51 protein-coding genes, 1 tRNA gene and 2 riboswitches (1 of these 54 only partly in view) are annotated in these 55,660 nt (G+C 68.6%); of the genes, 26 read left to right on the forward strand and 26 right to left on the reverse strand.

Annotated features, from left to right (window positions below):
• The first annotated feature begins 105 nt into the window (after window positions 1-105).
• Genes KM176_RS06875 through KM176_RS06885 form a run of 3 tightly spaced genes read left to right on the forward strand, consistent with a single transcriptional unit; the run spans window position 106 to window position 3,762 of the window.
• Window positions 106-699 carry a sugar dehydrogenase complex small subunit gene (locus KM176_RS06875; RefSeq protein ID WP_160892741.1) on the forward strand — a complete coding sequence of 198 codons (594 nt, stop codon included), beginning with the start codon at window positions 106-108 and terminating at the stop codon, window positions 697-699.
• 55 nt (window positions 700-754) lie between these two features.
• A complete protein-coding gene (locus tag KM176_RS06880) occupies window positions 755-2,344 on the forward strand; it encodes a GMC family oxidoreductase (RefSeq protein WP_160892743.1) in 1,590 nt (529 codons plus the stop codon).
• Window positions 2,345-2,346: 2 nt separating this feature from the next.
• Entirely contained in the window at window positions 2,347-3,762 is a 1,416-nt protein-coding gene (locus KM176_RS06885; RefSeq protein ID WP_160892745.1) for a cytochrome c, read from the forward strand.
• Window positions 3,763-3,828: 66 nt separating this feature from the next.
• Here the strand turns inward: KM176_RS06885 and nikR are convergent, their stop codons facing one another.
• From nikR to KM176_RS06920, 7 genes are all read right to left on the reverse strand, one after another.
• A complete protein-coding gene (gene nikR, locus KM176_RS06890; protein ID WP_160892747.1) occupies window positions 3,829-4,245 on the reverse strand; it encodes a nickel-responsive transcriptional regulator NikR in 417 nt (138 codons plus the stop codon).
• Window positions 4,246-4,277: 32 nt separating this feature from the next.
• A complete protein-coding gene (gene nikE, locus KM176_RS06895; protein ID WP_160892749.1) occupies window positions 4,278-5,096 on the reverse strand; it encodes a nickel import ATP-binding protein NikE in 819 nt (272 codons plus the stop codon).
• Window positions 5,093-5,872 carry an ATP-binding cassette domain-containing protein gene (locus KM176_RS06900; protein WP_160892751.1) on the reverse strand — a complete coding sequence of 260 codons (780 nt, stop codon included), beginning with the start codon at window positions 5,870-5,872 and terminating at the stop codon, window positions 5,093-5,095. The genes nikE and KM176_RS06900 overlap by 4 nt, the downstream gene beginning before the upstream one ends.
• On the reverse strand, window positions 5,869-6,717 hold the full coding sequence (gene nikC, locus KM176_RS06905) for a nickel ABC transporter permease subunit NikC (protein WP_160892753.1): 849 nt from the start codon (window positions 6,715-6,717) through the stop codon (window positions 5,869-5,871). Before nikC ends, KM176_RS06900 begins: the two co-directional genes overlap by 4 nt.
• Window positions 6,714-7,658, reverse strand: coding sequence for a nickel ABC transporter permease subunit NikB (gene nikB, locus KM176_RS06910; protein WP_160892755.1), 945 nt, complete (start codon window positions 7,656-7,658; stop codon window positions 6,714-6,716). Before nikB ends, nikC begins: the two co-directional genes overlap by 4 nt.
• 1 nt (window position 7,659) lies before the next feature.
• Window positions 7,660-9,249 carry a nickel ABC transporter substrate-binding protein gene (nikA, locus tag KM176_RS06915; RefSeq protein ID WP_160892757.1) on the reverse strand — a complete coding sequence of 530 codons (1,590 nt, stop codon included), beginning with the start codon at window positions 9,247-9,249 and terminating at the stop codon, window positions 7,660-7,662.
• A 133-nt stretch (window positions 9,250-9,382) separates the two neighbouring features.
• Window positions 9,383-9,811 carry a Fur family transcriptional regulator gene (locus tag KM176_RS06920; protein WP_160892759.1) on the reverse strand — a complete coding sequence of 143 codons (429 nt, stop codon included), beginning with the start codon at window positions 9,809-9,811 and terminating at the stop codon, window positions 9,383-9,385.
• Between the two features lie 117 nt (window positions 9,812-9,928).
• Here KM176_RS06920 and KM176_RS06925 point away from each other — a divergent pair, with 117 nt between their 5' ends.
• Genes KM176_RS06925 through KM176_RS06940 form a run of 4 tightly spaced genes read left to right on the forward strand, consistent with a single transcriptional unit; the run spans window position 9,929 to window position 13,222 of the window.
• Window positions 9,929-10,816, forward strand: coding sequence for a metal ABC transporter substrate-binding protein (locus KM176_RS06925; protein ID WP_160892761.1), 888 nt, complete (start codon window positions 9,929-9,931; stop codon window positions 10,814-10,816).
• Complete coding sequence (locus KM176_RS06930; protein ID WP_160892763.1) at window positions 10,813-11,583, forward strand: ATP-binding cassette domain-containing protein; 771 nt, start codon at window positions 10,813-10,815, stop codon at window positions 11,581-11,583. Before KM176_RS06925 ends, KM176_RS06930 begins: the two co-directional genes overlap by 4 nt.
• Complete coding sequence (locus KM176_RS06935) at window positions 11,580-12,389, forward strand: metal ABC transporter permease (protein ID WP_160892765.1); 810 nt, start codon at window positions 11,580-11,582, stop codon at window positions 12,387-12,389. Before KM176_RS06930 ends, KM176_RS06935 begins: the two co-directional genes overlap by 4 nt.
• Complete coding sequence (locus KM176_RS06940) at window positions 12,386-13,222, forward strand: metal ABC transporter permease (RefSeq protein ID WP_160892767.1); 837 nt, start codon at window positions 12,386-12,388, stop codon at window positions 13,220-13,222. The genes KM176_RS06935 and KM176_RS06940 overlap by 4 nt, the downstream gene beginning before the upstream one ends.
• On the opposite strand, the gene KM176_RS06945 is transcribed toward KM176_RS06940, so the two are convergent.
• Complete coding sequence (locus KM176_RS06945) at window positions 13,186-13,890, reverse strand: SDR family NAD(P)-dependent oxidoreductase (protein WP_160892769.1); 705 nt, start codon at window positions 13,888-13,890, stop codon at window positions 13,186-13,188. The genes KM176_RS06940 and KM176_RS06945 overlap by 37 nt on opposite strands.
• 127 nt (window positions 13,891-14,017) lie before the next feature.
• Here KM176_RS06945 and KM176_RS06950 point away from each other — a divergent pair, with 127 nt between their 5' ends.
• Window positions 14,018-14,947 (forward strand): LysR family transcriptional regulator, encoded by a 930-nt coding sequence (locus tag KM176_RS06950; RefSeq protein ID WP_160892771.1) that lies wholly within the window; start codon window positions 14,018-14,020, stop codon window positions 14,945-14,947.
• Here KM176_RS06950 and KM176_RS06955 read toward each other — a convergent pair.
• Window positions 14,931-16,592 (reverse strand): amidohydrolase, encoded by a 1,662-nt coding sequence (locus tag KM176_RS06955; RefSeq protein ID WP_160892773.1) that lies wholly within the window; start codon window positions 16,590-16,592, stop codon window positions 14,931-14,933. The genes KM176_RS06950 and KM176_RS06955 overlap by 17 nt on opposite strands.
• A 120-nt stretch (window positions 16,593-16,712) precedes the next feature.
• Between KM176_RS06955 and KM176_RS06960 the strand changes: the two genes are divergently transcribed.
• From KM176_RS06960 to KM176_RS06985, 6 genes are all read left to right on the forward strand, one after another.
• Window positions 16,713-17,522 carry a helix-turn-helix transcriptional regulator gene (locus tag KM176_RS06960; protein WP_160892775.1) on the forward strand — a complete coding sequence of 270 codons (810 nt, stop codon included), beginning with the start codon at window positions 16,713-16,715 and terminating at the stop codon, window positions 17,520-17,522.
• 108 nt (window positions 17,523-17,630) lie between these two features.
• Window positions 17,631-18,974, forward strand: a complete 1,344-nt coding sequence (locus tag KM176_RS06965) for a glutamine synthetase family protein (RefSeq protein ID WP_160892777.1) — start codon at window positions 17,631-17,633, stop codon at window positions 18,972-18,974.
• A gap of 24 nt (window positions 18,975-18,998) precedes the next feature.
• On the forward strand, window positions 18,999-20,291 hold the full coding sequence (locus KM176_RS06970; RefSeq protein ID WP_160892779.1) for an NAD(P)/FAD-dependent oxidoreductase: 1,293 nt from the start codon (window positions 18,999-19,001) through the stop codon (window positions 20,289-20,291).
• A 75-nt stretch (window positions 20,292-20,366) separates the two neighbouring features.
• Window positions 20,367-20,558, forward strand: a riboswitch (cobalamin riboswitch).
• Between the two features lie 64 nt (window positions 20,559-20,622).
• Window positions 20,623-21,687 (forward strand): HoxN/HupN/NixA family nickel/cobalt transporter, encoded by a 1,065-nt coding sequence (locus KM176_RS06975; RefSeq protein ID WP_160892781.1) that lies wholly within the window; start codon window positions 20,623-20,625, stop codon window positions 21,685-21,687.
• Between the two features lie 103 nt (window positions 21,688-21,790).
• A complete protein-coding gene (locus tag KM176_RS06980; RefSeq protein WP_160892783.1) occupies window positions 21,791-22,720 on the forward strand; it encodes a DnaJ C-terminal domain-containing protein in 930 nt (309 codons plus the stop codon).
• On the forward strand, window positions 22,717-23,049 hold the full coding sequence (locus KM176_RS06985; RefSeq protein WP_160892785.1) for a hypothetical protein: 333 nt from the start codon (window positions 22,717-22,719) through the stop codon (window positions 23,047-23,049). The genes KM176_RS06980 and KM176_RS06985 overlap by 4 nt, the downstream gene beginning before the upstream one ends.
• Here the strand turns inward: KM176_RS06985 and murJ are convergent.
• The 4 genes from murJ to KM176_RS07005 form a co-directional block, all read right to left on the reverse strand.
• Complete coding sequence (gene murJ / locus KM176_RS06990; protein WP_160892787.1) at window positions 23,046-24,608, reverse strand: murein biosynthesis integral membrane protein MurJ; 1,563 nt, start codon at window positions 24,606-24,608, stop codon at window positions 23,046-23,048. The two genes, KM176_RS06985 and murJ, sit on opposite strands and share 4 nt — an antisense overlap.
• A 64-nt stretch (window positions 24,609-24,672) precedes the next feature.
• Window positions 24,673-25,701: an ABC transporter substrate-binding protein gene (locus KM176_RS06995; protein WP_160892789.1), complete on the reverse strand. Its 1,029-nt coding sequence runs from the start codon at window positions 25,699-25,701 to the stop codon at window positions 24,673-24,675.
• Window positions 25,698-27,128, reverse strand: coding sequence for a sensor histidine kinase (locus KM176_RS07000; RefSeq protein WP_160892791.1), 1,431 nt, complete (start codon window positions 27,126-27,128; stop codon window positions 25,698-25,700). Before KM176_RS07000 ends, KM176_RS06995 begins: the two co-directional genes overlap by 4 nt.
• Window positions 27,121-27,792 carry a response regulator transcription factor gene (locus KM176_RS07005; RefSeq protein ID WP_160892793.1) on the reverse strand — a complete coding sequence of 224 codons (672 nt, stop codon included), beginning with the start codon at window positions 27,790-27,792 and terminating at the stop codon, window positions 27,121-27,123. Before KM176_RS07005 ends, KM176_RS07000 begins: the two co-directional genes overlap by 8 nt.
• Before the next feature lie 171 nt (window positions 27,793-27,963).
• Here KM176_RS07005 and KM176_RS07010 point away from each other — a divergent pair, with 171 nt between their 5' ends.
• The 3 genes from KM176_RS07010 to KM176_RS07020 all read left to right on the forward strand — a co-directional run bounded on the left by KM176_RS07010 (window position 27,964) and on the right by KM176_RS07020 (window position 30,989).
• Complete coding sequence (locus tag KM176_RS07010) at window positions 27,964-28,941, forward strand: Bug family tripartite tricarboxylate transporter substrate binding protein (RefSeq protein WP_160892795.1); 978 nt, start codon at window positions 27,964-27,966, stop codon at window positions 28,939-28,941.
• A 65-nt stretch (window positions 28,942-29,006) separates the two neighbouring features.
• On the forward strand, window positions 29,007-29,438 hold the full coding sequence (locus KM176_RS07015; RefSeq protein WP_160892797.1) for a tripartite tricarboxylate transporter TctB family protein: 432 nt from the start codon (window positions 29,007-29,009) through the stop codon (window positions 29,436-29,438).
• A gap of 12 nt (window positions 29,439-29,450) precedes the next feature.
• The gene (locus tag KM176_RS07020) at window positions 29,451-30,989 is read left to right on the forward strand and encodes a tripartite tricarboxylate transporter permease (protein WP_160892799.1); all 1,539 of its coding nucleotides are present in this window, start codon (window positions 29,451-29,453) and stop codon (window positions 30,987-30,989) included.
• A 60-nt stretch (window positions 30,990-31,049) separates the two neighbouring features.
• Here KM176_RS07020 and KM176_RS07025 read toward each other — a convergent pair whose 3' ends face one another.
• From KM176_RS07025 to KM176_RS07050, 6 genes are all read right to left on the reverse strand, one after another.
• The gene (locus KM176_RS07025; RefSeq protein ID WP_160892801.1) at window positions 31,050-31,748 is read right to left on the reverse strand and encodes an SDR family NAD(P)-dependent oxidoreductase; all 699 of its coding nucleotides are present in this window, start codon (window positions 31,746-31,748) and stop codon (window positions 31,050-31,052) included.
• 56 nt (window positions 31,749-31,804) lie between these two features.
• The gene (nhaC, locus tag KM176_RS07030) at window positions 31,805-33,025 is read right to left on the reverse strand and encodes a Na+/H+ antiporter NhaC (protein WP_160892803.1); all 1,221 of its coding nucleotides are present in this window, start codon (window positions 33,023-33,025) and stop codon (window positions 31,805-31,807) included.
• Window positions 33,013-33,306, reverse strand: coding sequence for a hypothetical protein (locus KM176_RS07035; RefSeq protein ID WP_160892805.1), 294 nt, complete (start codon window positions 33,304-33,306; stop codon window positions 33,013-33,015). Before KM176_RS07035 ends, nhaC begins: the two co-directional genes overlap by 13 nt.
• A gap of 85 nt (window positions 33,307-33,391) precedes the next feature.
• Window positions 33,392-34,678: a flavin-containing monooxygenase gene (locus KM176_RS07040; protein WP_160892807.1), complete on the reverse strand. Its 1,287-nt coding sequence runs from the start codon at window positions 34,676-34,678 to the stop codon at window positions 33,392-33,394.
• 106 nt (window positions 34,679-34,784) lie between these two features.
• Window positions 34,785-35,705, reverse strand: coding sequence for a LysR family transcriptional regulator (locus KM176_RS07045; RefSeq protein WP_202397751.1), 921 nt, complete (start codon window positions 35,703-35,705; stop codon window positions 34,785-34,787).
• A 112-nt stretch (window positions 35,706-35,817) separates the two neighbouring features.
• Window positions 35,818-37,425, reverse strand: a complete 1,608-nt coding sequence (locus tag KM176_RS07050) for a sensor domain-containing phosphodiesterase (RefSeq protein WP_160892809.1) — start codon at window positions 37,423-37,425, stop codon at window positions 35,818-35,820.
• 266 nt (window positions 37,426-37,691) lie between these two features.
• On the opposite strand from KM176_RS07050, the gene KM176_RS07055 reads away from it, so the two are divergent.
• The 8 genes from KM176_RS07055 (at window position 37,692) to KM176_RS07090 (ending at window position 48,305) form a co-directional block, all read left to right on the forward strand.
• Window positions 37,692-38,303, forward strand: a complete 612-nt coding sequence (locus KM176_RS07055; protein ID WP_202397752.1) for a 2Fe-2S iron-sulfur cluster-binding protein — start codon at window positions 37,692-37,694, stop codon at window positions 38,301-38,303.
• Entirely contained in the window at window positions 38,300-39,253 is a 954-nt protein-coding gene (locus KM176_RS07060; protein WP_160892813.1) for an FAD binding domain-containing protein, read from the forward strand. The genes KM176_RS07055 and KM176_RS07060 overlap by 4 nt, the downstream gene beginning before the upstream one ends.
• Window positions 39,250-41,448, forward strand: a complete 2,199-nt coding sequence (locus KM176_RS07065; RefSeq protein ID WP_236045210.1) for a xanthine dehydrogenase family protein molybdopterin-binding subunit — start codon at window positions 39,250-39,252, stop codon at window positions 41,446-41,448. Before KM176_RS07060 ends, KM176_RS07065 begins: the two co-directional genes overlap by 4 nt.
• Window positions 41,449-41,613: 165 nt before the next feature.
• Window positions 41,614-42,621 carry a TAXI family TRAP transporter solute-binding subunit gene (locus KM176_RS07070; RefSeq protein WP_160892815.1) on the forward strand — a complete coding sequence of 336 codons (1,008 nt, stop codon included), beginning with the start codon at window positions 41,614-41,616 and terminating at the stop codon, window positions 42,619-42,621.
• Window positions 42,622-42,753: 132 nt separating this feature from the next.
• Window positions 42,754-44,838 (forward strand): TRAP transporter permease, encoded by a 2,085-nt coding sequence (locus tag KM176_RS07075; RefSeq protein ID WP_160892817.1) that lies wholly within the window; start codon window positions 42,754-42,756, stop codon window positions 44,836-44,838.
• Between the two features lie 322 nt (window positions 44,839-45,160).
• Window positions 45,161-46,279 carry an alpha/beta fold hydrolase gene (locus KM176_RS07080; RefSeq protein WP_160892819.1) on the forward strand — a complete coding sequence of 373 codons (1,119 nt, stop codon included), beginning with the start codon at window positions 45,161-45,163 and terminating at the stop codon, window positions 46,277-46,279.
• A gap of 220 nt (window positions 46,280-46,499) precedes the next feature.
• Complete coding sequence (locus KM176_RS07085) at window positions 46,500-47,039, forward strand: VOC family protein (RefSeq protein WP_160892821.1); 540 nt, start codon at window positions 46,500-46,502, stop codon at window positions 47,037-47,039.
• A gap of 72 nt (window positions 47,040-47,111) precedes the next feature.
• Window positions 47,112-48,305, forward strand: coding sequence for an MFS transporter (locus tag KM176_RS07090; RefSeq protein WP_160892822.1), 1,194 nt, complete (start codon window positions 47,112-47,114; stop codon window positions 48,303-48,305).
• Window positions 48,306-48,308: 3 nt separating this feature from the next.
• Here the strand turns inward: KM176_RS07090 and KM176_RS07095 are convergent, their stop codons facing one another.
• From KM176_RS07095 to KM176_RS07125, 7 genes are all read right to left on the reverse strand, one after another.
• Entirely contained in the window at window positions 48,309-49,097 is a 789-nt protein-coding gene (locus tag KM176_RS07095; RefSeq protein WP_160892824.1) for a hypothetical protein, read from the reverse strand.
• The gene (locus KM176_RS07100; protein WP_160892826.1) at window positions 49,087-49,701 is read right to left on the reverse strand and encodes a HupE/UreJ family protein; all 615 of its coding nucleotides are present in this window, start codon (window positions 49,699-49,701) and stop codon (window positions 49,087-49,089) included. The genes KM176_RS07095 and KM176_RS07100 overlap by 11 nt, the downstream gene beginning before the upstream one ends.
• 865 nt (window positions 49,702-50,566) lie before the next feature.
• A complete protein-coding gene (gene nrdF, locus KM176_RS07105) occupies window positions 50,567-51,541 on the reverse strand; it encodes a class 1b ribonucleoside-diphosphate reductase subunit beta (RefSeq protein ID WP_160892828.1) in 975 nt (324 codons plus the stop codon).
• A 181-nt stretch (window positions 51,542-51,722) separates the two neighbouring features.
• Window positions 51,723-53,855 carry a class 1b ribonucleoside-diphosphate reductase subunit alpha gene (gene nrdE / locus KM176_RS07110; protein ID WP_160892830.1) on the reverse strand — a complete coding sequence of 711 codons (2,133 nt, stop codon included), beginning with the start codon at window positions 53,853-53,855 and terminating at the stop codon, window positions 51,723-51,725.
• Window positions 53,831-54,253 carry a class Ib ribonucleoside-diphosphate reductase assembly flavoprotein NrdI gene (nrdI, locus tag KM176_RS07115; RefSeq protein ID WP_160892832.1) on the reverse strand — a complete coding sequence of 141 codons (423 nt, stop codon included), beginning with the start codon at window positions 54,251-54,253 and terminating at the stop codon, window positions 53,831-53,833. Before nrdI ends, nrdE begins: the two co-directional genes overlap by 25 nt.
• 11 nt (window positions 54,254-54,264) lie before the next feature.
• The gene (gene nrdH / locus KM176_RS07120; RefSeq protein ID WP_160892834.1) at window positions 54,265-54,489 is read right to left on the reverse strand and encodes a glutaredoxin-like protein NrdH; all 225 of its coding nucleotides are present in this window, start codon (window positions 54,487-54,489) and stop codon (window positions 54,265-54,267) included.
• Between the two features lie 100 nt (window positions 54,490-54,589).
• A riboswitch (cobalamin riboswitch) is annotated at window positions 54,590-54,782 on the reverse strand.
• A 123-nt stretch (window positions 54,783-54,905) separates the two neighbouring features.
• Window positions 54,906-54,981, reverse strand: a tRNA-Ile gene (locus KM176_RS07125).
• A gap of 145 nt (window positions 54,982-55,126) precedes the next feature.
• Here KM176_RS07125 and purM point away from each other — a divergent pair.
• On the forward strand, window positions 55,127-55,660 hold the 5' portion of the coding sequence (gene purM / locus KM176_RS07130) for a phosphoribosylformylglycinamidine cyclo-ligase (RefSeq protein WP_160892836.1). 507 nt of this gene lie beyond the right edge of the window; 534 of the gene's 1,041 nt are visible here — the first part of the coding sequence; it begins with the start codon at window positions 55,127-55,129; its stop codon lies off the right edge, out of view.

Below are 55,660 nucleotides of genomic sequence, written 5' to 3' on the forward strand. Positions count from 1 at the left end.
CGTCATATTGCAGCAGGGCGCCACGCTTCCACTGGGGCAACGCGGAATTTGATTTCTCATCTTGGTCCCCGTGCGCGTTCCGCATATCAAATAGGGAGTACCATGATGTCCGACATACCCAACCGGCCCTCCGGCACAGGCGCGCACATCCCAGCCGGCGTCCCGGACCGCCCCGCGGCGGCCCGCGGCGGTTTCCGGCGCCGCGATTTCCTGCTGACCTCGGCCATGACGGGCCTGGCGGTCAGCCTGGGTGCCACCCCCGGCCTCGCGGCCACCGCCGGGGCAGATGCAGAGGGGTTCGGAACGATCAGCGCCTTCGTTACCGGACAGGCCACGCTGAACCCGGCGCTTGTGCAGCGCGCCTTCACCCAGCTTGTCGCGCTGGACGGCGGCTTTGCCGACAAGCTCTCGGCGCTGCAGACCGCCATCAAGGACAGCGGCGCAGACAGCATCGACGCCTTCCTGGCCACCGCTCCGGCGCAGGATCTGCGCGATACCATGACCACGATCACCGCCGTGTGGTACCTGGGCTATACCGGCACGCCGGATCCGTCGCAGGAAAAGGATGACGCGAAATTCGTCACCTACCGCGACGCGCTGATGTGGGGCCCCACCAGCGACGCGACGCCGATCCCCACCTATTCGCAGCACAACCAGAACTACTGGGCCAAGCCCCCGGCAAGCATCGCCAAGGACTGAGGCGCCCCGCGCCCGTTTCGCCCAAGCCCAATTCCCGAACCGGATTACCCATCACATGGCAAACCAATATGATGCCGATGTCATCGTCATCGGCTCCGGCACCGTCGGCAGCAACGCTGCCTACGAGCTGGCCAAGCAAGGCAAGTCCGTCATTATCCTCGAGGCCGGTGTCCGCATCCCTCGCTGGAAACTGATCGAAAGCTTCCGCAACTCTCCGCGCCGCCAGGACTACAACGGTCCCTATCCGGACCAGCCCTGGGCGCATACCTCCTCCTCCCACGAATATGTCGAGAATGTCGGCGGCTTCCCGATGGTCGCGAACTTCCTCAAGCTGGTGGGCGGTTCCACCTGGCACTGGGGCGGCGCGACCTGGCGCTTCATTCCCGACGACTTCAAGATGAAGTCCACCTATGGCGTCGGCCGCGACTGGCCGATCTCCTATGACGATCTGGAACCCTGGTACGTCAAGGCGGAATGGGAAATCGGCGTCGCCGGCAACATGAACGAGGACCAGTCGGGCGCGCGCCCGGGCCAGACCTGGCCGCCCCGGTCCAAGGACTTTCCGATGCCGGCGCAGAAGAACAGCTACATGCTGGACACCTTCAAGAACGCCATCGCCCCCATGGGCTATGATGTCGTGGCCGAACCCTCGGCGATGATGAGCGGCAGCTACCGTGGCCGTCCGGGCTGTGTCGGCAACAACAACTGCGCCCCGGTCTGCCCGATCGGCGCCAACTACTCGGGCGTGTTCCACGCCGACCTCGCGGTCGAGGCAGGCTGCAAGCTGATCACCGACGCCACCGTCGACAAGATCATCAAGGGCGCGGACGGCAAGATCGAAGCCGTGCACTACAAGTCCTCCGACGGCTCCGAGGCGACGCTGTCGGCCAAGACCTTCGTGCTGGCGGCCCATGGCTACGAAAGCCCCAAGCTGCTGATCATGTCCGATGTCGGCAACAAGAACGACATGGTCGGGCGCAACCTGATGCCGCACCTCGGCCTCGGCGTCGATTTCTTCTCCGAGGACGCCGTCTGGCCGGGCCGTGGCCCGATCCAGCAGGGCGCCATCTTCACCTACCGCGATGGCGAGAGCCGCTCGCGCCACTCCGGCATGAAGCACGCGGTGAACAACTTCGTCCCGAACGAGAACATCACCAAGCGCCTGCTGAAGAAGGGCGTTCTGGGCTCGCAGCTGGATGACCGGATCCGTCACGACAGCGCCCGCTACATGAGCCTTTACACCATGTTCGAGACGCTGCCCGATCCCGCCAACCGGGTGCAGCCGGGCGACAAGACCGATGCCCTTGGCAATCCCAACATCCGCCTGACCTACAACGTGGACGACTATGCCCGTGGCGCCATCGATCCCTGCATCGGCGACTACCAGAAGTTCGTGCAGGCGATGAACGGCGAGACGCTGAACATGTCGCGCGACCTTGCGAACCACGACCACATCATGGGCACCACGATCATGGGCGCCAGTGCCGAGGATTCGGTGGTCGACAAGGATTGCCGCAGCTGGGAGCACGAAAACCTCTTCATCGTGGGCACCGGCAACCTGCCGTCCTCGTCTGTGGTGAACCCGACGCTGACCGCCGTCGCCCTGGCGATCCGCGCCGCCGACACCATCGCGAAGGAGGTGTGATCATGGCATTTTCCGCGAAATCGGGCCTTGCGGCCCTGGCGCTGGCTGGTCTGGCGGCCACGTCGGCGCTTGCCGATGACAGCGATCTGGTCAAGCGCGGCGAATACCTGACCACGGCGGCCGACTGCGCCGCCTGCCACACCGCCCCGACGGGCGGCAAGGCCTTCGCCGGGGGCTATGCGATCTCCTCTCCGATGGGAGAGATCATCGCCACCAACATCACCCCCTCCAAGGATTACGGCATCGGCAACTGGAGCGAGGCGCAATTCGCCAAGGCGGTCCGTCAGGGCGTGGCGCCGGGCGGCGTGCACCTGTATCCGGCGATGCCCTATCCCTCCTATGCCAAGCTCACGGATGACGACATCGCGGCGATCTACGCCTACCTGATGAAATCCGTGGCCCCGGTGGATGAGGCGCCGGCGAAGAAGACCCAGCTGGGCTTCCCGTTCAACATCCGCGCGATGATGATCGGCTGGAACATGATGTTCACCCCGGGCACCGGCTGGACCCCGCCCAAGGGCCTGACCGATGAGCAGGAGCGCGGCGCCTATCTGGTGCAGGCGCTGGAACACTGCAGCACCTGCCACACGCCGCGCGGCTTCCTGATGAACACCCAGAACGCCAGCTTCCTGGGCGGGGCGTCGCTGGGCAGCTGGCGGGCGCCCAACATCACCCCCGACAAGGCCACCGGCATCGGCACCTGGTCCGAGGATGACATCGTCTCCTACCTGCGCGACGGCCATGCCACCGGCAAGGCCTCGGCCGCCGGGCCCATGGCCGAGGCGATCGACCATTCGATGCGTCACCTGAGCGAGGCCGACCTAAAGGCGATGGCCGCCTATCTGAAGGTGGTGCCCGCGATCTCGACGCCCGAGGATGCGCCGACCCGCGCCGCCGCCGACGCGCTGACCAAGGTGGCCCTGACCAGCTACGAGACCACCAGCTGGACCGGCCAGCCGGATTCGCTCGCCAAGCATGACACCACCGATGCGGCGACGCTCTACAACGGTGGCTGCGCGGCCTGCCACGGTGTTGACGGCAAGGGGGCCAAGGACGGGCACTTCCCGGATCTGACCACGGCGTCTTCGGTGACCTCGAAGGATCCGTCGAACCTGGTGATGACCATCACCGACGGCATCAGCCGCCACGATGGCACCGGCTATACCGCCATGCCTGCCTTCCGCAACGATCTGGACAATGACCAGATCGCGGCGCTGACGACCTATGTCTCTTCCACCTTTGGTGGCTCGGACGTGAAGGTCGACGGGGCGAAGGTGGCGCAGATCCGCGCCGGTGGTCCGGCCCCCTGGCTTGCCACCAACGCCGGCTGGCTGACCTGGGTCGCCATCGTCGTGGCCGTTGTCGTGGTGCTGCTGATCATCGCGCTGATCGTCGGTCTGACCCGCCGCCGCGCCTGACCGGCGCTGCCACCGCTTGAAACGAAACGGCCCGGAGCATCCTCCGGGCCGTTTTCCCTTGGGGCGTCAGGCGCCGTCGCGGGGGGCAGAGGGGATGATCACCACCTCGCCGTTCTGCACGTTGCGCTGCGCCACCAGATGATCGGTGAAATGGCGCACCTCGCCGACCTGTCCCTTCAGGATCGACACCTCGAGGCAGGTGTGGTGATCCAGATGGACATGCAGAGAGGAGACCGCCAGGTCGTGATGGTCGTGATGCGCCGAGGTCAGCCGCTGCGAGACCTCGCGCGAATGGTGATCGTAGGTATAGATCAGCGCCGCGATGCAGGGGGTTTCGGGGGCGGCCTCGACCCGGGCGCGGGCCAGCCCGGCGCGGGTCATGTCGCGGATCGCCTCGGAGCGGTTGGCATAGCCGCGCTCGCGCATCAGCGCATCCAGCTCTGCCATCAGCTCATCGTCAAGCGTCACTGTCACCCGCTGCATTCCGGCACCTCCCGTCGGTCTGTTGCCCCCCGTCATCCCACGTTTCGCGCCCGGTCTTCAACCTCTCGCGGGGGCGGGAAGGGCGGCAGAATGGCGGTGCGCAGCCGTACCGAGGCCGGATGCATCAGCGTTTCCAGCCGCCCCGATGCGGCTTCCTCGACAATGCGGCCCTCGTCCATTACCAGCACCCGGTCGGCAAAACGGCGCACCAGCCGCAGGTCGTGGGTGACAAAGAGGAAGGCCATGCCGGTCTCGCGCCGCAGCCGTCTCAGCAGCGCCAGCGCGCTGGCCTGAAGATGGATGTCGAGGTTCGAGACCGCCTCGTCCAGGATCACCAGCCGGGGTCGGGGCGCCAGGGCACGGGCAATGCAGACCCGCTGCAACTGGCCGCCGCTCAGCTGGGAAGGACGCATCGCGGCCATTTCGGGGGGCAGCTCGACCTGCTCCAGCAGCTCGGCCACCCGGGCGCGGCGCCCGGTGCGATCCAGCGGCGTCAGGTGGCGCAGCGGCTCGGCGATGATCCGGCCCACGGTGAAGCGCGGATTGGTGGCGGAAGGGGAATCCTGGAACACCATCTGCACGGCGGCCCGCATCCGGGCGCGTGCGGTGCGATCCAGATCCGGCAGGGCGGTGCCCTCGAACAACACCTCTCCGGTGCTTGGCGCCTCAAGCCCGCTCAGCAGCCGGGCGAGGGTGCTTTTGCCGCAGCCCGAACGGCCCAGCAACGCCAGCGTCTCGCCCTCGGCGATCGACAGGCTGGCATCTGAAAGCGCGCTGCGGGCGCGCGCCGGGCCCAGCAGGGCGCGGCTGTGGTAGGTCTTCGACAGGGCGCGGGCGGCAAGCAGGCTCATCGGGCGGGCTCCGGATCATAGAGCGAAAGATGCGCGTCGATCAGCATCCGGCTGACCGGGTGGCGGGGGGCGTGGAACAGATCGCCCACCGGCGCCTGTTCGACGATCCGGCCCCGATCCAGCACCGCGACCTCATCCGCCAGCCGGGCGACGACGCCCATGTCATGGGTGATCAGCAGCATCCCCAGCCCGTGCCGGGCCTGCGCGTCGGCCAGCAGGTCAAGGATGCGTGCCTGCACCACCAGATCGAGGTCGGTGGTGGGTTCATCGGCGAAAAGGTAGGGCGCCTCGCTCAGCAGTGCGAGGGCGATCATCACCCGTTGCAACATGCCGCCGCTCATCTCGAAGGGGTAAAGCGGCAGGATCTGTTCGGGCGTCTCGATGCCGACGCCGCTCAGGGTGTCGTGGACGCGGCGGGCGTCCCAGTCCCGCCCGAGCGCGCGCAGCGTTTCCTGCACATGGTCCCGCATGGAGCGCAGCGGGTTGAAGGCGCTGCGCGGGTTCTGCAGGACCGAGGCGACGATGCGCCCGCGCAGGGCCTTCGGGGCGGCGGGGCGGCCATCCAGCCGGATCTCTCCGCCGCTCAGGCGCAGGCCGGGCGAGAGCACCCCGAGCGCGGCGGAAACCGCGGTCGATTTGCCCGACCCGCTTGCCCCCACCAGCGCCAGCACCCGCCCCGGCACGAGGGTCAGCGAGAGATCGTCGAGGACCCTGCGCGGGGCCGGGCCGGTTGTTGTGACGCTGAGCGCTTGCAGCGCAAGTCCGGGGGCGGTCAATGGCCATGTCCTTCGACAAGATGGGGATCGAGGCGGTCGCGCAGCGCATCGCCCAGCACGTTGAAGGCCATGACCGACAGGAACAGCGTCAGCCCGGGCCAGAAGATCAGCATCGGGGCGGTCCACACGAAGCTGCGCGCGTCCGCGATCATGACACCCCATTCCGGGGTCGGCGCCTGCACGCCCAAGCCCAGGAAGGACAGGCCCGAGACATGCAGCATCATGTGCCCGATATCGAGCGTCGCCAGCACCACCAGCTGCGAAAACGTCGCCGGCAGAAGATGTTCCAGGAAGATGCGCAGGCGGCTGGCGCCGGCCAGTTGCGCGGCCAGCAGGAAATCGCGATGGCGCATCGACAGCACGATGCCCCGGGTGATGCGCGCGTACCAGGCCCAGTGCGACAGGGCGATGGCGATGATCACATTGACCAGCCCGGTGCCCAGCATGCCGATCATGAACAGCGCCAGGATCAGCGTCGGGAAGGTCATGAAGACATCGGCCACCCGCATGATCACCTGATCTGTGCGCCCGCCCGCATAGCCCGCAAGCCCGCCGATCCCCAGGCCAAGTCCCAGGATCAGCGCCATGGTCACCGCGACGCAGCCCAGCGACACCCGGGTCCCGACGACGAGGCGCGACAGGATATCCCGGCCCAGATGGTCGGTGCCCAGCCAGTGCGCCGCATCGGGCGCCTGAAGCCGGTGCGGCAGGTCGATGGCATTCGGATCCCAGGGCACCAGCGCCGGGCCGGCCAGCGCCGCCAGCACCAGGACCGCGATCATCAGCCCCGACAGCGCCAGCAGCGGGCGGCGCGCGACGGGGGCAAGGGATGGCGAAAGGCTCATGCCGGTTCCTCCGGGGTTTGGCGGATGCGCGGATCGGCCAGCGCATAGAGGATGTCGACGATCAGGTTGCAGAGCACGAAGATCACCACCATCATCAGCGTGAAGGCCTGGATCACCGGATAGTCGCGGTTCAGGATCGCCGAGACCGCGTAGCGCCCGACGCCGGGCCAGCCGAAGATGCTCTCGATCACCAGAACGCCGCCCAGCATTTCGCCGATATGCATCCCCGTGGCGGTGATCACCGGCAGCCAGGCGTTGCGCAGCACATGGCGGCGCTCGACCCGGCGGGGCGGCAGGCCGCGCAGCAGGGCGTAGCGGACATGGCGCTGGCCGGCGACTTCCAGCATCGAGGCGCGCAGCAGCCGGGCGTTGATCGCCAGCGACATGAACGCGACCGAGATCACCGGCAGGATCAGGCTGGCCGGTCCCGCGCGGCCCATCGGCGGCAGCCAGCCCAGGTGGACGGAAAAGACCACCACCAGCAGGAAGCCCAGCCAGAAGTTCGGCACCGAAACACCCAGGAAGGCCACCAGCCGCGCGATCTGGTCGGGCCAGCGGTCGCGGTGGCGCGCGGCCCAGATCCCCATCGGCACGGACACCGCCAGCGTGAAGGCCAGCGCCAGCGCCGCCAGTTCAAGCGTCGCGGGCAGGAAATGCAGCAGGTCGGGCAGCACCGGGCGCTGCAGCGCGTAGGAGATGCCGAAATCGCCCTGCAGCCCGCGCCCCAGCCAGTGCAGGTACTGGGTCAGGATCGGCTGGTCGAGGCCCAGCATGGTGCGGGCCTCTGCCAGCGCCTGCGGTGTCGGCGGCACTTTCGACAGCCGCAGGTAGTCCATTGCCGGATCGCTCGGACCCAGCCGCAGCATCAGGAAGATGACCAGCGAGGCGCCCAGCAGCATCGGCACCAGAAGGATCAGGCGGCGCAGGATGTAGGCGCGCATCTCAGCCGGCCTCCGGGGTCAGGCGCTCGAAGGGGATCTCGCTCGACATGGCGCCGAAGACCAGCGGGCCGACCTCGGGGCGGGCGACGGCCATGGCGGTGGCATAGGTCAGCGGCAGGTAGACGGCGGCCTCGTGGAAGCGGGTCAGCAGGTCACGGTACAGCGCCTGGCGCTGCTCCGGGTCGGTCGAGGTCAGCACGGTTTCGATCTTCGCGTCGATCTCGGCCTTGTCGGGCAGGCCCAGCTGCGCCTGGTAATCCGCATGGGAGGGCAGCCGCATGGAGCTGAGGAAGGCATGGGGATCATAGGGCGCGCCCCAGGTGCGGTTGAAGATCATGTCGAAACGACCGTCGCGCTGGCGGGCGTAGATGCTGCTTTCCTCCTCGCCGGTCAGGCGCACGCCAATGCCGACCTGCGCCAGCTGGGCCTGAAGGATCTCGGCCTTGGCCTTGGCGACGGCATCGGTGCCCACAAAGCACAGCTCCAGCAGCAGATCCTGCCCGGCCTTGCGGCGCGGCGCCCCGGGGGCGGTTTCCTCCCAGCCGTCGTCCTGCAGCAGGGCGCGGGCGCGGTCGGGATCATGGCCGTAGGGCTTCAGCCCGATATCGGCATAGGGGACGTTCGGCGCGAACAGCGTGTCGGCGCGCTGCTCGGTGCCGTGCAGCACCGTCTCGATCATCATGTCCTTGTCGACGGCATGGTTGATCGCCCGGCGCACCGAGAGGTCCCGCGTCGCGCCCCGGTTGGTGTTCAGCGCCAGGTCGCTGGTCTCCATCGGCGCAGAAAGCCCGGTGGTGAACTGCCCCGAGCGCGCCAGTTCCGCGAAGGTATCGGGCGAAAGCGGCCCGTCCAGCCCGTAGACCATGTCCACCTGATCGGTGCGCAGCGCGATGGCGCGGGTGTTGGGATCGGGCATGACCTTGACGGTGATGCCGTCGTAAGCCGGGGCCGGGCCCCAGTAATGCGGGTTGCGGGTGAAGATGTCATGCTCGCCCAGCGAAGTTTCGGCCAGCACCCAGGGGCCGGTGCCGATCGGGGCGGTGATGCCGTCCTTCGTGCCGCCGTCGCGGAACTGCGAGGGGGCGACGAAGCGGAAGGGGCGCGGCAGTGCCAGCTCCTGCAAGGCGGGATAATACGGGTCCTTCAGGCGCAGACGCAGGGTGAAGGGGGCCAGCACCTCGGCCTTGGTGATCTGGTTCGCCAGCTCCAGCCAGGCATGGCGGGCGCGGTTCGCCAGCACCGCGTCGACATTCGCCTTGGCGGCGGCGGCATCGAAGGCTTCACCGTTCGAAAAACGCACGTCCTCGCGCAGGGTGAAGGTATAGTCGCGCCCGTCCTGCGAAACCTCCCAGGCGCTGGCCAGCGCCGGGGCGACGGTGCCGTCGGGCTGGTAGCGCACCAACGCGTCATAGACCATTCCTTGCGCGAACATCTGGTTGGGCGCGTAAAGATGCGGGTTCAGCGGCCCGACGTTCTGCGCCCAGGCAAAGCGCAGCACGCCCGGCGATGGGCTGCGCGCGCGGACCGGAAGAGGCAGGGACAGCAGTACGCCGGCCAGCGGCAGGCCCAGGACGGAACGGCGGGAATACATCGGAGATCCTGTATGATAAAATTAGAAAAACGTCATACTGGGTCTGCGTAGCGCTTCGCCCCCGGGGGCGCAAGCGGCTTTGCCCCTCCCGTCGCGGCGGGGCGGATCTGTCGCGGGGGGCTGCGCGGGCGTCTCAGCCGGTTTTGCGGCGCACGTACAGCTCCAGCCGGTGATGCACGATCTCGTAGCCGAGGGCCTCGGCGATCTCGGCCTGGAGGCGTTCGATCCGGTCGTCGCGGAATTCCATGACCAAGCCGGTGTCGATGTCGATCAGGTGGTCGTGATGGGCGGCCTCGGCATGTTCGAAACGCGCCGGCGTGCCCTCGAACTGGTGGCGCTGGATGACGCCCTGGGCCTCCAGCGCGGTCAGGGTGCGATAGACCGTCGAAAGCGACAGCCCCGGCACCAGCGCCTCGGCGCGGCGTTGCAGCTCGGCCGCCTCGGGGTGGTCCTCTGCCTCGGCCAGGACACGCAGCAGGGCGGCGCGCTGGCGGGTGATGCGGACCCCGGCGCGGCGCAGCGCCTCGGTCAGTTTGCGGGTGCGGGGATCGTCGATGCTCATGCCCGGTTTCTGGGCCGGGCATTCCCATCTGTCAAGCCAGTTGCGAATGGATCGCATCTGGCTTGACAGATGCAACTGGTTCCGAGATGCAGAAGCTACAGGCGAAGGGAGAGTGAGATGATCACAAGACGCTCTGTGGTGGCGGGGTTGGCGGGTATGGCCTTGGCGGGTCGGCTCGGCGCGGCGCCCCGGCTGAAGGTGGTGACCACCTTCACGGTGATCGCCGACATGGCCCGTCAGGTCGCGGGCGAGGCCGCCGAGGTGGTCTCCATCACCCGGCCCGGGGCCGAGATCCACGGCTACCAGCCGACCCCACGGGATCTGGTGCGCGCCCAGGGGGCGGACCTGATCCTGTGGAACGGGCTGGGGCTGGAACGCTGGTTCGAACAGTTCATGTCGAACCTTAAGAACGTACCGGAAGCCACTGTTTCAAAAGGAGTCGATCCGATTTCCATCTCGGGTGGGGAATACCAGGGCAAGCCCAATCCCCATGCCTGGATGGCACTTTCCTCGGCTGAACTCTACATCGACAATATCCGCGATGCCCTGTCCGTGGCAGATCCCGGTCAGGCCGCGACCTATGCGGCCAATGCCCGGGCCTACAAGGCCAGGATGGCCGCTGTCATCGGCCCGCTGCGCGCCGCCGCCCGGGCGCTGCCGGAAGAAAAGCGCTGGCTGGTCACCTCGGAAGGGGCGTTTTCCTATCTGGCGCGGGATTTCGCCCTGAAGGAGCTGTACCTCTGGCCGATCAACGCCGATGCCCAGGGCACGCCGCAACAGGTCCGCGCGGTGATCGACCGGGTCCGGGCCGAGGCGATCCCGGTGGTCTTCTCGGAAAGTACGGTCTCCGACAAGCCGGCGAAACAGGTCGCCCGCGAAACCGGCGCGCGCTATGGCGGGGTCCTCTATGTCGACAGCCTCAGCGGGCCGGAGGGGCCGGTGCCAAGCTACCTCGACCTGCTGCGGGTGACGGCGGAAACCATCGTGACGGGGCTGTCGTCATGAGCGCCGCGCCCGATGTGGCCGGTCTGCAGGCCGAGGGCCTCTCGGTCACCTATCCAAACGGCCACACGGCGCTGCGCGACGCCAGCTTCCGCCTGCCGCAGGGCAGCATCACCGGGCTTCTGGGGGTGAACGGGGCGGGCAAGTCGACGCTGTTCAAGGCGCTGATGGGGTTCGTTCCGCTGAGCGCGGGCCGTGTTCAGATCCTGGGAGAGAGCGTGGCGCGCGCCCGCAAGGCCCAGGCCGTCGCCTATGTGCCCCAGTCCGAGGAGGTCGACTGGAGCTTTCCGGTGCTGGTCGAGGACGTGGTGATGATGGGCCGCTACGGCCACATGGGGCTGCTGCGTCGGCCCCGCGCCGCCGATCGCGCGGCGGTCGATGCCGCCCTGGCCCGGGTCGAGATGACCGACTTCCGCCACCGCCAGATCGGTGCCCTGTCGGGCGGGCAGCGCAAGCGGGTCTTCCTGGCCCGCGCCCTGGCCCAGGATGCCCGGGTGATCCTGCTGGACGAACCCTTCACCGGCGTCGACACCGGCACCGAGGCGCAGATCACCGCGCTGCTGCGCGCGCTGCGCGAGGAGGGGCGGGTGATGCTGGTCGCGACCCACAACCTTGGCACCGTGCCCGCCTTCTGCGACCGGGTGGTGATGGTGCGCGGCACCGTGCTGGCCGAGGGGCCCACGGAGCAGGTCTTCACCCCCGAGATCCTGCACGCGACCTTCGGCGGCCCCGGCACCGCCTGGGGGCTGGTCGCCGGAGGGGCGGCATGATCCTGCTGGAACCCTTTTCCTACGGCTACATGACCAACGCGATCTGGGTCTCAACGCTGGTGGGGGCGGTCTGCGCCTTCCTGTCGGCCTTCCTGGTGCTGAAGGGCTGGTCGCTGATCGGAGATGCGCTGTCGCATGCGGTGGTGCCGGGGGTGGCGGGCGCCTACATGCTGGGCCTGCCCTTCGCGCTTGGCGCCTTCCTGTCGGGCGGGCTGGCGGCGCTGGCCATGCTGGGCCTGAAACGGCTGAGCGGCCTGAAGGAGGACGTGGTGATCGGCCTGATCTTCACCGCCTTCTTCGGGCTGGGGCTGTTCCTGGTCTCGCTCAATCCCATGGCGATCTCGGTTCAGAGCATCATCATGGGCAATATCCTGGCGATCACCCCCGCCGACACGCTGCAACTGGCGCTGATCGGGGGGCTGTCGCTGCTGGTGCTGCTGGTGAAATGGCGCGACCTGATGGCCGTCTTCTTCGACGAGGGGCACGCGCGTTCCATCGGGCTGAACGTGCGCGGGCTTCAGGTGCTGTTCTTCACGCTGCTCTCGGCCTGCACGGTGGCGGCGATGCAGACGGTCGGCGCCTTCCTGGTGATCGCACTGGTGGTCACCCCCGGCGCTACCGCCCTGATGCTGAGCACGCGGTTCTCGCGGGTGCTGATGCTGTCGGTGGGCATCGGAGCGGGCAGCGCGGGGTTGGGCGCCTACCTCAGCTATTTCCTCGACGGGGCCACGGGGGGCGTCATCGTCTGCCTGCAAACGCTGGTCTTCCTGCTGACCTTCTTCCTGAACAGGAGGCCCGTGCGATGAGCGAGACACTGCTGCTGCCGTTCCAGTTTCCCTTCCTTCAGAACGCCTTCCTTGTGGTGCTGCTGATCGCGCCGGCGGCGGCGATGCTCAGTTGCTTCCTGGTGCTGAAGGGCTGGGCGCTGATGGGCGATGCCACCGCCCATGCGGTGCTGCCCGGCGTCGTGCTGGCCTATGTGGCGGGGCTGCCGCTTTTGCTGGGGGCCTTCGCGGCGGGGCTGTTCTGCGCGCTGGCCACGGGCTGGATCCGCGACCGCGCCGGGCTGCGCCAGGACACGGTGACCGGGGTGGTCTTCTCGGGGATGTTCGGGCTGGGGGTCGTGCTTTACACCGCCATCGAGAGCGACGTGCATCTGGATCACATCCTGTTTGGCAACATGCTGGGGGTCGGGGCGGCGGATCTGTGGACCTCCGGGCTGATCGCCGGGGGCGTGGTGCTGGGGCTGGGGCTGCTGTGGCGACCGCTGCTGGCGCAGGCCTTCGATCCGGTGCAGGCGAAGATGATCGGCCTGCCGGTGGCGCTGCTGCATTACGGGCTGCTGGCGGCGCTGTCGGCCTGCATCGTGGCGATGCTGTCGTCGGTCGGGATCATCCTGTCGGTGGCCAGCCTGATCGCACCCGGCGCCACCGCCTTCCTGCTGACGCGCCGCTTTGGCGCCATGCTGGCAGTGGCGGTCCTGGTGGCGATGCTGGCCGGGGTCGCGGGCACCTATGCCGCCTTCTGGCTGGACAGCGCCCCCGCGCCGACCATCGTGCTGGTGCAGACGGCGCTGGTGCTGCTGGCGCTCGGCTGGCGGCGCTACCAGGGCAGCGTTGCGCCGCTGCGCTCCAGATAGGCCAGCCCGGGCCGGTCCAGCCGCGACAGCAGGGTGTCGGCGATGTCGGGGATCGTCTCTTCCAGCCCGAAGGGGGCCTCGGGACCGCCAAGGGCGGTGCGGATCCAGCCCGGCGCCATCAGCAGCAGCGGCCGCCCGGGACGGCGGGCCGAAAGGCTGCGCAGCGCCTGGTTCAGCGCCGCCTTGCTGGCGCGATAGGCCTCGCGGCCGCCGGTGCGGTTGTTGGCCAGGCTGCCCTGACCCGAGGACATCACCCCGATCAGCCCGCCGGGGCGCACCAGATCCTCCAGCGCGGCGATCACCCGCAGCGGGCCCAGCACGTTGGTCAGCATCAGCGCCGCGAAATCCTCTGGCGGGACCTGTTCCAGCGGCGCCGTGGGATCGGCATTGGTGGTGCCCGCATTGACGAACAGCATGTCGTAAACCTGCCCCTCCAGCCGCGCCCGCAGCGCCGTGATCGAGGCGGCCTCGGTGATCTCAAGCCGTTCGGTGCGGATCCGGTCGGGCCGGGCGGCGGCCAGATCATGCAGCGGCGTGCCCGATGGCGCGCGCAGCGTGCCGGTGACATGCCAGCCGCGCTCGGCAAATTCGACCGAGAGCGCATGGCCCAGACCGCGCGAGGCGCCGATCAGCAGCAGTTTCCGGGGGGTGTTCGGGGGAAGGGTCATTCTGGCGTCTCCTGCATGGAATGGCCCTGATCTGGGGCAGGGATGATAAATGCGCCAGACGCACAGGTTGCACGGTATCCTTGCATCAGACGCTATGCCCCGGCCCGATCCCGCGCTAGGCTGGGTCATGAGCGATCCGGATCTGAACCTTCTTCCCGCCCTTGATGCGCTTTTGCGCGAGGGCAGCGTGACCGGGGCGGCGCGCCGCCTCGGCCTCAGCGCCTCGGCGATGAGCCGCACGCTGGCGCGGCTGCGTCAGGCCACGGGGGATCCGCTGCTGGTGCGCGCCGGGCGCGGCATGGTGGCGACCCCCCGGGCACTGGAACTGCGCGCGCAGGTGCAGGTGCTGACCCATGGCGCGCGCCAGGTGCTTTCGCCGCAGGTTGCGGTGCTGGACCCGGCCCGGCTGGAGCGCGCCTTCAGCCTGCGCGCCAATGCCGGGTTCCTTGACCGTTTCGCGCCCGCGCTGGTCACCGCGCTGCGGGCCGAGGCGCCGGGCCTTCAGCTGCGCTTTCAGGCCAAGCCCCTGAAAAGCGCCGATCCGCTTCGGGACGGGGCGTGCGATCTTGAGGTCGGCACCCCGGCAGATCCTGCCTCCGAGGCCCCGGAGCTGCGTCGCAAGCTGCTGTTTCGCGATCATTTCCTGGCCGCAATCCGGGCCGGCCATCCGCTGCGCGCCCACCCCGGCGATGCCGCGGCCTTCGCCGCCTGCGATCACGTGGTGGCGGCGCGGCGTGGTGGTGGGCGCGGCCCCGTCGATACCGCGCTGGAGCAGCTGGGACTGGCGCGGCGGATCGCCGTCGTGGTGCTGGGCTTTCCCGAGGCGCTGCGCATCGCCGCCGCCTCGGATCTGGTGGCGCTGGTGCCGGCCTCGATGATGGCCGGGCAGGGCGCGGCGCTTGAGGCGTTGGCGCTGCCGGTCGAAACGCCCCCGCTTTCGGTCTGGCTGATGTGGCATCCCCGCCTGCAGGAGGATCCCGGACACCGCTGGCTGCGCGGTGCCGTGGTCCGGATCTGTCATGAGATGGCAGCGAAAACCGCTAGGCCGCGTGGGTGATCTCTCCGCCGCAGAGGGTCATGCGGGCCGAAGCCTCGGCCAGGCGCGCGGGGTCCATCGCCTCCAGATCCTGCGAGAAGATCGTGATGTCGGCCATCTGTCCGGCGATCAGCTGCCCCTTGCGCCCCTCGTTGAACTCGGCCCAGGCATTGTCGCAGGTGTAGCTTTTGAGGGACTCGTGCAGGCTCTGGCGCTGTTCGGGCCAGGCGGGCGACAGCGCCACCGGCGCCACGGCGGCGCGCAGGGTTTCCAGCGGCGCGACACCGATCACCGGCCAGTCGGTTGCAAACAGCGTGCGCGGGGCGGCGGCGCGCAGGTCCCGCCAGGCAAAGGCGGTGGCCAGCTGATGCGGGTGCAGCCGGTGGTCCAGCCCCTGCGGCGGCGCGATGCCCCCGCGCGGCGCATGGCCGGGCTGAAGCGAGGCGACGACGCCCAGATCGCCCAGCCGGGGGATGTCGTCGGGGTGGATCGTCTCGATATGCTCGATCCGGTGGCGGCTGTCGCGGGCGCCGTTGGCGGCGCGGGCGGCTGCGAAACCATCCAGCGTCCGGCGCACCGCCAGATCGCCGATCGCATGGACCGACAGCTGAAAGCCAAGGGCATCGCCGGCAACGCAGACGCGGGTGAATTCCTCGGGGTCGAAGACCGCGTCGCCGCAGGTCTCAAGCCCCGGATAGGGCGCCAGCATCAGCGCGGTGGAGCTTTCGATGACCCCGTCCATGAACATCTTGATGCGCCGGCTCCACAGCCGGTCCGAGGCGAAGCGGCGGCGCATCTCCTGTGCCTCTTCCAGCCGCGACAGGCTTTGCCCGGTGCGGAAATGCAGCGGCACCTCGGTGCGGCAGAGCAGCTCTCCGGCAGCTTCCAGATCTGCCAGAAGTTCCAGCGTGTAAAGGTTGCCATCCATGTTGTGCAGCCCGCTCAGCCCGTGGCGGGCGCAATGGGCCAGACCCTGACGCAGCACCGCGCGGTCGATGGCGCGCTCGGCCTCTGTGGCGGGGGGCTCTGGGTCCTGGCCGGTGGTCATGCCCAGCAGGTCGCGCCCGCCGAACCGGCAAAGCCGCAGCACCGGGGCATAGGCGCCGGGTTCGCGCAGCTCTCCGGTGGCGGTGCCGTCGGGGGCCATGACGACTTCGGCGCCCTGTTCGACGGGCGCACCATGCAGCAGCCCCGCCATTTCCAGCGCGCGGGTATTGGCCCAGACGGTGTGGTGATCGGCGGAAAAGAGCGCCAGCGCCCGGTCCGGCAGCACCTGATCCAGCGCCTGGCGGGTGGTGGTCTGATCGGGCCCCAGCAGCGCATAGGCGGCCTGCACCGCCATCAGCACCCGGTCTTCGGGATGGGCCGCCGCATAGGGGCGCACGGCCTGCGCCAGCGCCGCGGCGCCGCAGATACCGGCCAGGCTGAGGTAGGAGAGTTCCGCCGCGCCCATGAACAGGTGCACGTGGCTGTCGATCAGTCCCGGGGTGACGGTGCCGCCCTCGGCGTCGATCACCTTGGTTGCGGGGCCGATCAGGGGGCGGATGTCGGCCTCTTCTCCCAATGCCAGGATCGTGCCGCGCCGGATCGCCAGCGCCCCGGCGCGGGGGCGGGCGGCATCGAAGGTCATCAGGCGACCATTCAGGATCACGGTATCGGCGGTCATCGGGGCTCTTTCTGTCGCTGTCTGTCCAAGGGGTAGTCGGCAGGACAGAATGCGAAAATACCACCAGGATGGTATTGTTCGACGCAGAAAGCCGCTTCAGGGTGTTAGACGGAGGTCCCCATGAAAGACGACGGACAGCAACGCGAATACGATTTCCTGGGCCGGGTGGCCTCGGCGGCCTCGGTGCCCGATTTCGCCGCCGAGGTGGTGCCCTACTGCCGCGACCTCTTCGAGGCGGGCAGCGTGCTGGCCGTGCTGTTTCACCGCGACCGTGCCCCCGAAGTGCTGTTCCGCTGGAGCACCGACCGCCTCAGGTCGGAGAATTTCGACCGGAACTACCCGGTGATCGGCTATCTGCTGGACCCGTTCTATCGCATCGCCTTCGACGGGGCGGCGCGCTTTGCCGGGCCGCTGCGCGAGATCGCGCCGGATCGTTTCGAGGCCAGCGAGTATTACGATGCCTATTTCGGCGCCACGCGGCTCAGTGACGAACTGGGCGCGGTGGCGCGCCTGGGGGCAAGTCGCAGCCTGCATCTGGCGGTCGGGCGTGATCGCGGCCAGCGGCGCTTTCGTGCCTCGGAGGTGGCGCGCTTCGATCTGCTGTCGCGGGTGCTGATGCCCTGCCTTGCCGCGCTGGCGCCGGTGCCTGCGCCCGGTGTTCCCCTGCCGCCGCTGCGCACCCGGCTGGAGGCGCTGGCGCTTGAGACCGGAGAGCAGCTTTCGGCGCGCGAGGCCCAGGTGGCCGAGCTGATCCTTCAGGGCCATTCCAGCCGCGCCATGGCGCTGAAGCTGGGGATCTCGGTCCATACCGCCAAGGTGCACCGGCGCAACCTTTACCGGAAGATGAACATTTCCTCGCAGAGCGAGCTCTTCGTGCATGTGAACCGCGCCATCGGCCTGCAGGCGGCCGAGCTGGGCGCCCCGGGCTAGGCCCGCCCGGGCCTCCGGGGCAGAACGGAGGCATCCCCACGCCGGCAGGTGCCGGCGCATCAGTCCCCCCGCCGGCCTATGCCGGCGCATCAGTCAGGGAGCCTCCGCATGGTGGCATTTGAGACGAGCAAGGATCCTCTGGCCGCCGACGCCTATGTGGTGGCCGCGGTCTGCGACCTGAACGGCATCTACCGCGGCAAGAGGATTCCCGCCGCGCAGGCCGCCAAGATCGAGACCGCGGGCATCCGGATGCCGATGTCCTCGGTCGGGGTGGATATCTGGGGCAGCGATGCGGTGGGCAGCGGTCTGACGCTGAGCCAGGGGGATACCGACGGGGTCTGCCTGCCGATCGGGCGCGGTGCGCTGCCGGTGCTGGGGGATCGCGACCGGGCACGGCTGGTGCCGATGTGGATGCAGACCGAGGACGGCCAGCCGTTCTATTCCGATGCGCGGCAGGTGCTGGCGCGGGTGCTGGCGCAGTACGCTGCGCGCGGGTTGACCCCGGTCGTCGCGACCGAGCTGGAGTTCCACCTGACCGATCCCGCAGGCCCCGGCATCGCCCCTGCGGATCTGGCCGCCGGCCTGCCGCCCGGGCGTTTCGACAACATCTACTCCGTGCAGGAGATCGACGGCGCCGCCGCCCTGTTCGACGAGGTGCAGGAACTGGCCGCGCGCTGCGGGATCGAGCCCGAGTCCCTGATCGCCGAGGGCGGCCCGCGCCAGTACGAGATCACCCTGCGCTACCGCGACGACGCGCTGCGCATCGCCGACGACACGCTGCTGCTGAAGCAGATCCTGCGCTCGGTCGCGGCGCGGCACGGCCATGCCGCCTGCTTCATGGCGAAACCCTATGCCGAGCGTTCGGGCAACGGGCTGCATGTGCATGTCTCGGTGCTGGATGCGGCGGGGCGCAACATCTTCGACGATGGCGGCCCCGAGGGCACGCCGGTGCTGCGTCAGGCGATTGCCGGGCTGGTCGGCTCCATGCGGGATCTGGGGCTTGTCTTTGCGCCGCACCAGAATTCCTTCCGGCGGCTGGCGCCGGGGACGCTGGCGCCCACCACCGCCGCCTGGGGCTATGAAAACCGCACCTCGGCGATCCGGGTGCCCGGCGGGCCCGCGCTGGCGCGCCGCTTCGAACACCGCGTCGCGGGCGCCGATGCCAATCCCTACCTGGTGCTGGCGGCGATCCTCGCCGGGGCGCTGGACGGGATCGAACGCGCGCTGGAGGCTCCGGCGCCGGTCAGCGGCAATTCCTACGATGCCGAGGCCCCGGCGCTGGATCCCGACTGGCGCGCCGCGATCGAGCGTTTCGCCGGGTCCGCCCTGGCCGCACGGCTGCTGCACCCCGATTTCGTGCATTATTTCACCGCCTGCAAGCGACAGGAGCTTGCCGGTTTCGACGCCCATATCCCCGCCTTCGAGATCGCCACCTACCGCGCCTCGGTCTGATCCGAGCACGAGCCCGAGACTGCCATGACCGAATCCTATCCCCAAAGCTACTATGCCGGCAGCCGCCACGAGACCGCGCCCTTTGCCCCCCTGGACGGGGATACCCAGGCCGATGTGGCCATCATCGGCGGCGGTTTCACCGGCGTTGCCACCGCGCTGGAACTGGCAGAACGCGGCGTCTCGGTCGTGCTGGTGGAGGCCAACCGGATCGGCTGGGGCGCCACCGGGCGCAATGGCGGGCAGATCACCGGGTCGCTCTCGGGGGATGCGGCGATGCTGCGGGAATTCTCCAAGGTGCTGGGCCCGGAGGCGGCGGAACGCTTCGTCTGGGATCTGCGCTGGCGCGGCCATGACATTATCCGTGCCCGGGTGGCGCGCTACGGCATCGACTGCGACCTGAAGGATGGCCATCTGCACGCGGCCTGGAAGGCTTCGCATCTGCCGGAGCTGGAGGCGATGCACCGTCTGGCCTGCACCCGCGGCATGGAGGACCAGGTGACGCTGCTGCGCGGAGAAGAGGTGCAGCAGGCCGTGGGCTGCGATCTTTACGTCGGCGGGCTGCTGAACCGGCGCAACATGCATGTCCATTCGCTGAACCTCTGCCTCGGAGAGGCCGAGGCCGCGCGTTCCCTCGGCGCGCGCCTGCACGAGGGCACCCGGGCGCTGGATATCGAGGAGGGCGACAGCCCCGTCGTGATCACCGACCGGGGGCGCATCCGTGCCGGGCGGGTGCTGCTGGCGGGCAATGCCTATCACCGGCTGGCAGGGCGGCGGCTTGCGGGGCTGCTGTTCCCGGCGACGCTGGGTGTGGTCGCCACCGATCCGCTGCCCGAGGCGCTGGCCCGCCAGGTCATCCCGATGGACATCGGCGTCTACGACACCCGCTTCGTGCTGGACTACTACCGCCTGACCGCCGACCGCCGGCTGCTGTTCGGCGGCGGCACCAACTACACCGGGCGGGATCTGGGCGATGTCGCCGGCCAGCTGCGCCCGGCGATCGAGCGCACCTTCCCGGCGCTGCGCGGCATCGGCATTCCGCTGGCCTGGCAGGGCACCGCCGGCATCACCCTGAACCGCATTCCCCAGCTTGGCACCCTGTCGAACCGCATCTTCTACGCCCAGGGCTATTCCGGCCACGGCATCGCCACGACACATATCGTCGGAGAGATCATGGCCCAGGCGCTGACCGGGCGCAGCCGCGATTTCGAGGTCTTCTCGAAGGCGCACCAGTGGCGGCTGCCGGTGGGGCGGCGGATGGGCAACCTGATGCTGGCGCTCGGCATGTGGTATTTCCAGAAGCGCGAAGCCTGGCGCTAGGGCGCAGGGGCAGGGGATCACGGCATCGTGTAGCCGGCTGGCGCACCGGGGTTTGCCCGCCGCCCCCGGCTTCGGCTATGGCCGGAGCGTGATGGTTCCCGGTCCGGGAACAATGGGAATGCGGTGCGGGTTTCGCGACCCAATGCCGTGACTGCCCCCGCAACTGTAGGCGGAAAGTCCGCGTCACCATGGCCACTGGGCAACTGGGAAGGCCGGCGCCGGGCGCTGATCCGCAAGTCAGGATACCGCCATCACGCCATGGTCTGCGCAGCCGCGCCGGACGGGGTGTTCCGGGGTCTGGCCTTGCGGAGACGACCAGCAGAGAGGGCACATGTCCAGCCTCGTTTCTTCCTCCGGCGCCAGGGGTCTGCGCCGCCGCGTCAGCGCGATCTACGTCTTTCTCATCCTGTTCAACCTCGGCGCCTGGATCTGGGCCTTCGTGGCGCTGGACGGCCAGCCGCTGCTGCTGAGCGCGGCGGCGGTGGCCTGGGGCTTCGGCCTGCGCCACGCGGTCGATGCCGATCACATCGCCGCCATCGACAACGTGACCCGCAAGCTGATGCAGGAGGGGCGCCGCCCGGTGACGGTGGGGCTGTTCTTTGCCCTGGGCCATTCGACGGTGGTGCTGCTGGTCTCGGTTCTGGTGGGGCGGGCGGCCATCGTGCTGCAGGGGCAGGCGGCGGGCTGGCAGGCCATCGGCAGCGCCTTCTCGACCTGCATCTCGGCGCTGTTCCTGTTCCTGATCGCGGGGATGAACATCGTCATCCTGCGCGGCGTCTGGCGCGCCTTCCGCGACCTGCGCCGCGGCCTGCCCTATGCCGAGGAGGATCTGGACCTGCTGCTGGGCAACCGCGGCCTGCTGGCGCGGCTGGTCCGGCCGATGTTCCGCCTGGTGTCTCGGCCCGTCTACATGCTGCCGCTGGGCTTCCTGTTCGGGCTGGGATTCGACACCGCGACCGAGGTCAGCCTGCTGGGCATGTCCGCCCACCAGGCGGCGCAGGGGGTGTCGATGTCCTCGATGATCGTGCTGCCGGTGCTGTTCGCCGCCGGCATGTCGCTTGTGGATACCACGGACGGCATCCTGATGCTGGGGGCCTATGAATGGGCCTTCCTGAAACCGGTGCGCAAGATCTACTACAACCTCTGCATCACCCTGGTCGCGGTGGTGGTGGCGGTGCTGATCGGCGGCATCGAGGCACTGGGCCTGCTGGGCCAGGAGCTGGACCTGACCGGCGCGCCCTGGCGCCTTGTCGGGGCGCTGAACGACAATTTCGACAATCTTGGCTTCTTGATCATCGGGATCTTCCTGCTGGCCTGGGTGCTGTCCTACGCGATCTACCGGATGCGCGGATACGACCGGCTGGACCCGGTGCGCCTGCCGGCGGACCGGGGCTGAGTGCGCGGCTGAGCCTGGGGCGCGTGGCACGACGGCCTGAGCGGTTGCAGCCCGCGCCCGATGGGCGTCTACTCGCTCCGCAAGGACTCAAGGCGGACGGGCGATGAGCGAAGACCCCTATGACGTGCTCGGGCTGGGCCGGACGGCCAGCGCCGAGGAAATCAAGAAAGCCTACCGGAAGATCGCGAAGGACAGCCATCCCGATCTGCATCCCGGCGATGCGGCGGCAGAGGCGCGCTTCAAGGCTGCCGGGGCGGCCTACGATCTGCTGAAGGACCCCGAGACGCGCAAGCGTTTCGATGCCGGAGAGATCGACGCCAGCGGCCAGGAAAAGCCGCGCGAGCGGCCCTTCTACCGCGACTATGCCGAACAGCCCGGCAACCCCTACCGCCAGGGCCCGCGCTACGAGGGGTTCGGGGACGACAACGACTTCTTCTCGGAATTCCTGCGGCGCGGGGGCGGGCGGACCGGCGGCTTCGGCGGCCAGGGGATGCGGGCGCGCGGGGCGGATGCCCATTACGCGCTGGAGGTGCCCTTTCTGGAGGCCGCCAATGGCGGCTCCATGCGGATCACCCTGCCGGGGGGCAATGACCTGGAGGTGAAGATCCCCAAGGGCATTTCCGAAGGGCAGGTGCTGCGGCTGCGCGGCAAGGGCAGCCCGGGCTTCGGCGGCGCCGAACCGGGGGATGCCTATGTGACCCTCTCGATCACCCCGCATCCGCTGTTCCGCCGCGAGGGCGACGATATCGTCATGACCCTGCCGGTGGCGCTGGACGAGGCGGTGCTGGGCGCCAAGGTCGAGGTGCAGACCATCGCCGGCCCGGTGAAGGTCAGCGTGCCGGCGGGGGCGACCTCGGGGCAGGTGCTGCGGCTGCGCGGGCGCGGCATCGCGGCGGCGGGTCGCCCGGCGGGCGATCAGCGCATCGAGCTGCGCATCGCCATGCCGAAACAGATCGACGAGGACCTGAAGCGCTTCATGGAAGAGTGGCGCCGGGACCATGCCTATGATCCGCGCAAGGGAGGTCAGTCATGAGCGCAGAGACGGGTTTCTACTCTGAAGAAGAGGCGATCGCGGCGGTGGGCCGTCTGGACCACGCGCTGCTGGCGCGCTTCGTGCGCACCCGGGTGATCCTGCCTGCCGACAGCGAGGCGGGCTCGGTCTACCGGGGCGTCGATCTGGCGCGGATGGAACTGCTCTGCGACCTGTGCTGCGATTTCGATCTGGGGGACGAGGCGCTCGACATGGTGATGCGGCTGGTCGATCAGCTGCATGGCGCGCGCGGCGACCTGAAGGCGCTGATGCGCGCGCTTGGCGAAGAGCCCGAGGAGGTGCGGCTGAGGGTGCTGGGCCGGCTGGGCTAGCCGCGGCGCAGCAGGCCGCAGGCCCAGGCGGCCAGCGCGAAGCTGACCATCCCCGAAAGCACCAGCGCCAGCAGCGCCGGGTAGCGCCATCCCTCGGCATATAGCCAGGGGGCAAGCGCCTGGCGGGTGGCCCAGACCACGGCGCCCATCAGCGCACTGGCCAGCAGCAGGCGCGGCAGGGCGCGCTTCAGCCTTGCGTCGGGGCGGGCGGCCTCTCCGAAGCGGCGGCTGCCCTGCCAGAGCTGAAGCGCCATCACCCAGCCCGCGACGGTGGTGCCGAGGGCGGCGGCGGCAAAGCCCAGCAGTGGCGCCAGCCCCAGGGCCAACCCTGCGTTCACCGCCATCGCCCACAGTGCCTGGCGCAGCGGGCTGCGGGTGTCTTCGCGCGCGAAATAGAGCGGTTGCAGCACCTTCTGAAGCACGAAGGCCGGCAGGCCGGCGCCGTAGATCGCCAGCGCCAATGCGGTCGGGCCGACATCGGATGGCAGGAAGGCGCCGCGCCGGAACAGCACCGAAACGATGGGATCGGCGGCGATCATCAGCCCCAGCCCCGCCGGCAGCGTCAGCAGCAGCGCCAGCTCGGTCGCGCGGTTGAAGGCATGGCGCCCGGCGCCGGTGTCTCCGGCCTTCAGGCGGCGCGTCAGCTCGGGCAGCAGCACGATGCCGATGGCGATCCCCACGACCCCGAGGGGCAGCTGGTACAGCCGGTCGGCATTGGTCAGCCAGACGATGCCGTGATCGAAGAAGGACCCGACCTGCCGCCCGACCAGCAGGTTCACCTGCACCACGCCGCCCGCCAGCACCGCCGGGGCCGCCACCGCGATCAGGCGCCGCATCTCGGGGCTGAGCCTCGGACGGCGCAGACGCAGCCCAAAGCCCATGCGCCGCGCCGCGTTCCAGACCAGCGCCAGCTGGGCCAGCCCGGCGACGGGCGTCGACCAGGCCATCGCCAGCCCCATGTCCCAGCCGCAGGCCCGGGCCAGCACCATGGCGCCGATCAGCACCAGATTCATCAGGACGGGCGCCGCCGCCGCCGCCCAGAACCGCCCGCCCGCGTTCAGCACCCCCGACAGCAGCGCCGTCAGCGAAATGAAAAGGATGTAGGGAAAGCAGATCCGCCCGTAAGCCACCGCAAGGCCGAAGCGGTCATCGCCCAGAAAGCCTCCGGCCTGGGCCATGACCAGCCAGGGCATCGCCAGATGCGCCGCGACCGAGAGTACCAGAAGCATGCTGAACAGCCCCGAGAACGCCTCTTCCGCGAAGGCGCGGGGGGCATCGCCCGCTTCCAGGCGGCGGGCGAACATCGGCACGAAGGCGGTGTTGAAGGCGCCCTCGGCGAAGAAGCGGCGGAACATGTTGGGCAGGGTGAAGGCCACCAGATAGGCCTGGGCCACCGGGCCCGCGCCCAGATAGGCCGCGATCAGCACGTCGCGCGCCAGGCCCACGACGCGGCTGGCCAGCGTCAGGCTGCCGACCGACAGGATGCCCCGGAGGAGGCGGGAACGGGGAAGCAAGATTTCGGCCCTCGGCTGTGCGGGCGGCTGGGCCCCGGCTTCCATGCCATGGCGCCCGCGCGCGCGAAAGCGGCCAGCGGCGGGACCGGCGGCGGACAGCCGATGCGCCCTAGGGCACGGTGCCAAGGTGGAAGGTGTCGGACCAGAAATCCAGCAGCAGCGCCCGGCGGTTGGCATCCAGCGCCACCACCAGCGCCGGGGACAGCGGGATCGGGCGGCGGGCGCTTTGGGGCAGGGCCGTCTCGGCCTCTTCCAGCCCCGAGACGAGGCCGGCGCGCGTCAGCATCGCCTGGGCCTTGGGGGTCAGCAGGAAGTCCAGCAGCCGCCCCGCCAGCGCCCTCTGGTCAGAGCCCTTCGGGATCATGTAGCCGCGCGAAAGCACCAGGGTGTAATCCTCGGGCAGGATCATCCCGACGTCGCGCCCGGCAGCATTGATCGCGTAGGAGCCAAGCACATTGTAGGCCAGCAGGTAGCGCCCCTCGGCAACGCCGGCGATGATCTCGGCCGAGCAGCAGGTGGCCACCGCATCGACACGGGCAAAGCCCTCCATCAGCGCGCCGAAGGTCGAGGCCTCCAGACTGTCGCTATAGGCGAACAGATACCCCAGCCCCGAGGCGCCGATGTCGTAGGTGGCGATGCGCCCGCGATAGAGTTCGGGGGTTTCGCGCAAGGCGTCGAGCAGGGCGAAACGGCTGCGCGGCACCGCCTCGGCGGGAAGCAGGCGCTTGTTGTAGGCGATGACGGCGGGTTCGCTGGTCACGCCCCACAGCTCGTCCCGCCAGCGCCGGGTTTCGGGCAGGGCAAGGGTGGCGGCCGAGCGGTGCGGCGCGGCGCAGGCGGCATTGACCAGCCAGACCATCTGCTGCACCGCGGAAGAGAACAGCGCATCGGCGGGATCGGCGCCGTTCCGGCAATCGGCGCGGGCGCGGGCGAAGAGCGCATTCGATCCCCATTGTTCGTAGGTCAGCGTCATCTCGGGGTGCAGGGCGGCAAAGCGCGTCAGCACGGGGCGGATCACGGTGATGTCGGTGGTCGAGCGCAGCAGGAAGGGCGTCGGGCCGGTTCCGAAGGTCGCGGTGGCCTCCTGCGCGCAGGCAGGCGCGGCCAGCATCAGCAGGGCCAGCAGGGCGCGGATCATGCGGGGGGCTCCTTCTCGGGGGGATCTACGGCGGGCAGCACCAGCGCGACGCGGAAGCCATCGGCATCGGCGCGGGTCTCCACCCGGCCTCCGAAGGCCCGCGCCACCGCCGAAACGATCGACAGGCCGATCCCGGCGCTGTCCTCGGACGATCCGGCGCTGCGGTTGAAGCGTTGCCCCCAGCGCGCCACGACCGCCGGATCGGGCCCGGGGCCGCTGTCCTGCACCCAGAGCAGCGCCTTGTCGCCGCGCCGCTCGGCCCCCAGCCGCACCGGCGCCTGCCCGTGCCTCAGCGCATTGCTGAGCAGGTTGCGCGCCGCCTCGCCCAGGGAAAAGGCATCGGCGCGCACGATCACCGGGTCCTCGCCGATCTCCAGCCGCAACTCGCTGCCGGGGGCCAGCAGCAGGTGATCCTCGCGCTCCATGATCTCGAGCGCGGTTTCGCGCAGGTCGACGGCGGTGCGCTGGGCGCTGTCGGTGCGGTGGATCACCAGCGCGCGCGACAGCAGCTGATCCAGCAGCGTGCCCAGCGAACGGGTGCGCGCCAGAAGCCGCTCCAGCGCGCGGCCCCGGGCCTGTTCGCCCGGATCCGAAAGCGCCATCTCGGCCTGCACGCGGATCGCGGCGACCGGGGTGCGCAGCTGGTGCGCGGTGTCGGAAATCAGCGTCCGCATCGCCGAGACCTGGGCATCGAGGCGTCCCATGAAGCGGTTCATCGCACCCAGCATCACCTGAAGCTCCCTTGGCAGGCCATCGGCGGGCATCGGCGTCAGGTCGTAGGGATCGCGGCGCGCCAGATCGCCGGTCAGCGCCTCCAGCGGGCGCAGGGCACGGCGCACCACCACCCAGGACATCATCAGCAGGGCGATCCCGGCGGCCAGCATCGGCAGCATGGCATCCAGCACCAGCTGGCCGGTCATCGCCCGCCGTGCGCGCTGGGTCTGGCCGACGACGACCTCCACGGGGCCGGAGAAATTGCGTTCGACGAAGCGGCGGGTGATGCGGACAAAGCGCGCGGGTTCGCCGTTCAGGGGGGCTTCGAAGAAGGCGGTGCCGGCGGCGCCGCGCGGCGGGGCGGGGATCTTCAGCGTGGCATCCAGCCCGGTGATGAAGCGCCCGCCGGGGCCGGTGACGGCATAGTAGACGCGATCCTCGGGCGCCTGGGCCAGCAGTTCGAAGGCCGAGACCGGCAGGTCCACCAGCGGCGCACCGTCCTGGATGCGGATCGATTCCGCGATGTCGCGGGCGGCGCCCAGCAGCAGCCGGTCATAGGACTGGCGGGCGGCCAGCCGGCCGTTCCACCAGGTCGACCCCGCCACCAGCACCCCGCCCAGCAGCAGGATCACCAGCACCGCCCCCAGCACCCGGGCCGCCAGGCTGGGCGCGGGCAGAGCCTCGGGGTGGGGCCCATGGGGGGGCTCAGTCATTCAGGCCGATCCGGTAGCCCACGCCGCGCAGGGTCTGGATGCCCACGTCGCTGCCCGAAACCTTCTTGCGCAGCCGCGCGATGTAAAGCTCGATCGCATTCACCCCGACATCGGCATCGTCGAAACTGTAGAGGCTGTCGTAAAGCCGGGTCTTCGACAGGTACTGCCCCTGGTGGCGCATCAGAACGTCAAGCAGCGCGGCCTCGCGCCGGGTCAGCTCCAGCGGGCGGCCCGACAGGGTGGCGCTGCGCGGCCCCGGCGCATAGGCCAGCGCGCCCAGCACGATCTGCTCCTGCTTGCGCTCGGCCTCGCGGCGCACCAGGGCGCGCAGCCGGGCCTCCAGCTCGCGCTGGTCGAAGGGCTTGCCCAGGTAATCGTCGGCGCCCTGATCCAGCGCCTCGATCCGGTCCTCGACCGAGGCGAGCGCGGTCAGCATCAGCACCGGCGTGCGGTCCGCGCCCGCGCGCATCTCGCGCAGCAGCCCAAGGCCCGAGCCGTCGGGCAGGTTGATGTCGAGGATCACCGCATCGTAGCGCTGCACCCGGCGGGCATCGCGCGCATCCTCGATGCTGGGGGCCAGATCGCAGGCCATGCCGCTGCGGGCAAGGTGGGCCATCACCCCCTCGGCCAGGTCCTCCGCATCCTCCACCATCAGGATCCGCATCGCAAATTCTCCCCCGCTGACCTGATCCGCCCGCTTCACGGGGCGGTGACAGGTTCGTGACAGCTCCATTGGTTACACATTCGGAACCCGCAGGAAAGTGGCCCCCGGCCCGGGCCTGCCGGGACTGCCGCCGCCCCTGAGGAGAGGGTCGGCCGACCTGAGGAGGACGACATGAAATTTACCGCAACCCGCGGCCTGCTGGCCGCTGCCCTGCTCTCGCTTGGCGCCGTCGCCGCACAGGCACAGGACACGCCCGAGTGCATCGCCCCCGCCAACCCCGGCGGCGGCTGGGACTTCACCTGCCGTCAGGTGGGCAAGTCGCTGCAGGATCTGGGCCTGATCGATGCCACCATGCAGGTGGTCAACCTGGCCGGCGGCGGTGGCGGCGTGGCCTATGCCGAGGTGGTCAACAAGCGTGCCAGCGACGACAACCTGATCGTCGCGGCCTCTTCGGCCACGGCCACCCGCCTGGCGCAGGGCGCCTATCCCGGCAACACCATGGACCAGGTGCGCTGGGTTGGCTCCGTGGGCGCCGATTACGGCGTGATCGCGGTCGCTGCCGACAGCAAGATCGACACGCTTCCCCAGCTGCTGGACCAGATCAAGGCCAACCCCGGCTCGGTCTCGGTCGCGGGGGGCTCGGCCGTGGGGGGCTGGGATCACCTGAAGGTGCTGATCGCCGCCAATGCCTACGGGATCGAGGATGTGCGCAAGGTGAAATACATCGCCTTCGATGGCGGCGGCGAGGCGGTGACCCAGCTTCTGGCGGGCTCGGTCCAGGCTTTCACCGGAGACATTTCCGAAGCCAAGGGCTTTGTTGAATCCGGCGACATCAAGGTGATCGCGATCCTTGCGCCCGAGCGGCTTGAGGGCGAATTCGCCAGCTTCCCGACCGCGCGCGAACAGGGTGTCGATGCCATCGGCGCCAACTGGCGCGGCTTCTACGCCCCGGGCAAGATGTCGGATGCCGCCTATGACAAATGGGCCAAGGACATCGGCACGCTCTATGCCTCGGACGAATGGAAGGCCGTGATGGAGGCCAACGGCCTGGCACCGCTGGATCTTCAGGGCGCCGACTTCCAGAAGTTCGTGGCGGGCTCGGTCAGCCAGATCCAGTCCATCTCGCGCGAGATCGGCATCATCAAGTGATCCTTCCGGAAGGGGGTGAACCACCCCCGTCCTTTCCAGACCGCCCCAACGACCGGAGATCCGCCATGAGCGATCGCATTTTCGGTGTCGTCGGCCTGCTTCTTGCCATCGGATATGCCATCTCGGCTTTCGCGATCGAAGAAAGCTTCCTCTCGGATGCCGTCGGCCCCAAGGCCTTCCCCCTGATCATCGCCACCATCCTTGCCATCGCCAGCGCGGTGATCGCGCTGCGCCCCGATCCCGAACCTGTCTGGCCCAGCCTGTCGCGCCTGGCCGAGGTGGCCGCCGCCGTCGTCGTGCTGCTGCTCTATTCCGAACTGCTGCCGGTGGCGGGCTTCCTGATCGCGACCGCCTTCGCCGCCGCCTACCTGGGCTGGCGCCTGGGCGCGTCGGCGCTGGAAGCCGTGGCCGTGGGCATCGGCACCTCGGTCGGGATCTACGTCATCTTCCACCTGGTCCTGGGGCTGTCGCTGGCCCGCGGCCCGTTCGGCTTCTGAAAGGGGGGCATCATGGAGCTTCTGTCTTCGCTGGGCGACGGCTTTGCCGTGGCCATCACCTTCCAGAACCTCGGTCTGGCGCTGCTGGGCTGCTTTCTGGGCACCATCATGGGCGCGCTGCCGGGGCTTGGCCCCTCGAACGGCGTCGCCATCCTCATTCCGCTGGCCTTCACCCTGGGCCTAGGGGCCACGCCCTCGTTGATCCTGCTGACCTCGGTCTATTACGGGGCGATGTACGGCGGGCGGATCTCTTCCATCCTGCTGGGCATCCCCGGGGACGAGCCCGCCATGATGACCGTGCTTGACGGTCACCCGATGGCCAAGAAGGGCATGGCCGGAGAGGCGCTGTCGCTTTCGGGCGTGGCCTCCTTCATCGGTGCCTTCATTGCCACCTGGGGGCTGATTCTGCTGGCCCCGCAGCTGGTGAAGATTGCGCTGCTGTTCGGCCCGGCGGAATATTTCGCGCTCTTCGCGCTGGCCTTCATGACCCTTGGCGGCGTCAGCTCGACCAATCAGGCGAAATCGGCCTTCGCGGCCGCCCTGGGCCTTGGGCTTGCCACCATCGGCGTCGATACCCAGACCGGCGTGCCCCGCTTCACCTTCGGTGAGGTGCACCTTTACGACGGGCTCGACTTCCTGGTCGCCATCGTCGGCCTTTTCGCCCTGTCCGAGGTCTTCATCTTCCTGGAAAACCGCCATGGCGGCGCCGAGGGCGACAGCGGCAAGCTGAAGATCGGCCGCCTGACCCCGCCGATCTCGATGCTGAAATCCTGCATGCCGACGATGCTGCGCACCTCGGTGCTGGGCTTCATCGCCGGGGTGCTGCCGGGGGCGGGGGCCTCTCTGGGCTCCTTCATCTCCTACTCGATGGAAAAGCGCCTGGTCGACAAGGAGAACACCTTCGGCACCGGCGATCCGCGCGGCGTCGCCGCCCCCGAGGCCGGCAACAACGCCGCCGCGGGTGGCGCGCTGGTGCCGATGCTGGCGCTCGGCGTGCCGGGATCGGGCACCACTGCGGTGCTGCTGGCGGTGCTGCTCTCGCTCAACATCACGCCGGGGCCGCTGCTGTTCACCCAGAACCCGGATGTGGTCTGGGGCCTGATCGCGGCGCTCTTCATTGCCAACTTCATGCTGCTGGCGATGAACATCCCGATGGTGGGGCTGTTCACCCGGGTGCTGATGATCCCCTCGCGCATCCTGATGCCGATCGTCGCCATGGTCAGCTTCGTGGGCATCTACGGCATCTCGGGCTCCAGCTTCGACCTGCTGGTGATGGTGGGCTTCGGGGTGCTGGGCTGGCTGCTGCGCAAGTTCGACGTGCCGCTGGTGCCGATCATCCTGGGCACGCTGCTGGGCAACGCGATGGAGAACAACCTGCGCCGCGCCGTGACCATCGACAACGGCAACTGGCTGACGCTGATCGACAGCCCGCTGTCCATCGCGCTCTGGGCCATCGCCATCATCGGCTTCGTGCTGCCGCTGATCGTCGGCGCGCGGGTGAAGAAGAAGATGCACGCGCGCCGCGACAGCGAGGGTTCGCTGAGCGACTGAGCACGCAACAAAGCGAAAGGCGAAGGGGCGGTTGACCGCCCCTTCTGCCGTTTCAGAGCCTTAGCGCACGACGATGCCGCCGCTGATGCACAGCGTTTCGCCGGTGACATAGCCCGGGGCGGCGCAGAATTTCCACGCCCAGTCGGCGATCTCGGCGGGTTGGGCGGCGCGTCCCAGCGGCACCTGCTTCACCGCTTCGGCGATGCGGCCCCCGGCCAGCGTGCCGGCGGTCTCGACCCAGCCGGGCGCGACGGCGTTCACCGTGATGCCCAGCGGCGCAAGCTCGACCGCGAGAGAGCGCACCAGCGACAGGACCGCCGCCTTGGAGGCACTGTAAAGCAGCTGGTTGCGCGACACCGCATAGGCGTCGATGGAGGCGAACATCAGCATCGTGCCGCCCTGCGCCATGCGCTGCCTTGCCTGGCGCGCCACGTTGTGCGACCCCAGCACGTTGACGTCGAAGATCCGGCGGTAGAGCTCGGGGGTGAAATCCTCCAGGTTGGAGGTCGGGAAGATCCCGGCGGCATTGACCAGCGCCGAAACCGCCCCGGCGGCTTCGATCCCGTCCAATGCGGCTGAAAGCGCGGCCTCGTCGGTGATGTCGCAGGTCAGCGGATGGAAGCCCGGCACGGCCTCCTGCGGGCGGGCGTCAACGCCGATGACGCTCCAGCCTTCGGCCAGGAAACGTTCGGCGCAGGCCTGGCCCATGCCAGAGCCCGATCCGGTGACGATGACGGTCTTGATGTCTTGCAGGTCCATGATGTCTCTTGATCTTTCGGAAGGGAACGGGGGCCGGTTGAACGGCCCCCGCGGGATCAGCCGCGCGGGGCGCGGGCCAGCGCCGGGGCCCGGCTGCCGCCCAGGAAGGCGGGCAGGCGGACCACCGGGTCGCGGCGGGTGGTGATGGTAAAGCCGGTGGCCGCATAGAGGATCGACAGCGCGACCGAGGCCATCATGAAGAACATGAATGGCAGGTAATCCAGCGTCGCGACCCCCAGCACGCCCGAGGCATAGAGCGCGCCGCTGGACCAGGGGAAGGTCGGGTCGTTGACGGTGCCGATGTCCTCGATGGTGCGCGACAGGTTCTTGGGCTCCAGGTCGAACTGGTCGTAGAGCGGGCGCATGATCGTCGCCGTCACCACCGCCGCAAAGCTGAAGGAGGCGCCGATCACCAGCGTCACCAGCACCATCGGAATGGCGCTGAGCGTGACCCGGCGCGGGCTGCTGAGGCGCGGCAGGACCGGCTTGACCAGGGCACCGACGACGCCGGTGCCTTCCAGCACCCCGCCCAGCGACACCGCCAGCACGAACAGCAGCGCCAGTTCGAACATGTGGCTCATGCCGCCACGGTTCAGCAGGCCGTTCAGGTTGTCGATGCCGGTCTCGACCGAAAAGCCGCTGTACATGACGTTCAGGCCCTGGGTCAGGCTGGCGCCCTGCAGCGGGATCGCCAGCAGTGCCCCGGCCAGGCCGCCCGCGAAGATCGCGAGGTAGGCGGGCAGGCGCAGCGCCAGCAGCGCCACCACCACGATGATCGGCAGCACCGCCCAGCCCGAGATGTTGAACTGCGCCAGCAGGCCCTGACGGATCGCCTCGACCTGGGCCTGGTCGGTGCTGGCGCCATCGTGGCCGCCGCCGAAGAGGCCGATCAGGAAGAAGGCCAGAAGCGCGATGAGGATGGCGGGCACCGTGGTCCAGAGCATACGCTGCATGTGCTCGATCAGGGTGCTGCCGCAGACCGCCGGGGCCAGGTTGGTGCTGTCGGACAGGGGCGAGAGCTTGTCGCCGAAATAGGCCCCCGAAATCACCGCGCCGGCGGTGATCGCGGGCGACACGTCAAGCCCGGCTCCGACGCCCATCATCGCGACGCCCATGGTCCCCATGGTGCCCCAGGAGGTGCCGGTGGCCAGAGAGGTCGCCATGCACAGCAGGACCGCCGTCACCAGGAAATACTTCGGCGAGATGGTCGAGAGCCCGGCATAGATGATCGCGGGCACCGTGCCCGACAGCAGCCAGGCGCCGATCAGCGCGCCCACCGAAACAGGATCAGCACCAGCGGGATGATCTGCCCGACCGCCGAGGTCAGGCAGCGTTCGGAGGTTTCGAAGCGCACGCCGGCCAGCGCCGCGCCGACCATGGCCGCGGCAAGGCTGATCATCATCGCGAGGTTCAGCGCGACGCCCAGCAGCACGAAGCTGATGAACATGGAGGCGATCACGGCGCCCATGATCGCCATGGCGGGGCGCAGGGGCATTTCGGCACGTGCGGGGCCGTCCGGCGCCATTGGCTGGCCCGGGGAGGAGAGAGGTCTGGTCATCGGTTTTCCCTGTTGCTGGGTCTGGCGGATTTGTCCGCCTTCTTCTGGTTGGGACCCGGCCAAAGGGGCTTAGGCCGGGTCGGGATCAGGCGCGTGCGGCGGCGTCCCCGCTGACGGGACGGGCGGCGGCCAGCACGCCAAGCTGGGCCATCGTCTGGTCGTAATCGGCCTGCCAGTGGCGGCGGACCAGATCGATGCGGGTCTCGGGGGTGTTGGTGGCGGCAAAGCGGGCCGCCAGGTCGGTGATCTCGCTGCGGGCCAGGCGGATCATCCGGGCAATCGCGTGGGCCTGCTGGTTGTAAAGCGGCCACTGCGGTCCGCGCGGGCCGCAAAGCCCCACGAAGTAAAGGTTTTCCCGGGTGGTCGGCAGGATTGTCGCGGCGGTGCGCAGCGGCACGCCGGCCTCCCATTCCAGATGGGCGGGATCCAGGAAGGGCATGCAGACGTCAAAGCCGGTGGCCCAGAGGATGGTGTCGAAATCCTCCTGGCGGCCATCGCTGAAGGTGACGGTGCGGCCCTCGATGCGTTCCAGCCCCGAGGCGACGGCAATGCGGCCATGCTGGATCCAGTAGAGCAGCAGGTCGTTCACGATCGGCGCCTGATCGTCGAGGTTGAAGGTTTCCGGCTCCGGCAGGCCGGGATATTCCGAGGCCGGCCCGTTCGACACCAGGATCAGCAGGTTCAGGATCATGTTCTGCTGCTCGGGGGGCAGGGTGGCCAGCCAGGGGATCTCGGAGCGGGGTTTGCCGAACAGCGTCTTGGGCTGGAACAGGTGGCCGCGCCGCATGGCGATGGTGACATCGCGCCGGGCCTGGGCGGCATCGACCGCCAGGTCGCAGCCGGAGTTGCCGAAGCCCACCACCAGCACCTTGCCCTCGATGTCATTGACGTTGGTGTAATCGTGCGAATGCAGCGACTTGCCGGTGAAATCGGCGGCGATGGCGGGCAGGCGGGGTTTCCAGAGGTGGCCGTTGGCGACGATCACCCCGTCGTAATCCCGGGTTTCGCCGTTCGACAGGCGCACCTTCCAGCCTTCGGTGCCGGCCATGCCCTGCGGGGTGATCTCCTCGACCGCGGTGTTGAAGGTGATCTTCTCGCGCAGGGCGAAGGCATCGGCATAGGCCAGCATGTAGTCGAGGATCTGTTCCCGGCTGGGATAGGTCGGCAGGCTTTTCGGCATCGGGAACCCTTCGAAGCCGGAGCTGTCGCGGGCGGTGATCAGGTGCAGCGCCTCGTAATCGTGGTGCCAGTGGCCGCCGACCTCGGCATCCTTTTCGAAGCAGTCGACCGCGATGCCCTCATCGGTGAGGGTCTTCAGCGCGCCCATCCCGGCGGCCCCGGCGCCGATGATGCAGTAACGTCCCTGTGTCATGTTCTTTTCGTCCTGAGGGTCCAATATGCATCTCAGGGTGACATTTGACCGGGCCGCGATGAAGAGAGCCGGACAGGCGGCTTGCATCGGGAAAACCGATGGCTGCTCAGAGGTCCTGGTAGCGGGTCTGGATCCGGGCCAGATGCTGGCGCAGCAGCTCCTTCAGGGCGCGGGTGGCGGGTGAGAGCGTCACGTCGCGGTTCTGGATGAAGGCGAAGGTCTCGAAGATCGGCGGCTCCAGCGGGACCCAGTGCAGGCTGTCGCCAAAGCCCAGGTGATGCACGATGGGCCGGGTCGCCAGCACGTCGCCGATGCCGTCGCGGGCCAGTTCCAGCCCGGTGATCTGGTGCTCCACCTCGACCAGCGGATGCAGGGCAACGCCGGCGGCACGGGCCCGTTCGTTCAGGATCCGGCGCACCGGGTCGCCCCGGCCCCAGCGGGCCTCGGTCATGATCAGCGGCGCCCGCGCCAGATCGAGGATCGTCTTCGGCGCCTGCGCCCGCGCCGGAACGACGCTGAGATAGCCCACCGGGGTGGACCAGACCGGCTCGCTGACGATCAGGTTGCGTTCCTGCACCGGCAGCATGACAAGGCCGGCTTCCAGCCGCCCCTCGCTGACGTCATGGGCGACCTCGGCCGAGTTGTTGCCCACCAGCCGCAGCCGCATCCCGGGATAGGCCTGGCGGAAATCCCGGATCAGGGCGCGCAGAAAGTAGTGGTGGGCGCTGCCGAAGGTGCCGAAACTTGCGATGCCGCCAGCCAGGCCGCGCAGATCCTGCACCGCGCGTTCGCCCTGCTGGAGCGCCTCCAGGCTGGCGCGGGCATGGGGGGCAAAGTTGCGCCCCGCCTCGGTCAGTTCCAGCGCGCGGTTGGTGCGGATGAAAAGCGTGGCGCCCAGGGCTTCTTCAAGCCGGATCACCTGCTCGGAAAAGTTCGACTGGCTGACGCCCATCGCCTCGGCAGCGCGGGTCAGCGTGCCCTGCTCCATGGCGGCCAGGAAAAAACGCATCTGCTTGAGGGTGATCATCGGGGGTCTCCGGGGGGCGGGCCGGGGCAGACTGGCCGCTTTGCGGGCCGGGGCCAAGGCGACGCGCCGGGAAACCCCGGGGCAGCCGTGGCCGCCGGTCGGGCGCTGCCCGTCAGCCGGGCAGTGCCGGCGGCCCGGGCTCCGCGACCTCCTCGGTGATGACGCCGTACCAGCGCAGGATGGTCCCGTCGGCGGCCCGGTAGGGGCTGCTTCGGCTGCGCATCAGCCGGTACTGACCAAAGGGTCCGCGCAGCCGGAACAGGCACTGGAACGGCGTGCCAAGCGGCACCGTGGCCCGCCATTCCGCCTGGACGCGGGGATGATCCTCGGGGTGGACATTATGCAGCCAGCGGGTGATCCGCGCCTGCATGGTCTCTCCGGGCAGGTCGGTGGTGGTGGGGCCGATATAGTCGATCTCTCCGTCCGGCTGGGCGCCCCAGATGATGTCCATGTGCAGCTCGGAGGCATGGCGCAGGTGTTCCTCCATGGTGCGCAGGGTGCGCAGGGTCGCCTGGCGTTCGGTGACGTCGATGGCAACGACGGAAAACCCGATGACATCGCCGGGCCCGGCCAGCACCCGGCTGCAGAAGGTCAGGTAATCGCGCCCGTTGGTGCGGTAAAGCTGCTCGATTGGATTGTCGCTGACCAGCGCCCGGTGTAGCACCGCCAGCACGGTGTCGCGCAGGGCCGTGTCGTGCAGATCGCGCACCGAGGTGCCTTCCAGCTCTTCCTGGGTCAGGCCGTGCATGGCGGCGAACCGGGCATTGGTGCGCACGTGGCGCGCTTCCCGGTCGAGGAAGCACAGGCCGACGGGAATGCGCTCGTACAGGGTATTGAGCTGGTGCAGCTGCTGGAACGGCGAATTGTCGATGGGCTGCGCGGGGGGGGGGGTGTCCTGATGGCGCATGGCGAAGCTGGCGGCCTCGACCGGGCGCAGGGCGCGGGCGAACAGCCATCCCTGGCCCAGATCGCAGCCCAGGGCGCGCAGCTGGCTGCGCTCGGCCTCGGTCTCGATGCCCTCGGCCACCAGGCTCAGCCCCAGGCTGTGGCCCAGGCCGATGACGGCGGTGACGATGCGCCGCTTGCTGGGGGCGTCGGCCATGCCATGGATGAAGCCGGCGTCGATCTTCAGCTTGTGGAAGGGAAAGGCCTCCAGTCGTGTCAGGCTGGAATAGCCGGTGCCGAAATCGTCGATCGCCAGCCGCACGCCAAGCGCGGCCAGCGCATGCAGAGTCCGTTCCGCCTGGCCGTCATCGGCGACCATCAGGTTCTCGGTCACTTCCAGCTCCAGCCGGTGCAGCGGAAAGCCGGTGGGGGCAACCAGGGTGGCGATGCGCTGGGTGAAATCGTCCTGCCGCAGCTGGTCGGGGGCGACGTTGAAGGCCAGGGTGAATTGCCCGGGCCAGCTGGCCGCCGCCGTGCAGGCGCGCAGCAGGAAGGTATCGAGCAGGGCATCCATCAGGCCGTGGCGCTCCAGCGCGGGAATGATCTGGGCCGGGGACAGGGGGCCGGTGTCGGGGGCCTCGTAGCGGGCCAGGACCTCAAAGCCCGCCAGTGCACCGCTGCGCAGGTCCATCACCGGCTGGAAGGCCGGATGCAGCTGTCCCTGCGCCAGCGCCTGCAGCAACGCCGGGCGCTCGTGCCAGGCACGGGATGGGGACGCGGGGCGCGGCGGGGTTTGCGGCATGAACTCTCCGGGGGTCTTGAACATGTCCTGCATATGATAGCGGGATCCGGGCCAAGGGGGAGGGGCCGTGGTGACGCGCCCGTTACGGCAAGCGGGCTGCCGCCCCATTTTGCGGCACGCCGGGCGGCTGCGGCCCCTGGGCGCTGCCCGCAGGACGGGCATTGGCGGGGGCCTACGAAAACGTGAAGGCGGGCGCGCGGGACGCCCGGGCTGGTGCCCGCGCCGTGGCGCCCTAAGGTCCAGACCGGAGCAGCCGCGCGACGAGGCGCGGCGCAATGACTGAACTGACAGGAGACGCCATGGCCATCCCCCATCCGGTTCCCTTCGGGCCTCTGGCCCGCCGGGCGGCCTTCGCCACCCCTGATGCCGGGCGCGGTGCCGCGCCGGCCGAAGATCCCTACCGCAGCAGCGTGACGCTGACGGTGAACGGCACCCCGCACCGGCTGACGCTGGACAATCGCACCACGTTGCTGGACGCGCTGCGCGAGCATCTGCACCTGACCGGCAGCAAGAAGGGCTGCGACCACGGCCAGTGCGGCGCCTGCACCTGCACCGTGAACGGCACCCGCATCAACACCTGCCTGAGCCTGGCGGTGATGCATGACGGCGACCGGATCGAGACCATCGAGGGACTGGGCTCGGCGCAGGCGCTGTCGCCCATGCAGCAGGCCTTCGTGGCCCGCGACGGCTTCCAGTGCGGCTATTGCACCCCCGGGCAGATCCAGTCCGCCTGTGCCGTGCTGGAGGAGATCCGCGCGAATATCCCCAGCCATGTCACCGCCGATCTGACCGCCCCGGTGCAGATCACCGAGGCCGAGATCCGCGAACGCATGTCGGGCAACCTGTGCCGCTGCGGCGCCTATGCCAACATCCTCGCGGCGATCCGCGATGTGGCGGAGGCGCAGGCATGAAACCCTTCAGCTATCACCGCGCCAGCGATGCCGCCCAGGCCGTGGCCCGCGCCGCCGAATTGCCGGGCGCGCGCTTCATCGCCGGGGGAACCAACCTGCTGGACCTGATGAAACTGGGGATCGAGGCGCCGGCCCATCTGATCGACGTCAACGGGCTGGGGCTGGACCAGATCACCGAAACGCCCGCCGGCGGGCTGCGCATCGGAACGCTGGTCAGCAATACCGCGCTTTCGGCAGATGACCGGGTGCGCCGCGACTACCCGCTGCTGACCCGCGCCATCGCCGCCGGGGCCAGCGGCCAGCTGCGCAACAAGGCCACCACCGGGGGCAACCTGCTGCAACGCACGCGCTGCCCCTATTTCTACGACACCGCCATGCCCTGCAACAAGCGCCTGCCCGGGTCCGGCTGCGCGGCTTCCACGCCCGGCGCGGTGACCCGCCCGCTGGGGGTCATCGGAACTTCGCAGGCCTGCCTTGCCACGCATCCCTCCGACATGGCGGTTGCGCTGCGGGCCCTCGATGCCGAGGTCGGCACGCTTTCCGCCGACGGCGCCCGGCGCGAGATCCCCCTGGAATCCTTTCACCGGCTGCCTGGCGCCATGCCCGAGCACGACACCGTGCTGCGCCCCGGAGAGCTGATCACCCATGTCACCCTGCCGGCGCCGGTGGGCGGTCGGCAGCTGTATCACAAGGTGCGCGACCGCGCCTCCTATGCCTTCGCGCTGGTCTCGGTCGCGCTGATCCTGCAGCCCGACGGCACCGGTCGCGTGGCGCTGGGCGGGGTTGCCCCGAAGCCCTGGCGCCGCCCCGAGGCCGATGCCGCCTTGCCGCGCGGGGCCGGTGCGGTGATGGAGCGCCTGCTGGAGGGCGCCCGCCCGCTGTCCGGCAATGCCTTCAAGATCCCCCTGGCCACCCGCACCCTGGCCGCTCTGCTGAAGGAGGCCGCATGATGGATTTCGACCAGCCCGCCGGTGACAGCCGGATCGACCTGTCGCGCATCCTTGGCCAGCCCGCCACCCGCATCGACGGCCCGCTGAAGGTCAGCGGCGCGGCCCGCTACGCCTATGAGCAGCACGACGTGCTGGAGGGCCAGAAGGTCGGCTATCCGGTTCTGGCGACCATCGCCCGGGGCCGGATCACCGCCATGCGCACCACTGCCGCAGCGGCCATGCCCGGGGTGATCGGCATCGTCACCGCCCCCGAGGTCGGCAAGATGCCCAAGCCCTTCGCCTTCAACGTCGCGCCGCTGTTTGGCGGCGACGAGGTGGTGCATTACCACCAGGCCATCGCCGTCGTGGTGGCCGACAGCTTCGAGGAAGCCCGCGCCGCCGCCGCCCGGGTGGAGGTCGACTATGCCGGGGAGACGGGCGGTTTCGATCTGCATGGGCTCTGGCCCGAGCGGCGCGAGGATGCCCGCGATCCGGTGGCGCGCGTCGGCGATTTCGAGGCTGCCTTTGCCGCCGCCCCGGTGCGGCTGGACCATGATTACAGCACGCCCGCGCATTCCCATGCCATGATGGAGCCCCATGCGACGCTGGCGCATTGGCAGGACGGGCGGCTGACGGTCTGGACCTCCAACCAGATGGTGGAATGGGCGCGCACGGGCCTGGCCAGCACCTTCGGCCTCTCCGAGGACCAGGTGCGGGTGATCAGCCCCTACGTGGGAGGCGGCTTCGGCACCAAGCTGGTGCTGCGGGCCGATGCGATCCTGGCGGCGCAGGCGGCGCGGCGGCTGGGCTGTCCGGTGAAGGTGGCGCTGCCGCGTCCGGCGGTGATGAACAACACCTCGCACCGGGCCGCGACGCTGCAGCGCATCCGCATCGGCGCCGAGGCCGACGGCCGGATCACCGCCATCGCCCATACCGCGCTGTCAAACACGCTGCCCGGCGGGCGGGGCGAGAACGCGGTGGACCAGAGCCGCTGGTTCTATGCCGGGGCGCACCGGCTTTTCGTCCATCACCTGGGAGAGATGCACCTGCCCGAGTCCAATGCCATGCGCGCCCCCGGCGAGGCGCCGGGCCTGATGGCGCTGGAGATCGCCATGGACGAGATGGCCGAGAAGCTGCGCATGGACCCGGTGGCCTTCCGGATCCGAAACGACACCCAGGTCAGCCCCGAGGATCCCGACAAGCCCTTCTCGGACCGGCATTTCAGCGAATGCCTGACCCGCGGCGCGGAGGCCTTCGGCTGGTCTGACCGGCCGCTGCGCCCGGGCAGCCGCCGCGATGGCGACTGGATGCTGGGCTGGGGCGTGGCCGGGGCCTACCGGGGCGGCCCGGCGATGACCTCGGGGGCGCGGCTGCGGCTGCAGCCTTCGGGGCGGCTGCTGGTCGAGACCAGCATGACAGACATCGGCACCGGCAGCTACACGATCCTGGCGCAGACGGCAGCCGAGGTGCTGGGCCTGCCGCTGGAGGCGGTCGAGGTGCGGCTGGGCGACAGCGACCTGCCGGCCTCTGCCGGTTCGGGCGGGCAATGGGGCGCGGCCAGCGCCACCGCCGGGGTCTATGCGGCGGGCCTGGCGCTGCGCACCGAGATCGCCCGCCGGCTGGGCGTCAACGATGCCGATACGCTGGTCTTCGAGGCCGGTACGGTCCGGGGCAGCGACGGGGCGCGCAGCCTGGCCGATTTGGCCGCCGAAGGAGAGATCGTGGCCGAGGACGCGATCCGCTTCGGCGATTTCCGCAAGCGCCAGATCGTCGCCACCTTCGGGGCGCATTTCGTCGAGCTGGGCGTGCATGCCCTGACCGGAGAGATCCGCCTGCGCCGGATGCTGGCGGTTTGCGATGCGGGCCGGATCCTGAACCCGGTGACCGCGCGCAGCCAGGTGATTGGCGGCATGGTCATGGGCGTGGGCGCCGCGCTGATGGAAGAGGCCGCCATCGACACCGGGCGCGGCTTCTTCCCGGCCCATGACCTGGCCGGCTACGAGGTGCCGGTCCATGCCGATATCCCCGTGCAGGAGGTGATCTTCCTCGACACCGCCGATGCCTCGGCGACACCGCTCAAGGCCAAGGGCGTCGGAGAGCTGGGTCTGTGCGGCGTGGCGGCGGCGATCGCCAATGCGCTCTACAATGCCACCGGCGTCCGGGTCCGGGACTATCCGCTGACGCTGGAACACTACCTGGACGAGCTGCCGGCCTGAGGCGCTCTCCGGTTCGGCGCGGGGCTTGCTCCGTGCCGGGCCGGCTCTCCCAGGGTCATCTGCATCGCGACGCAAGGTTTTGCGTTAACGCCCTTGTGAAGCTCCGTGATCGGTCGTTAGCATGTGCCTAATCAATGGCACGAAATCGATGATGGAGAGTAGTCGATGAAACACCAGACCCTCTGGGCCGGCATTGCCCTGGCCGCAGCCCTGACCGCCGGCAGCGCCGGCGCGCAGGAGATGTCGTTCTTCCGGATCGGCACCGGCGGCACCTCGGGAACCTACTACCCGATCGGCGGTCTGCTCGCCAACGCGATCTCGAGCCCGCCTGGCTCGCGCGCCTGTGACCAGGGCGGTTCCTGCGGCGTGCCGGGCCTGGTGGCCTCGGCGCTGTCCTCGAACGGCTCGGTTGCCAACATCAACGCGATTGCCGGCGGTACGCTGGAATCGGGCTTCTCGCAGTCCGACGTCGCGACTTGGGCCTATACCGGCACCGGCATCTGGGACGGCAAGCCCGCGGTCGAGAAGCTGCGCGCCATCGCCACGCTCTACCCTGAATCCATCCACCTGGTCGCCAGCGCAGAGTCGGGCGTGAAAAGCGTCGCCGACCTGAAGGGCAAGCGCGTCTCGATGGACGAGCCGGGCTCGGGCACGCTGGTTGATGCACGCATCATCCTGGAGGGCTACGGCCTGAGCCAGGACGACGTGAAGGCCGAGTTCCTGAAACCCGATCAGGCGGCGGACCGGATGCGTGACGGCGCCATGGACGCCTTCTTCTTCGTCGGCGGCTACCCGGCGGGCGCCATCGCCGAGCTGGCCAGCCAGCACGACGTGACCATCGTGCCGATCTCCTGCGACGAGGCCCCCTCGATCTGCGAGACCTACGGCTTCTTCTCGGCCGACATGATCCCGGGCGGCACCTATGAGGGCGTCGCGGCGGACACCCCGACCCTGTCTGTGGGCGCGCAGTGGATCACCTCGGCCGACCAGCCCGAGGATCTGATCTACGGCATCACCAAGGCGCTGTGGAACGAGAACACCCGCAAGCAGCTGGACGCGGGCCACGCCAAGGGCAAGTCGATCACGCTGGAGACCGCGCTGGACGGCATCGGCATCCCGCTGCACCCGGGCGCCGAGAAGTTCTACAAGGAAGCCGGCCTGATTTCCGAGTGATCCGGCCCGACAGAGGCTGATCGGAACGGGGCCGTGCATGTCGCGGCCCCGTCTCTTTTTCATGTGCTTGCCGGGACGGGTCCCACCGGGTCCGGTCCGGCGTTTTTCATGTTTCATCCATCCGGAGTCCCGATGACCCAGGACAAACCCCAAACGCCGCCGCCCGAGGGCGAGGAGATCCGCAGCCTCAGCGCCGACGAACTTCAGGCACTGGAAGAGAAATTCGACCCCGAGCTGCGTTTCCGGGTGCTGGCGCGGCCACTGGCCATCGCCGCCTCGCTGATCCTGTTCGCGCTGTCGTGCTATCACTACTACACCGCCGGCTTCGGCATTCCCCAGGCCACCACCCACCGCGGGCTGCACATGGGCACGACGCTGGCGCTGGTGTTCCTGAGCTTCTCGGCCTTCGGCAAGAAAGAGATCAAGCCCTCGGTGCTGGCGCCGCTGGGCCTGCCGATCTGGGACTGGGTGTTCATGATCGCGGGCGCGATCGCCGCCTTCTACGTGCCCTGGATCTACGCGGATCTGGCGTTCCGGGTCGGCAACCCGCTGCCCATCGACATCGCCATGGGCACCATCCTGATCGTCGTGCTGCTTGAGGCGGTGCGCCGTTCGATGGGCTGGCCGCTGCCGGTGATCGCGCTGATCTTCATCGCCTATGCCTATTTCGGCAAAAGCATGCCCGGCATCCTGGTGCATCCGGGCGCCAGCTGGGCCAATATCGTCAACCACCTCTACCTGACCTCTCAGGGGGTCTACGGCACGGCCCTGGGGGTGATCGCGACCTACGTGTTCCACTTCGTGCTGTTCGGCGTCATGGCGACGCGGATCGGGCTGGGGCAGCTGTTCATCGATATCGCCTCGGCGCTGGCGGGGCGCTATGCGGGCGGTCCGGCGAAGGTCTCGGTGGTGTCCTCGGCGCTGCTGGGCTCGATCTCGGGCTCGTCCATCGCAAATACGGTGACCACCGGGTCGCTGACCATCCCGGCGATGATCCGCATCGGCTATCCGCGCCACTTCGCGGCGGCGGTCGAGGCCGCGTCCTCCACCGGGGGGCAGATCACGCCGCCGGTGATGGGCGCCGTGGCCTTCCTGATGATCGAATATCTGGGCGTGCCGCTGACCACCATCCTGACCGCGGCACTGGTGCCGGCCTTCATGCACTTCTTCGGGGTGCTGGTGCAGGTGCACCTTGAGGCCCGCCGCCTTGGCCTGCGCGGCCTTTCGGCGTCCGAGCTGCCCAATGCCTGGAAGGTCTTCAAGAAGGGCTGGCTGTCGGTTCTGCCGCTGGTCATCCTGGTCGCCGTGCTGCTGTCGGGCCGCACGCCCTTCGCCGCCGCCTTCTACTCGATCTCGGCCTGCATCGTGGTGCTGGCGATTCAGCAGATCATGGCCGGTGGCCTGGTCGAGGGCCTGAAGGGCACCGTGCACGGGGTCTGGGAAGGCTTCATCCTGGGCGCGCGCCAGTCGCTTTCGGTGACCGCCGCCGCCGCCCTTGTGGGCGTGGTGATCGGTGTCGTGACGCTGACCGGCGTCGGCTTCAAGATCGCCTACATGGTGACCGGGGTCGCCGCCAACTGGGCAACCGAAGTGTCGGGCTGGCTGTCGGTGCTGCCGTTCGAGGTGATGGGCGTCTCGACGCTGACGCTGCTGTTCACGCTGCTGCTGACGGCGATCGTCTGCATCCTGATGGGCTGCGGCATCCCGACGACGGCGAACTACATCATCATGGTCGCCGTGGCCGCGCCGGTGCTGGGCCTGCTGCAGGTGCAGCCGCTGGTCGCGCATTTCTTCGTCTTCTACTACGGGGTGCTGGCGGATGTGACGCCGCCCGTGGCGATGGCGGCCTATGCGGGTGCGGGGATCGCGGGGGCCAATGCCTTCAAGGCCGGCAACACCGCCTTCCGCCTCAGCATGGGCAAGGCGCTGGTGCCGTTCATCTTCGTTTTCCAGCCGGCGCTGCTGCTGGTGACCGACGGCTTCACCTGGCCGGCCTTCTTCCTGGCCTTCGGGGGCGCGGTTCTGGGCATCTGGGCGCTGTCGGCGGCGGTGTCGAACTGGCTTTTCGCGCCGCTCGCCTGGTTTGAACGCATCGTTCTGGCGCTGGCGGCGATCCTGCTGGTCGCTCCGGATCTGACGGCGACCGTGGTGGGCATCGTGCTGATCCTGCCGACGGCGTTGCGCCAGCTGCTGGGCAAGCGCGCCGCCCCCGCTTAAGCCTATCCGGATCGCTGAAATCCCTGACCGGCGCCCGTCCTGCGGGCGCCGGTTTTCGTTTCGCTCAGCCTCTGGTCGTGGGGCGGGTGCCATTGTCCGCCGGGCAAGGGGATGTGACCTGACGCAGGGTTGACAGCCCCATGCCGCAGCGCGGAAAGTTCCCGGGTTTCCCCGTGACGCGTGTTGCAAGGTACATAGTTATTATGCCCGGCCGCGGCCGACCGGGGCAGAGACCAAGGCCGGTTGCGCAGGCATTTCCGCCCCGTCCGGCACAGGCCCCTTGCCCGGCCTCCGGCGTCCGGCGCCGTAGGAAAGCCAACAGATGACCGACAAGACGACTTCCCCGAAGATCGAGCATTCCGTGCCCTGGTTCTGGCCCATGGCCGCCTGGATGGAGATGGAGGATGCCGGGTTCAAGGCGCTGGAAGACAGCCTGCGCTACATCGGAGAGGCGGTGGCGATCACCCGCCCGCCAGAGCCGAAATGGGCCACGAAGAACGACATCGTGCTGGATCTCGACACCATGCGGCTGCGTGATTTCGGCGGCAGCGGCACCGGCCTGCCGGTGATCGTGGATGCGCCCTTCGCGGGCCATTCCTCGACCATCGCGGATTACGACGTCGGGCAGAGCCTGGTGGAAACGCTGGTGGGCTGCGGTCTGGGCCGGGTGCTGTGCACCGACTGGAAGACCGCCACCCCCGAGATGCGCGACTTCGACATCGACAAGTACCTGGCCGAGATCAACGTCGCGGTCGACGACCTGGGCGGCAAGGTGATCCTGGTCGGGCTGTGCCAGGGCGGCTGGATGTCGGCCATGTATGCCGCCCGCTTCCCCGAGAAGGTCGCGGGGCTGGTGCTGGCGGGCTCTCCGATCGACACCGATGCCGGGGACGGCCCGATCCGCAACATGGCGCATGAGATCCCGCTGTCGGTCTACGAGGACATGGTGAAGGCGGGCAAGGGGCGGATGCTGGGGCAGTTCATGCTGACCGGCTGGAAGAACATGCACCCCGACAAGCAGTACCTGAACAAGTTCATTGACCTCTATACCCATATCGAGGACGAGGATTACCTGGAGCGCAGCGAGACCTTCGAAAGCTGGTACGAACGCCCGCTTGACCTGCCGGGGCGCTATTACCTTCAGGCGATCGAGCTGCTGTTCAAGAAGAACCTCTTCGCGAAGGGAGAGTTCATCGGGCTGGGCCGCAAGCTGGATCTGGGGGCGATCACCTGTCCCGCCTTCCTGCTGGCCGGCGAAAGCGACGACATCACCACGCAGGAACAGGTCTTTGCCGCGCGCGGCTTGCTGGGCACCCCGGATGCGCAGATCACGCAGAAGCTGGTGCCGGGCGGCCATATCGGCCTCTTCATGGGGCGCCGCACCCTGACCGATACCTGGCCGGGCATCGCCGAATGGATCGCCGCCACCGGCGGCCGATGAGTCTATCGTCTTCGGAAACACCATGGCGCCGCGCCTCCTGTCCGGGGGCGCGGCGTCTTGCGTTTTCAGGAACCGTCAGCGTTTCGGAAGGGCACCCTTGCTGATCCGTTAAGAAACGCCACAGCCTGTTGCGCGTTGGGTCTCCAGAGGCGCGGCAGGGCGCCGCGACGCCCGTAAGGGGCCGTCCCGCCCATGCCCGCCCAGAAGAAAGGAGATTCCCATGGCATTGGACAGAACCGCGAACCCGTTCCTGGGGCTTGAACATGTCGGCGTCGTCGTCCCGGACATCAGGCAGGCGGAAACCTTCTTCGAGGAGGCCTTTGGCGCCACCGTGCTGTTTCGCGCCGCCACCCCGGAGGGGCCCTCGATCCCCGGAGAGAAGATGCACCCGATCAACGGCCTGGCCGAGGGCAGCGCGATGCGCGCCGTGACCATGCTGCGGCTGGGCAACAGCGCCCAGGTGGAGCTGTTCGAGATCTCCCATCCGGGCCGCGAGGACCAGCCCCGCTTCGAGGACATGGGGCCGCAGCATTTCTCGGTCTACTGCTCGGACATGGAGGCCGCCGCAGAGCGGCTTGAGGCGGCGGGCGCGACCCTGCTGGACGGCCCGGTGGCGGGCATGGGGCCCGAGGAAGGCAAGGGCAATGCCTCGCGCTTCTGCCGCACGCCCTGGGGGCTGCTGCTGGAATTCGCGCATATGCCCTCGGCCATGCAGTACGATCCCGAGGCCACGCAAACCCGCTGGTATCCCTCCCGCTGAACCCTTCCTTCGGGCGGGGGCGGTGATCCGGCCCCGCCCGGATCCCGACCGCCGCTTCCGAAAGGAGATCAGATGACCACCCTTGACCATTCCCCCGATCAGGCGCGCAGCGGCTGGTGGCCCTTCGCCGCCGCCGCCTTCGCCTTCCTGGTCGCGATGATGGGGACGACGCTGCCGACGCCGATCTATGCGCTGTACGAGCAGCAGTTCCATCTTTCCCAGTTCATGATCACCGTGATCTATGCCGTCTATGCGGCGGGCGTCATCGGCGCGCTGCTGCTGACCGGCACCTGGTCCGACCAGATCGGGCGCAAGCCGCTGCTGTTCGCGGGGCTTGCGCTGTCGCTGGTCAGCGGGATCTGCTTTGCGCTTTCCGGAGGGCTTTGGGGGATCCTGCTGGCGCGGGTGCTTTCAGGTCTGTCGGCGGGGCTGTTTGCCAGCACCGCGACGGCGGCGGTGATGGATCTGGTCCCCGAGGGGCAGGAGCGCGCCGGCATCCTGACCGCCACGGGGGTGAACATGGGGGGGCTTGGCCTTGGGCCGCTGGTGGCGGGGGCCGTGGTGCAATACCTGCCCGATCCCATGCTGACGCCCTATCTGGTGCATATCGCCCTGGTGATCCTGGCCGGTCTGGCCTTCCTCACGGTGCCCGAGACGGTGGCGCGCGCCGATCATCCCGACCTTGCGCCGCAGCGGCCCACGCTTCCTTCCGAAGTGGCGGGGGTTTTCCTGCCCGCCGCCCTTGTGGCGATTGCCGGCTTCATGGTGACGGGCTTCTATTCCGCCGTGGTGCCCAGCTTCCTGGCCGATCCCATGGGCTATCACAGCCATTTCCTTGTGGGCTTCGTCGCGGGCTTCCTGTTCCTGGCCTCCACCGCCGGTCAGATCCTGGCCGATACGCTGCCCGGGCGCAGCCATCTGAAGCTGGGCTGTGTGGTGCTGACGCTCGGGGTGCTGGTGATCGCCGCAGGGCTTTGGGCGGAAACGCTCTGGGGGCTGCTGCCGGGGACGCTGATCGCCGGGCTGGGCCATGGCCTTGCGTTCCGAAGCGGTCTGGGCGCCGTCGGCTCTGCCGCCCCGGAGGCGCGTCGCGGCAGTACCATCGCGCTTTACTTCACCATCAGCTACCTGGCGATCAGCGTGCCGGTTGTGCTGGTGGGGCTTGCGGGCCTTCTGTGGGCGCTGAAACCCGTCAGCATCGCCTTCGCTCTGCTCTCGGCGCTGCTCAGCCTGCTGGCGCTCTGGCGGATCCGCGGGCGCGACTAGCCCTTAGGGCTGGAAGCCGCCTGCGGGCTGGCCGGGCAGGGTGGTGCTGGATCCGAAACCGGGGAAGGCATCGCCTCCGGGTCCGGCGATCACCGGAGGGGAGCCGGGCCCTCCCATGGCCCCCGGGGGCGGCGCCAGCACCGGCGCATAGGGCACTCCCGGCGGGTTGATCGCGGCCAGCCCGCCATAGAGCAGCCCGATGGCCACCAGCCAGCTGCCGGCAATGCGCCCGCCGATCCGCCCGACCCTGAGCGGCAGGCACCCCAGCAAGAGCGCGGCCGTCAGCGGCAGCCAGAGGCCAAGTCCGGCGCCCAGCAGCCGGATCGTCACATCGCCCGAGGCCGCGCTGGGGTCGTACAGCACGATGGAGGCGCCGCAGGCCGTCCCCGCCAGCAGCGCCAGCGGCGGCCCCAGCACTGGCAGGGCCCGCCAGCCCGCCAGCAGCGCCCCGCCGATGGCAAGAACCGAGGCCGGGAACAGCAGGAAATGGTGGGACGTCGCCCCGGGGATCTGGCCGATCAGCGCAAACAGCCCGCCCGAGAAAAAGATCCCCAGCCCGATCCCCGCCGCCCAGCCCAGAAAGACCGTGCCGGTGCTGCGTCGGGACATCTGGCTCAGGGCAAGGCCCAGCCCCAGGCCCGGAACCAGGAAGGCGGGGTGCAACCCGCTTTGCATCAGCCATTGTGCCACCGGCGCCGGGGCCAGAAACCCGCAGAGCGTCAGAAGGGCCGCGCCCGTCAGGAGGCACGCAATCGCCGCCCCAAGGCGCGGGCCCAGGCCTTCAGGCCACAAGGTAGCCGATCCCGCACAGCGCAATAACCCCGCCCAGCAGACGGCAGATCCGACCCTGCCACAGCGGCCCCAGCAGCAGACCGACCCCGACACCGATGACATGGATCAGCCCTGTGGCGACAACAAAGCCCACGGCGTAATCGGCGGGGTTTGCCGCCAGCGGCAGCTCGGCCCCATGGGCATAGCCGTGACACAGCGCGAAAAAGCCGATGATCGCAAGAGAGGCCCACTCCTGTGGTTTCCAGGCCAGCGCAATCGCCGCGCCCAGCACAAGGATCGACAGGGCGATGCCGGTCTCGATCCCGGGCACCTGAAGACCGGCAATGCCGACGATGCCGCCAATCACCATGACCATCGGGAAGGTCACGGGAAGGGTCCAGACCCGGCGCCCACCCATCTGCGCCCCCCACAGCCCGACCGAGAACATCGCCAGGAAATGATCGTAGCCGGTAAAGGGATGCTCGAACCCGGCACTCAGCCCGCCGCTGCCGGTGGGCACGATATGCGCCGAGGCACTTTGCGCCCCCGCCAGCATCAGAAACAGAGCAAGAGGCGGCAGCGACCGAAGCGAAGGCGGCAGGGATCGGGGCAGGGAAAGCGACATGGGCAGGCCTTTTCTGGAACGTGAACGCAGAAAGCCGTCTTCGGTCGGGAAGGGCAAGTCCCCGTTGTCCCGCAGCCCCTCACGGGGTGTCACCTTCCGCTGAGAGACGCATCCGTGACGCGCCGCCCCGGTCTGCGTGCTTACTTTGGCAGAAGGCGGGCAAGGCGCTCCGGGCGTGACCCCTGTCTTATTCTCCGGGGGGTGCGCTGGGTCATGGACCGAAATCCCAATATCTCTCTCGCACGCATGGGCCTGTCCTGCCGGGATAGGCTGTCCGCCCTGCCTGACCGTCCCAGATTGCGCCTCCTGCACGCCTGCCGCGCCAAGGCGCACTCTCTTGTGGTTCTGCGCTTTGGATCAGGCAGAAAATGGCATTGCCTGTCTTTGCAAAGCCTGGGGACTTGTCGACCTGCGAATTGCAAATTTCGGAAAGGGGTCGGTTCCTGCGCGGTGCAGGTCAAGATCCCGCGCTTTTGGCTCCGTGTCGGGGGCATCGGCGGGCCTGTCCCGGCTGCGGCGCAGCGCTGGGCCTGATCGGGCCCGGTCCGGCACCGGGTCCCGTTTCCCGAGGCCCGCGCATGTTCGCCTCAGCGTCCGACTTTGCGGCCCTTGGCAAGGGGCCCGTATGCCGGAACCAAGTGCTTCGGCGATCCGGGGGCCGTCGCAGGGACGCGCTGGGGACAGATCCCCTTTCCGACGCCGGCAGCATTTCGGTGGTGGCGGAGGGGAGGGTGACCTTTGGAACATTATAGGAGCATCAAGTGTTCACCAAAAGTTCCGGATCTGATCGGTGGGATCAAATGGAGAACATCCCCGAGCGGCCCTGGGTTGGGCATGCTCCGGCCGGAAGCCGGAGCATCGCGGTTCAGAAATCCCAGTCTTCGTCCTCGGTCGCCACGGCCCGCCCGATCACGTAGCTGGAGCCCGAACCCGAGAAGAAGTCGTGGTTCTCGCTGTCGGGCGAGAGGGCGGCCAGGATCGCGGGGTTGACCGCGCAGGCCTCGGCCGGGAACAGTGCCTCGAAGCCCAGGTTCTGCAGCGCCTTGTTGGCGTTGTAATGCAGGAAGCTCTTGACCTCCTCGCTCAGACCCAGCCCGTCATAGAGCTCTTCGGTGTATTTCGCCTCGATGTCGTAGAGTTCGAAGAGCAGGCCGAAGGCGTAGTCCTTCAGCTCGGCGCGCCGCTCGGAGGTTTCGCGTTCCAGGCCGCGCTGGAACTTGTAGCCGATGTAGTAGCCATGCACCGCCTCGTCGCGAATGATCAGCCGGATCAGGTCGGCGGTGTTGGTCAGCTTGGCACGGCTCGACCAGTACATCGGCAGGTAGAAGCCCGAGTAGAACAGGAAGCTTTCCAGGAAGACCGAGGCGATCTTGCGCTTCAGCGGGTCGGCGCCGGGGGCATAGGTGTTCAGAACGGCGCGTGCCTTGGCCTGGAGATGCGGGTTCTCCTCGGACCAGCGGAAGGCCTCGTCCACCTCGCGGGTGGAGCACAGCGTGGAGAAGATCGAAGAATAGCTGCGCGCGTGCACGGCCTCCATGAAGGCGATGTTGCTGAGCACGGCCTCTTCGTGCGGCGTGACCGCATCCGCCATCAGCGCCGGTGCGCCCAGGGCATTCTGAATCGTGTCGAGCAGCGTCAGCCCGGTAAAGACCCGGATCGTCAGCTGCTGCTCCTCGGGCCGCAGGCTCGCCCAGCTTTGGACGTCGTTCGACAGCGGCACCTTTTCGGGCAGCCAGAAGTTCACCGTCAGACGGTTCCAGACCTCAAGGTCCTTCTCGTCCTGCAGCCGGTTCCAGTTGATTGCCCGCGGCACTGCAGTCCGCGCCAGCTCGTCCTTCATGTGGTGTTCCTTGTCTCTCTGGCCCCGGTTGCGCCCGGCCCCGGCGTGGGAGGGGGCTCTGCCCCCGTCTCCTGCGGAGACTCCCCCGGGATATTTCCGGCCAGATGACAGGGGAGCCGGGGCTCTTTATCATCTGGCCAAAAATATCCCGGGGTGTGGGGCAGAGCCCCACGAAGCCCGGTTACAGGGTGCAGGACACGCAGCCCTCGACCTCGGTGCCCTCAAGTGCGGTCTGGCGCAGGCGGACGTAGTAGATCGTCTTGATGCCCTTCTTCCAGGCCTGGATCTGGGCGCGGTTGATGTCGCGCGTGGTGGCCTCGGCCGGGAAGAAGAGGGTCAGCGACAGGCCCTGGTCGACGTGTTCCGTTGCCGCAGCGTAGGTGTCGATCAGCGCGTCCGGGCCAATCTCGTAGGCGTCGCGGTAGTAGGCCAGGTTCTCGTTGGTCATGAAGGGCGCAGGGTAGTAGACCCGGCCGATCTTGCCTTCCTTGCGGATCTCGATCTTCGAGACGATCGGGTGGATCGAGGAGGTCGCATTGTTGATGTAGCTGATCGAGCCGGTCGGCGGCACCGCCTGGAGGTTGCGGTTGTAGAGGCCATGGGTCATGACTTCCGTGCGCAGTGCCTCCCAGTCGGCGCGGGTCGGCAGGGTGACATCGGCAAAGAGCGCCTGGACGCGGGCACTTTCGGGCAGCCAGTCACGGCTCGTGTACTTGTCGAAGAACGTGCCCGAGGCATAGGTCGAGGTTTCGAAACCGCGGAAGCTTTCGCCCTTTTCCCGCGCCAGTGCGCAGGAGGCGCGGATCGCGTGATAGGCGACGGCGGCAAAGTAGACCGAGGTGAACTCGATCCCCTCGGGGCTGCCGTAATGGACATGCTCGCGCGCGAGGTAGCCGTGCAGGTTCATCTGGCCGAGGCCGATGGCGTGGCTTTCGTCATTGCCGCGGCGCACCGAGGGCACGCTGTCGATGGCCGACATTTCCGACACGGCCGTCAGGGCGCGGATCGCCGCCTCGACCGTGGCGCCAAGGTCCGGCCCGTCCATCGCCTTGGCGATGTTGAGCGAGCCGAGGTTGCAGCTGATGTCGGTGCCGAGGTGGTCGTAGGAGAGATCGTCCTTGAAGGTCGAGGCCTCGTTGACCTGAAGGATCTCGGAGCACAGGTTCGACATGGTGATGCGGCCCGCGATCGGGTTCATCCGGTTCACCGTGTCTTCGAACATGATGTAGGGATAGCCGCTCTCGAACTGGATCTCGGCCAGGGTCTGGAAGAAGGCGCGGGCGTTGATCTTCTTTTTGGCGATGCGCTTGTCATCGACCATCTCGGCGTATTTCTCGCTCACCGAGATTTCCGAGAAGGGCACGCCGTAGACCTTTTCCACGTCATGGGGCGAGAAGAGGTACATCTCTTCGTTGCGCTTGGCGAGCTCGAAGGTGATGTCGGGGATCACCACGCCGAGCGAGAGCGTCTTGATGCGGATCTTCTCGTCCGCGTTCTCGCGCTTGGTGTCGAGGAAGCGCAGGATGTCGGGGTGGTGGGCATTCAGGTAGACCGCACCGGCGCCCTGGCGCGCGCCCAGCTGGTTGGCGTAGCTGAAGCTGTCTTCCAGCAGCTTCATGATCGGGATCACGCCGGAGGACTGGTTCTCGATCCCCTTGATCGGGGCGCCGTGCTCTCGGATGTTGGTCAGCATCAGGGCCACGCCGCCGCCGCGCTTGGAAAGCTGCAGCGCGGAGTTGATGCCGCGGCCGATGCTTTCCATGTTGTCCTCGAGGCGCAGCAGGAAGCAGGAGATCAGCTCTCCTCGGCTTTTCTTGCCGGCGTTCAGGAAGGTGGGGGTGGCGGGCTGGAAGCGGCCCGAGAGGATCTCTTCCATGAAGGACATTGCCAGCGCCTGATCGCCGCGTGCGAGCGCCAGCGCGCACATCACCACCCGGTCCTCGTAGCGTTCCAGGTAGCGTTTGCCGTCGCGGGTCTTCAGCGTGTAGCTGGTGTAGTACTTGAAGGCGCCCAGGAAGGTCGGGAAGCGGAACTTCTTCGCGAAGGCGGCGGCCCAGATCTCGTGCAGGAAGGCGGTCGGGTAGGCCGCCAGGACCTCGGCCTCGTAATAGCCCTGCTCGACCAGATATTCGAGCTTTTCGTCCAGCGAATGGAAGAACACCGTGTTCTGGTTGACGTGGGTCAGGAAGTACTGGCGCGCGGCCAGGCGATCGGCCTCGAAGCGGATGTTGCCGTCCGCATCATAGAGGTTCAGCATCGCGTTCAGCGCGTGGTAGTCGAGCCCCTCGGTCAGGCTGTCGTTGCGGTCGAGCATGGGGTCCCCCAGAAGGCGGTCAGCCCGTCGCGGATACGGGCAAGGTCGGTGTCGGTGCCGGCGAGCTCGAACTTGGTGAGCATCGGCACGGCGCATTTGCGGGCGATGACATCGGCGGCCAGCCCGTAGGTGGCGCCGAAGTTGCGGTTGCCGCCGCCGATGACGCCCCGGATCAGGGCGCGGCGGGCGGGATCGTTCAGAAAGCGGATGACCTGCTTGGGCACCGCACCGCGCCCCTCGCCATCGGCGAAGGTCGGGCAGATCAGCACGTAGGGCGCGGTGATGTCGGGCATCTCCTCTTTCGGCGAGACGGGGATGCGCAGCGCCGCGCCGCCCAGCCGGGCGACGAACCGGGCGGTGTTGCCGCTGGCCGAGGAGAAATAGACGAGGCCCGCCATCGGGACGCCGATCAGGCGGCGAGGCGGCCGATCATGTCGGGGCGGAAGCCCGACCAGTGATCTTCGCCGGCGATCACGACGGGGGCCTGGCGATAGCCCAGCTCGGTCACGCGGGCCATGGCTTCGGCGTCCTGGGTCAGGTCGACGACCTCGTAGGACAGGCCCTTGGCATCCAGCGCGCGGGTGGTGGCGGTGCATTGCACGCAGGCGGGTTTGGAATAGACGGTGATGCTCATCGCGGCGTCCTCATGGTCCTGGAAGGGAAGGACGCAGGCCAACCGGACGGCCTCGCCGTCAGATCCACCTTAGATGCGCCCCCGAACCCTCCGTTCGTGGTCAAATCCTGTGCTCCTGGCAGGTCTCCTGGCTTGCGGCCTGCTCCCGTTCCGCCGGTCCGGAGCCCCGGTGGCAGTCGGGCCCGTGCGGACCGCTCACAGTTGCGGGGGCAGCTTCGGCTTTGACAGTGGAGTCGCACCGAATTCCCATTTTCACCGGGGCAAGCCCCGGCACCTGAAGCGGCTACATGTAGACAGGAGCTTGGCGGCAACGTCAATATGCTGATTTCGCGGGGCCGCTTTTTCGCCTTCCGGCCTTGCGGGACAAGGGCTTTGCGGCACGGTCGCGCGACGGATCGGAAGGGGGGAGAGGAAGGTGGTAGGCCCGGCAGGATTCGAACCCGCAACCAAAGCGTTATGAGCGCTCTGCTCTAACCGTTGAGCTACAGGCCCGTCCGGAACTACCGATAGGCGGCGGCGCGGCGGCGGTCAAGCCGATGCGGGGAGCTTCCCCTGCGCCGTCCCCGGAATGGCGTTGCACGGGGGCAGGGGATGGGCTAACCGGAGCCAAATTTTGCCGCCGGGGAAGGAACCAGCGATGAGCGAGAGCAAGAACGGCATCACCTACGCCGACGCGGGCGTCGACATCGACGCCGGGAACGAACTGGTCGAACGCATCAAGCCGGCGGCCAAGCGGACCAGCCGTCCGGGCACCATGTCGGGCCTTGGCGGCTTCGGCGCGCTGTTCGACCTGAAGGGCGCGGGCTACGAGGATCCGATCCTGGTCGCGGCCACCGACGGCGTGGGCACCAAGCTGCGCATCGCCATCGACACTGGCCATGTCGACACCATCGGCATCGACCTGGTAGCAATGTGCGTCAACGACCTGGTCTGCCAGGGCGCCGAGCCGCTGTTCTTCCTGGACTACTTCGCCACCGGCAAGCTGGAGCTGGAACAGGCGACCGCGATCATCAACGGCATCGCCAAGGGCTGCGAGCTGTCGGGCGCGGCGCTGATCGGCGGTGAGACCGCCGAGATGCCCGGAATGTACCACAAGGGCGATTTCGACCTGGCGGGCTTTGCCGTCGGCGCAATGGAGCGCGGCGAGGATCTGCCCAAGAACGTGGCTGCG

The sequence above is a fragment of the Pseudooceanicola endophyticus genome, assembly GCF_018760365.1.
GTDB classification, from domain to species: domain Bacteria; phylum Pseudomonadota; class Alphaproteobacteria; order Rhodobacterales; family Rhodobacteraceae; genus Pseudooceanicola; species Pseudooceanicola endophyticus.

Excerpts from the sequence above, each read along its gene's own strand:
- KM176_RS06875 (WP_160892741.1), top strand. The coding sequence starts at position 106 with ATGTCCGACATACCCAACCGGCCCTCCGGCACAGGCGCGCACATCCCA.
- KM176_RS06880 (WP_160892743.1), top strand. The coding sequence starts at position 755 with ATGGCAAACCAATATGATGCCGATGTCATCGTCATCGGCTCCGGCACC.
- KM176_RS06885 (WP_160892745.1), top strand. The coding sequence starts at position 2,347 with ATGGCATTTTCCGCGAAATCGGGCCTTGCGGCCCTGGCGCTGGCTGGT.
- nikR (WP_160892747.1), bottom strand. The coding sequence starts at position 4,245 with ATGCAGCGGGTGACAGTGACGCTTGACGATGAGCTGATGGCAGAGCTG.
- nikE (WP_160892749.1), bottom strand. The coding sequence starts at position 5,096 with ATGAGCCTGCTTGCCGCCCGCGCCCTGTCGAAGACCTACCACAGCCGC.
- nikC (WP_160892753.1), bottom strand. The coding sequence starts at position 6,717 with ATGAGCCTTTCGCCATCCCTTGCCCCCGTCGCGCGCCGCCCGCTGCTG.
- nikB (WP_160892755.1), bottom strand. The coding sequence starts at position 7,658 with ATGCGCGCCTACATCCTGCGCCGCCTGATCCTTCTGGTGCCGATGCTG.
- nikA (WP_160892757.1), bottom strand. The coding sequence starts at position 9,249 with ATGTATTCCCGCCGTTCCGTCCTGGGCCTGCCGCTGGCCGGCGTACTG.
- KM176_RS06920 (WP_160892759.1), bottom strand. The coding sequence starts at position 9,811 with ATGAGCATCGACGATCCCCGCACCCGCAAACTGACCGAGGCGCTGCGC.
- KM176_RS06925 (WP_160892761.1), top strand. The coding sequence starts at position 9,929 with ATGATCACAAGACGCTCTGTGGTGGCGGGGTTGGCGGGTATGGCCTTG.
- KM176_RS06930 (WP_160892763.1), top strand. The coding sequence starts at position 10,813 with ATGAGCGCCGCGCCCGATGTGGCCGGTCTGCAGGCCGAGGGCCTCTCG.
- KM176_RS06935 (WP_160892765.1), top strand. The coding sequence starts at position 11,580 with ATGATCCTGCTGGAACCCTTTTCCTACGGCTACATGACCAACGCGATC.
- KM176_RS06940 (WP_160892767.1), top strand. The coding sequence starts at position 12,386 with ATGAGCGAGACACTGCTGCTGCCGTTCCAGTTTCCCTTCCTTCAGAAC.
- KM176_RS06945 (WP_160892769.1), bottom strand. The coding sequence starts at position 13,890 with ATGACCCTTCCCCCGAACACCCCCCGGAAACTGCTGCTGATCGGCGCC.
- KM176_RS06950 (WP_160892771.1), top strand. The coding sequence starts at position 14,018 with ATGAGCGATCCGGATCTGAACCTTCTTCCCGCCCTTGATGCGCTTTTG.
- KM176_RS06955 (WP_160892773.1), bottom strand. The coding sequence starts at position 16,592 with ATGACCGCCGATACCGTGATCCTGAATGGTCGCCTGATGACCTTCGAT.
- KM176_RS06960 (WP_160892775.1), top strand. The coding sequence starts at position 16,713 with ATGAAAGACGACGGACAGCAACGCGAATACGATTTCCTGGGCCGGGTG.
- KM176_RS06965 (WP_160892777.1), top strand. The coding sequence starts at position 17,631 with ATGGTGGCATTTGAGACGAGCAAGGATCCTCTGGCCGCCGACGCCTAT.
- KM176_RS06970 (WP_160892779.1), top strand. The coding sequence starts at position 18,999 with ATGACCGAATCCTATCCCCAAAGCTACTATGCCGGCAGCCGCCACGAG.
- KM176_RS06975 (WP_160892781.1), top strand. The coding sequence starts at position 20,623 with ATGTCCAGCCTCGTTTCTTCCTCCGGCGCCAGGGGTCTGCGCCGCCGC.
- KM176_RS06980 (WP_160892783.1), top strand. The coding sequence starts at position 21,791 with ATGAGCGAAGACCCCTATGACGTGCTCGGGCTGGGCCGGACGGCCAGC.
- KM176_RS06985 (WP_160892785.1), top strand. The coding sequence starts at position 22,717 with ATGAGCGCAGAGACGGGTTTCTACTCTGAAGAAGAGGCGATCGCGGCG.
- murJ (WP_160892787.1), bottom strand. The coding sequence starts at position 24,608 with ATGGAAGCCGGGGCCCAGCCGCCCGCACAGCCGAGGGCCGAAATCTTG.
- KM176_RS06995 (WP_160892789.1), bottom strand. The coding sequence starts at position 25,701 with ATGATCCGCGCCCTGCTGGCCCTGCTGATGCTGGCCGCGCCTGCCTGC.
- KM176_RS07000 (WP_160892791.1), bottom strand. The coding sequence starts at position 27,128 with ATGACTGAGCCCCCCCATGGGCCCCACCCCGAGGCTCTGCCCGCGCCC.
- KM176_RS07005 (WP_160892793.1), bottom strand. The coding sequence starts at position 27,792 with ATGCGGATCCTGATGGTGGAGGATGCGGAGGACCTGGCCGAGGGGGTG.
- KM176_RS07010 (WP_160892795.1), top strand. The coding sequence starts at position 27,964 with ATGAAATTTACCGCAACCCGCGGCCTGCTGGCCGCTGCCCTGCTCTCG.
- KM176_RS07015 (WP_160892797.1), top strand. The coding sequence starts at position 29,007 with ATGAGCGATCGCATTTTCGGTGTCGTCGGCCTGCTTCTTGCCATCGGA.
- KM176_RS07020 (WP_160892799.1), top strand. The coding sequence starts at position 29,451 with ATGGAGCTTCTGTCTTCGCTGGGCGACGGCTTTGCCGTGGCCATCACC.
- KM176_RS07025 (WP_160892801.1), bottom strand. The coding sequence starts at position 31,748 with ATGGACCTGCAAGACATCAAGACCGTCATCGTCACCGGATCGGGCTCT.
- KM176_RS07035 (WP_160892805.1), bottom strand. The coding sequence starts at position 33,306 with ATGACCAGACCTCTCTCCTCCCCGGGCCAGCCAATGGCGCCGGACGGC.
- KM176_RS07040 (WP_160892807.1), bottom strand. The coding sequence starts at position 34,678 with ATGACACAGGGACGTTACTGCATCATCGGCGCCGGGGCCGCCGGGATG.
- KM176_RS07045 (WP_202397751.1), bottom strand. The coding sequence starts at position 35,705 with ATGATCACCCTCAAGCAGATGCGTTTTTTCCTGGCCGCCATGGAGCAG.
- KM176_RS07050 (WP_160892809.1), bottom strand. The coding sequence starts at position 37,425 with ATGCAGGACATGTTCAAGACCCCCGGAGAGTTCATGCCGCAAACCCCG.
- KM176_RS07055 (WP_202397752.1), top strand. The coding sequence starts at position 37,692 with ATGGCCATCCCCCATCCGGTTCCCTTCGGGCCTCTGGCCCGCCGGGCG.
- KM176_RS07060 (WP_160892813.1), top strand. The coding sequence starts at position 38,300 with ATGAAACCCTTCAGCTATCACCGCGCCAGCGATGCCGCCCAGGCCGTG.
- KM176_RS07065 (WP_236045210.1), top strand. The coding sequence starts at position 39,250 with ATGATGGATTTCGACCAGCCCGCCGGTGACAGCCGGATCGACCTGTCG.
- KM176_RS07070 (WP_160892815.1), top strand. The coding sequence starts at position 41,614 with ATGAAACACCAGACCCTCTGGGCCGGCATTGCCCTGGCCGCAGCCCTG.
- KM176_RS07075 (WP_160892817.1), top strand. The coding sequence starts at position 42,754 with ATGACCCAGGACAAACCCCAAACGCCGCCGCCCGAGGGCGAGGAGATC.
- KM176_RS07080 (WP_160892819.1), top strand. The coding sequence starts at position 45,161 with ATGACCGACAAGACGACTTCCCCGAAGATCGAGCATTCCGTGCCCTGG.
- KM176_RS07085 (WP_160892821.1), top strand. The coding sequence starts at position 46,500 with ATGGCATTGGACAGAACCGCGAACCCGTTCCTGGGGCTTGAACATGTC.
- KM176_RS07090 (WP_160892822.1), top strand. The coding sequence starts at position 47,112 with ATGACCACCCTTGACCATTCCCCCGATCAGGCGCGCAGCGGCTGGTGG.
- KM176_RS07100 (WP_160892826.1), bottom strand. The coding sequence starts at position 49,701 with ATGTCGCTTTCCCTGCCCCGATCCCTGCCGCCTTCGCTTCGGTCGCTG.
- nrdF (WP_160892828.1), bottom strand. The coding sequence starts at position 51,541 with ATGAAGGACGAGCTGGCGCGGACTGCAGTGCCGCGGGCAATCAACTGG.
- nrdE (WP_160892830.1), bottom strand. The coding sequence starts at position 53,855 with ATGCTCGACCGCAACGACAGCCTGACCGAGGGGCTCGACTACCACGCG.
- nrdI (WP_160892832.1), bottom strand. The coding sequence starts at position 54,253 with ATGGCGGGCCTCGTCTATTTCTCCTCGGCCAGCGGCAACACCGCCCGG.
- nrdH (WP_160892834.1), bottom strand. The coding sequence starts at position 54,489 with ATGAGCATCACCGTCTATTCCAAACCCGCCTGCGTGCAATGCACCGCC.